35 protein-coding genes and 1 pseudogene are annotated in these 41,340 nt (G+C 72.4%); 7 read left to right on the top strand and 29 right to left on the bottom strand.

The annotated features are described in order from the left end of the window. Positions 1-181: 181 nt before the first annotated feature. From LCD31_RS07600 to aceB, 3 genes are all read right to left on the bottom strand, one after another. Positions 182-520, bottom strand: a complete 339-nt coding sequence (locus LCD31_RS07600; RefSeq protein WP_224956894.1) for a hypothetical protein — start codon at positions 518-520, stop codon at positions 182-184. Positions 521-764: 244 nt separating this feature from the next. Then, a complete protein-coding gene (locus LCD31_RS07595) occupies positions 765-2,015 on the bottom strand; it encodes an aldolase/citrate lyase family protein (RefSeq protein WP_224956893.1) in 1,251 nt (416 codons plus the stop codon). 72 nt (positions 2,016-2,087) lie between these two features. Further along, a complete protein-coding gene (gene aceB, locus LCD31_RS07590) occupies positions 2,088-3,686 on the bottom strand; it encodes a malate synthase A (protein ID WP_224956892.1) in 1,599 nt (532 codons plus the stop codon). Positions 3,687-3,868: 182 nt separating this feature from the next. Here aceB and LCD31_RS07585 point away from each other — a divergent pair, with 182 nt between their 5' ends. After that, positions 3,869-4,648, top strand: a complete 780-nt coding sequence (locus LCD31_RS07585; RefSeq protein WP_224956891.1) for an IclR family transcriptional regulator — start codon at positions 3,869-3,871, stop codon at positions 4,646-4,648. Here the strand turns inward: LCD31_RS07585 and LCD31_RS07580 are convergent. From LCD31_RS07580 to glmS, 6 genes and pseudogenes are all read right to left on the bottom strand, one after another. Next, positions 4,634-5,287, bottom strand: coding sequence for a DedA family protein (locus LCD31_RS07580; RefSeq protein WP_224956890.1), 654 nt, complete (start codon positions 5,285-5,287; stop codon positions 4,634-4,636). The two genes, LCD31_RS07585 and LCD31_RS07580, sit on opposite strands and share 15 nt — an antisense overlap. Positions 5,288-5,486: 199 nt before the next feature. Then, the gene (gene tsaE / locus LCD31_RS07575; RefSeq protein WP_224956889.1) at positions 5,487-5,948 is read right to left on the bottom strand and encodes a tRNA (adenosine(37)-N6)-threonylcarbamoyltransferase complex ATPase subunit type 1 TsaE; all 462 of its coding nucleotides are present in this window, start codon (positions 5,946-5,948) and stop codon (positions 5,487-5,489) included. Continuing rightward, entirely contained in the window at positions 5,945-7,051 is a 1,107-nt protein-coding gene (locus tag LCD31_RS07570; RefSeq protein WP_224956888.1) for an alpha/beta fold hydrolase, read from the bottom strand. The genes tsaE and LCD31_RS07570 overlap by 4 nt, the downstream gene beginning before the upstream one ends. Continuing rightward, positions 7,048-8,193 (bottom strand): alanine racemase, encoded by a 1,146-nt coding sequence (gene alr, locus LCD31_RS07565; protein WP_224956896.1) that lies wholly within the window; start codon positions 8,191-8,193, stop codon positions 7,048-7,050. The genes LCD31_RS07570 and alr overlap by 4 nt, the downstream gene beginning before the upstream one ends. A 96-nt stretch (positions 8,194-8,289) precedes the next feature. Further along, positions 8,290-9,789 (bottom strand): annotated as a pseudogene (locus LCD31_RS07560) (NAD(P)H-hydrate dehydratase); the annotation flags it as partial. A gap of 126 nt (positions 9,790-9,915) precedes the next feature. Then, the gene (gene glmS, locus LCD31_RS07555; RefSeq protein WP_224956886.1) at positions 9,916-11,778 is read right to left on the bottom strand and encodes a glutamine--fructose-6-phosphate transaminase (isomerizing); all 1,863 of its coding nucleotides are present in this window, start codon (positions 11,776-11,778) and stop codon (positions 9,916-9,918) included. Positions 11,779-12,047: 269 nt separating this feature from the next. Here glmS and LCD31_RS07550 point away from each other — a divergent pair, with 269 nt between their 5' ends. Both LCD31_RS07550 and LCD31_RS07545 read left to right on the top strand, forming a co-directional pair. Then, a complete protein-coding gene (locus LCD31_RS07550) occupies positions 12,048-12,866 on the top strand; it encodes a dienelactone hydrolase family protein (protein ID WP_224956884.1) in 819 nt (272 codons plus the stop codon). Positions 12,867-13,063: 197 nt separating this feature from the next. After that, positions 13,064-13,492 (top strand): hypothetical protein, encoded by a 429-nt coding sequence (locus LCD31_RS07545; RefSeq protein ID WP_224956882.1) that lies wholly within the window; start codon positions 13,064-13,066, stop codon positions 13,490-13,492. A 45-nt stretch (positions 13,493-13,537) separates the two neighbouring features. Here LCD31_RS07545 and LCD31_RS07540 read toward each other — a convergent pair whose 3' ends face one another. The 15 genes from LCD31_RS07540 to eccCa form a co-directional block, all read right to left on the bottom strand. After that, positions 13,538-13,981, bottom strand: a complete 444-nt coding sequence (locus LCD31_RS07540) for a hypothetical protein (protein WP_224956880.1) — start codon at positions 13,979-13,981, stop codon at positions 13,538-13,540. A 27-nt stretch (positions 13,982-14,008) separates the two neighbouring features. After that, positions 14,009-16,627, bottom strand: a complete 2,619-nt coding sequence (locus LCD31_RS07535) for a hypothetical protein (protein WP_224956878.1) — start codon at positions 16,625-16,627, stop codon at positions 14,009-14,011. Next, positions 16,627-16,938: a type VII secretion target gene (locus tag LCD31_RS07530; protein WP_224956877.1), complete on the bottom strand. Its 312-nt coding sequence runs from the start codon at positions 16,936-16,938 to the stop codon at positions 16,627-16,629. The genes LCD31_RS07535 and LCD31_RS07530 overlap by 1 nt, the downstream gene beginning before the upstream one ends. Positions 16,939-17,077: 139 nt before the next feature. Next, entirely contained in the window at positions 17,078-17,395 is a 318-nt protein-coding gene (locus LCD31_RS07525) for a hypothetical protein (protein WP_224956876.1), read from the bottom strand. Between the two features lie 113 nt (positions 17,396-17,508). Further along, complete coding sequence (locus LCD31_RS28955) at positions 17,509-17,631, bottom strand: hypothetical protein (protein WP_255617167.1); 123 nt, start codon at positions 17,629-17,631, stop codon at positions 17,509-17,511. Further along, positions 17,624-17,788: a hypothetical protein gene (locus LCD31_RS07520; RefSeq protein ID WP_224956875.1), complete on the bottom strand. Its 165-nt coding sequence runs from the start codon at positions 17,786-17,788 to the stop codon at positions 17,624-17,626. Before LCD31_RS07520 ends, LCD31_RS28955 begins: the two co-directional genes overlap by 8 nt. Positions 17,789-17,839: 51 nt before the next feature. Then, positions 17,840-19,174: a phosphoglucosamine mutase gene (gene glmM, locus LCD31_RS07515; RefSeq protein ID WP_224956895.1), complete on the bottom strand. Its 1,335-nt coding sequence runs from the start codon at positions 19,172-19,174 to the stop codon at positions 17,840-17,842. A gap of 127 nt (positions 19,175-19,301) precedes the next feature. Then, entirely contained in the window at positions 19,302-19,697 is a 396-nt protein-coding gene (gene rpsI / locus LCD31_RS07510) for a 30S ribosomal protein S9 (protein WP_308011247.1), read from the bottom strand. A gap of 161 nt (positions 19,698-19,858) precedes the next feature. Beyond that, positions 19,859-20,308: a 50S ribosomal protein L13 gene (rplM, locus tag LCD31_RS07505; protein ID WP_224956873.1), complete on the bottom strand. Its 450-nt coding sequence runs from the start codon at positions 20,306-20,308 to the stop codon at positions 19,859-19,861. Positions 20,309-20,724: 416 nt separating this feature from the next. Further along, a complete protein-coding gene (locus tag LCD31_RS07500; RefSeq protein WP_224956872.1) occupies positions 20,725-21,012 on the bottom strand; it encodes a WXG100 family type VII secretion target in 288 nt (95 codons plus the stop codon). A gap of 61 nt (positions 21,013-21,073) precedes the next feature. Further along, entirely contained in the window at positions 21,074-21,385 is a 312-nt protein-coding gene (locus LCD31_RS07495) for a WXG100 family type VII secretion target (protein ID WP_224956871.1), read from the bottom strand. A 246-nt stretch (positions 21,386-21,631) separates the two neighbouring features. Beyond that, entirely contained in the window at positions 21,632-23,452 is a 1,821-nt protein-coding gene (locus tag LCD31_RS07490) for a type VII secretion-associated protein (protein ID WP_224956869.1), read from the bottom strand. Between the two features lie 307 nt (positions 23,453-23,759). Beyond that, positions 23,760-23,882, bottom strand: coding sequence for a DUF397 domain-containing protein (locus LCD31_RS07485; RefSeq protein WP_308011244.1), 123 nt, complete (start codon positions 23,880-23,882; stop codon positions 23,760-23,762). A gap of 13 nt (positions 23,883-23,895) precedes the next feature. After that, positions 23,896-24,783 carry a helix-turn-helix transcriptional regulator gene (locus tag LCD31_RS07480; protein WP_224956864.1) on the bottom strand — a complete coding sequence of 296 codons (888 nt, stop codon included), beginning with the start codon at positions 24,781-24,783 and terminating at the stop codon, positions 23,896-23,898. A 130-nt stretch (positions 24,784-24,913) separates the two neighbouring features. Beyond that, on the bottom strand, positions 24,914-29,005 hold the full coding sequence (gene eccCa / locus LCD31_RS07475; RefSeq protein WP_224956862.1) for a type VII secretion protein EccCa: 4,092 nt from the start codon (positions 29,003-29,005) through the stop codon (positions 24,914-24,916). 320 nt (positions 29,006-29,325) lie between these two features. Here eccCa and eccD point away from each other — a divergent pair, with 320 nt between their 5' ends. Together eccD and mycP are read left to right on the top strand one after the other, a co-directional pair. Continuing rightward, positions 29,326-30,744 (top strand): type VII secretion integral membrane protein EccD, encoded by a 1,419-nt coding sequence (gene eccD, locus LCD31_RS07470; protein ID WP_224956860.1) that lies wholly within the window; start codon positions 29,326-29,328, stop codon positions 30,742-30,744. 11 nt (positions 30,745-30,755) lie between these two features. Then, positions 30,756-32,147, top strand: a complete 1,392-nt coding sequence (gene mycP / locus LCD31_RS07465; protein WP_224956858.1) for a type VII secretion-associated serine protease mycosin — start codon at positions 30,756-30,758, stop codon at positions 32,145-32,147. 74 nt (positions 32,148-32,221) lie between these two features. On the opposite strand, the gene LCD31_RS07460 is transcribed toward mycP, so the two are convergent. From LCD31_RS07460 to eccB, 3 genes are all read right to left on the bottom strand, one after another. Continuing rightward, on the bottom strand, positions 32,222-33,409 hold the full coding sequence (locus LCD31_RS07460; protein WP_224956857.1) for a hypothetical protein: 1,188 nt from the start codon (positions 33,407-33,409) through the stop codon (positions 32,222-32,224). After that, on the bottom strand, positions 33,409-33,714 hold the full coding sequence (locus tag LCD31_RS07455; protein WP_224956856.1) for a hypothetical protein: 306 nt from the start codon (positions 33,712-33,714) through the stop codon (positions 33,409-33,411). The genes LCD31_RS07460 and LCD31_RS07455 overlap by 1 nt, the downstream gene beginning before the upstream one ends. A 192-nt stretch (positions 33,715-33,906) precedes the next feature. Continuing rightward, positions 33,907-35,490, bottom strand: a complete 1,584-nt coding sequence (gene eccB, locus LCD31_RS07450; RefSeq protein ID WP_224956855.1) for a type VII secretion protein EccB — start codon at positions 35,488-35,490, stop codon at positions 33,907-33,909. A gap of 278 nt (positions 35,491-35,768) precedes the next feature. Here eccB and eccE point away from each other — a divergent pair, with 278 nt between their 5' ends. Then, positions 35,769-36,959, top strand: a complete 1,191-nt coding sequence (gene eccE, locus LCD31_RS07445) for a type VII secretion protein EccE (protein WP_224956854.1) — start codon at positions 35,769-35,771, stop codon at positions 36,957-36,959. Further along, positions 36,956-37,690, top strand: coding sequence for a hypothetical protein (locus LCD31_RS07440; RefSeq protein ID WP_224956853.1), 735 nt, complete (start codon positions 36,956-36,958; stop codon positions 37,688-37,690). Before eccE ends, LCD31_RS07440 begins: the two co-directional genes overlap by 4 nt. 220 nt (positions 37,691-37,910) lie before the next feature. Here the strand turns inward: LCD31_RS07440 and LCD31_RS07435 are convergent, their stop codons facing one another. Together LCD31_RS07435 and LCD31_RS07430 are read right to left on the bottom strand one after the other, a co-directional pair. Continuing rightward, positions 37,911-39,275: a deoxyribodipyrimidine photo-lyase gene (locus LCD31_RS07435; protein ID WP_224956852.1), complete on the bottom strand. Its 1,365-nt coding sequence runs from the start codon at positions 39,273-39,275 to the stop codon at positions 37,911-37,913. A gap of 324 nt (positions 39,276-39,599) precedes the next feature. Further along, on the bottom strand, positions 39,600-40,904 hold the full coding sequence (locus tag LCD31_RS07430; RefSeq protein ID WP_224956851.1) for a citrate synthase: 1,305 nt from the start codon (positions 40,902-40,904) through the stop codon (positions 39,600-39,602). Positions 40,905-41,340: the final 436 nt, after the last annotated feature.

The following is a 41,340-nucleotide window of genomic DNA, read 5'->3' as shown; positions in this document are numbered from 1 at the left end:
GAGTGGGGTTCCGCGCCGGGGTTCCAGGCCGGGCCGGGGGTTTCGGGCCGCGCCGGGATTCCAAGCTCGGCCGAGGATTTCGGGCCATGCCGGGGATTTCAAGCTGAGCCAGGGGTTTCGGGCCAGGTGGGAAACCCGGGCTGGGGATTCCGGACTGGGCCGGGAAGTCCGGGCCGGGCGGTCAGCGCTTGCGGCGGAAGGCCACCGCCAGCACCACGGCGACCGCGGTCAACGCCACCTGGCCGCCGAGCACGATGCGGTTCACGTCCACCGCCGGGTGCCACACGGCGCCCTGCGCGGTCACCGCCCACGCCCCCACCGGCTTCGCGATCGTGCCGCCTCCGCCCGAACGGTTCTTGCGGCGACCGCTCACCCCGCCGCCCCGGCGCACCTGCACCACCGGCAGCAGCGTCGTGCCGTCCTGCTGCACGGCGGGGCCGAACACCTGTCCCTCGCGGAGTTCCGCGGTGAGCGCGGCGACCGCGTCCTCCGCCGTCACGAGCTCGTCACTGCCGGACATGCCGCCTCCCGAGGCCGATCGGACTCCCACCGACCCTAGCCGCCCGCGCCGGGTGAACGGACCGTTCGCCCAACCAGATCGGACGAACGGTCCGTTCACCCGCAACGAACAGCCCGAGTCAACGGACCGCTCGTCCAACCAGACGAGGCGAACGGTCCGTTCACCCCTGACGAACGGCACGAGTGAACGGGCCGTTCGACCAACTAGATGGGACGAACGGTCCGTTCACTCGACGAAGCAGGAGTCAGAGGCGGGCGAGGGCGCGCAGCCCGGCCTCGTCGATGGTGGTCAGCTCCCGCGCCTCCGCCGCGTCGATCGCCCCGCCGTCGAGGGCGCGCACGAACGCGGACGCCAGGGCGCGGGCGGTGGCGGGCTCGTCGAGGACCGCGCCGCTCCCGGAACCGACGTAGGCGGCGATCCGCTCGGCCTGCGCCGGTGCGCTCTCCCGGAACTCCGCGAACGCGGCGGCGTACCGGCTCACCAGCTGCGCCGGGTGCAGGTCCCAGCCCTGGTAGAAGCCGTGCGCGAGCGAGCGCCGCACCAGCTCGTAGTGGTTGCGCCAGCCGTGCCGCACCTGGTCGCCGACGGGCAGCACGTTGGTGGACCCGTCGGACAGGAAGATCCCGGTCCCGGCCGCGGACACCTGCATCACGTGCCGGGCGAAGTCGCAGGAGCGGTGCGCGAGGTGCTGGTGCGCGGCGGTGAGCCCGCAGCTCGCGGTGTAGTCGTAGGTGCCGAAGTGCAGCCCGCTCACCCGCCGCCGCCCGGCCTCGACGAACCGGGGCAGCGCCAACCGGCCCGCACCGTCCACGATGGACTGAGTGGTCTCCACCTGGATCTCGAAGCGCAGCGCCCCGGAGGCCAGCCCGAGCTGCTGCTCGAACAGCTCCAGCAGCTCCACCAGCACCTCGACCTGCGCGACGTCCACGACCTTCGGGAAGGTGAGCACGAACCCGCCGGGCAGGCTCCCCCACTCCCGCAGCAGCGCGGTCAGGAACACGTCCAGCGTGCGCACGGATCGCGCCCGCAGCTCGGGGGTGTCGAAGGACTTCACGCGCAGCCCGAAGTTCAGCGGCTGTTCCCCGTCCCGCAGCCACCCGGCGACGATCCCGGCGGTGCGTTCGGCGTCGGCGTCCTCGGTCTCGTCGCCGGGCGAGCCGTAGCCGTCCTCGAAGTCGATCCGCAGGTCCTCGACCGGGGCACCGGCCAGCTTCTCCCGCACCCGCGGATGCACCGCGGCCGCAACGGGATCGGCCATCCCCAGCAGTGCGCCGAGCGCGGCCGGGTCCGGTAGGTGCTCGTCGAACGCGTCCAGCGCGGTGCTCGCCCACGTCCGCAGCACGTCCGCGGCCACCGCCGACGCGGGCACGTAGCAGGTGTGCACCGGCTGCCGCGCGGATCCCGCTCCCGGGTGGCGCCGCGCCCGGTCCTCGTCCACCTCCGACAACCGGTCCAACCGCCGCCGAACCTGCTCGGCGTCCAGCGAAGTCCTCACGCGCACCTCCGGGAACGTCGGAGGGGGCGGCTCGCACCGCCCCCTCCGCACCAGTGGATCACGACCAGTGCATCAGATCCGCTCGTACGCGGGCAGGGTCAGGAAGTCGACGAATTCGTCGGCGACCGCGACCTGCTCGAACAGCTCCACCGCGGCGGCGAGGTTCTCGGTCGGGAACCCGGCCTCGGCCCGCAGCGCCTGCTCGGTGTCGGCGAGGACCTGGCGCACCAGGTCCACCGTCACCTGCTCCCCACCGGCGAGGACCACGTCGTTGTGCAGCCACTGCCAGATCTGCGAGCGGGAGATCTCGGCGGTCGCGGCGTCCTCCATCAGGTTGTGGATGGCCGCCGCACCGTTGCCGCCCAGCCAGGACACGATGTAGCGGACGCCGACGTCCACGGCCGCGCGCAGGCCCTCGATGGTCTTGTCGCCGGGCGTCTTGTTCACCGCGAGCAGGTCGTCCGCGGTGATCGACACGTCGGCGCGCTTGCGGTCGATCTGGTTCGGCTTGTCGCCGAGGACCGCGTCGAACTCCTCGAAGCAGATCTCCACCAGGCCCGGGTGCGCCACCCAGGAACCGTCGAAACCGTCACCGGCCTCGCGGTTCTTGTCGTCGTGGACCTTCTGCATCGCCTTGTCGTTGGCTTCCGGGTCCTTCTTGTTCGGGATGAACGCGGCCATGCCGCCGATCGCGAACGCGCCCCGCTTGTGGCAGGTGCGCACCAGCAGCTCGGTGTAGGCGCGCATGAACGGCGCCGTCATGCCGACCGTGTTGCGGTCCGGCAGCACGTACTGGTCGGAGTCGCGGAAGGTCTTGATGACGCTGAACAGGTAGTCCCAGCGGCCCGCGTTCAGCCCGGCCGAGTGGTCGCGCAGCTCGTAGAGGATCTCCTCCATCTCGAACGCGGCCGGGAACGTCTCGATGAGCACCGTGCCGCGGATCGTGCCGTGCGGGATGCCGAGCTCCTGCTGGGCGTGGGTGAACACGTCGTTCCACAGCCGCGCTTCGAGGTGGCTCTCCATCTTCGGCAGGTAGAAGTACGGCCCGCTGCCGCGGTTCACCAGCTCCTGGGCGTTGTGGAAGAAGTACAGCCCGAAGTCCAGCAGCGCACCGACGATCGGCTTGCCGTCGACCAGCACGTGCTTGTCGTCGAAGTGCCAGCCGCGGGGGCGCACCAGCGGCACCGCGTGCTGCACGTCGTCGCGGAGCTTGTACTGCTTGCCCTCCGGCGTGGTCAGCTCCACCTGCTTGCGGACCACGTCGTAGAGGTTGACCTGGCCGCTGACCACGTTCGACCAGTGCGGCGTGTTCGCGTCCTCCAGGTCGGCCAGCCAGACGCGGGCACCGGAGTTGAGCGCGTTCACCGACATCTTGCGGTCGGTGGGGCCGGTGATCTCCACGCGGCGGTCGGCGATGTCGGCCGGGGGCGCGGCGACCTGCCAGTCGGACTCGCGGACCTCCTTGGTCTCCGGCAGGAAGTCGAGCCTGCCGTTGCGCTTGGCCTCGGCGCGGCGCTGCACGCGGCGGGCGAGCAGTTCGTCGCGGCGGGCGCCGAACTTCCGCTGCAGACCGGCGACGAAGTCGAGGGCCTCGGCGGTGAGGATCTCGTCGCCGCGTTCCACGGGGCCGCCGAGCACCTGCACGCTCGTCGTCGGGGTCGTGTCGGACATGGAAGCCCACCTCTCTCGGTACCTGCGCTCGCCGCCGAGCCGGGGCCCGCTCGGCAGCGCCGGAACGCTTCAGTGCTTTTCTGCATCGTGGATGTTAGTTTCCACATGTGGCCCGAGGCAACATGAGCTCGGGCACCGCCGACTAGACTCGATCACCAGACCGACCCGAAGGGACCGCAGCGATGACCGGGCCACGTCGTGCCAACCAAGGCGGAGGGGTGCAGTCCATCGAGCGCGCCTTCGACCTGCTGGAACTGATGGCGGACGCGGGCGGCGAAGTCGCGCTCTCCGAACTCGCCGAGACCTCCGGGCTGCCGCTGCCCACCATCCACCGGATCATGCGGACCCTCGTGAGCAGCGGATACGCCCGCCAGCAGCCGTCCCGGCGCTACTCGCTCGGCCCGCGGCTGATCCGGCTCGGCGAGACCGCCAGCCGGTCGCTCGGGTCCTGGGCGCGGCCCTACCTCGCCGAACTCACCGAAGCCACCGGGGAGACCTCCAACATGGCGGTCCTCGACGGCGACCAGGTCGTCTACGTCGCCCAGGTGCCCTCGCAGCACTCGATGCGGATGTTCACCGAGGTCGGCCGCCGCGTCGACGCGCACGCCACCGCCGTCGGCAAGGCCGTGCTCGCCGACCTCGCCGCCGACAGCGTCGCGCAGCTGCTCGAACGCTCCGGGATGCGCGCGCAGACCGAACGCACCATCACCAGCGTCGGCGCCATGCAGGACGAGCTCGCCCGCATCCGCGAGCAGGGCTACGCCGTCGACGACGGCGAGCGGGAGGTCGGCGTCCGCTGCTACGCGGTGGCCCTGCCCGGGGCGCCTGCCGGAGCCGCGATCTCCATCAGCGGTCCCGAAGGGCGGATGACCCGCATGTCCACCGACACCCTCGTCCCGCTCATGCAACGCCTCGCCGAGAAGCTCGCCGCCGAACTGCGCACCGCCTCACACGGTGCCTGAGCGCGCCACCCGCGCGGCCCGGCGCCGCCGCACCAGCAGCACCGCCCCCGCTCCGAGCGCGGCCAGCACCACCAGCGGCGCGCCTGCCACGCCCACCGCGGCCGACACCCGGCCGTAGGCCTCCCCCGCGACCCGGCCGAGCACGCACACCACCGCCGCCCACGTGAACGCCGCCGGGACGCTCGCCGCGCAGAACCGCAGGTGCGCGACGCCCGCGCGGCCCGCCAACCGCGGCAGCAACGTGCGCAGCACGCTCACGAAGTGCGCGCCGGCCACCGCCGGGACCGCGCGGCGCTCCAGCAGCGACAACGCCCGGCGCACCCGCTCCGGGCCGGCGCGCCGGATCAACCCGCGCTCCCAGCGACCCGGCGGCTCCAGCAGATCCGCGTCCGCGTCCAGCAACCGCAGCCGCCGCGCCCGCAGGAACGCCCACTGGCAGCCCAGCGCCGACGCGGCACCCGCCACCGGCACGGCGACCCACAGCGGCACCACCCCCTGCCGGGACAGCAGCCCCAGCGCGAGCAGCATCGGCGAACCCGGCAGCAGCACGCCCAGCGGCGAACCCGACTCCAGCACCAGCACCACCGCCGCCACCACTAGCAGGGCCGGCACCGGCAAGCCCATCACGTGCTCGACCACCGAGCGCCCCTCCGCACCGTCCGAATCCGCGCACCGCAGCGGTGGGACCGCGCTCGGCCCCACCGGTCACCGCACGGGCGGGTGGACGCCGTCGCCGCGGAGGCCGCACCCGCGGCACGGTGCCGCCCGCACCCTTCCTACCGGGAGATCGAGGCGGGATCGGTCCCGCCGGTGAATCGCTGGAACATCCCTCGCGCGGTCAGCCGCGGACCGCGGCCAAGCGCTGCGGCCAGTCCGCGCCGTGCGGCTCCAGCTCCACCTCGCGCACGTCATCGGCGCGGCGGTGCAGCCTGATCAGCAGGAACTCGTCGGCGAGCCGGTCCGCGACCTCCGCTCCCCACTCCACGACCACCACCGCATCGGTGAGGTCGGTGTCCAGGTCCAGGTCGTCGACGTCCTCCAGCCCGCCCAGCCGGTAGGCGTCCACGTGCACCAGCGGCGGCCCGTCCGCCGCCGGGTGGTGCACCCGGGCGATCACGAACGTCGGCGAGGTGACCTGGCCCGTCACGCCCATGCCCGCGGCGATGCCCTTCGCCAGCACGGTCTTGCCCGCGCCCAGCGGGCCGTCCAGGACCACCAGATCACCCGCGCGCAGGCCGGCGCCGAGGCGCCTGCCGAACTCCAGCGCCGCTTCCGGCGTCGCCAACTCGACGGTGCTCATGACCGGCCGCCCACCTTCGTCTCGCCCTCCGCGGCGCGGCGGGCACCGCGCCTGATCAGCGCCTCCAGGTGCCCGGTCACCAGCTCGTCCCGCTCCAGCATCGCCATGTGCCCGGCGCCTTCCACCCGCACCAGCTCGGCGTCCGGCAGCTCCCCGGCGATCACCTCGGAGTGCGAGAACGGCGTCATCCGGTCCAGATCGCCGCTGAGCACCAGCACCTCGGTGTGCCGCAGCCCGGCCAGCGCGGCCTTGCGGTCGTGCGAACCGAGCGTCTCCAGGAAGTCCGTGACCACCTCGACCGTGGTCGCCGAGATCATCTTGTTCATCAGGTCCACCAGCGACGGGCTGACCTCGCGGTCGCCGAACGACAGCGCCCGCACGATGCTCCACGCCAGCTGCCCGCCGGTGCGGCGCACCCGCTCCACCAGCTCCGGCTGCAACCCGGCGATCACGCCCAGGCCGCGGGTCAGCGGGTTGTGCCGGGACAGCCACGGCTTCGGCAAGCCGGAGGCACCGATCTCCCCGGCCGAGGTGCTCATGAACGCCACCGCGCACACCCGGTCCCGGAACAGCTTCGGCCGCTGCTCGGCCAGCGCCATGATCGCCATGCCGCCCATCGAATGCCCCACCAGCACCACCGGCCCGCGCCGCGCGGTCGCCCGCACCACCGCGTCCAGGTCCTTGCCGAGCTGCTCGATCGTGCTGCCGCGCCGCGAGGAATGCCCGGAGCGGCCGTGGCTGCGCTGGTCGTACTGCACCACCCGCACCCGCGGATCGGTCATCTTCGGCAGGTCGCGGCGCTGGAAGTGCCAACATCGCGAATCCAGCGCGTAGCCGTGCACCAGCACCACCGTCAGGTCGGCATGCCCGCCGTCCGCCGGTTTGATCTCCTGCACGGCCAGCGGGACGCCGTCGTCGGCGGCGACCGTGGACTGCCGGTCCGGCCGCAGCTTGCCCAGCGATTCCTCGGCGTGCGGGTCGTCCTCGTCCTGGCGCTGGGTGGCGATGCGCGAGCTGTGCGCGGCGACGCCGACGACCGCACCGGTCACCGCGGCCCCGAGCACCCCGCTGGTCCAGGCGAGCGCCTGCCACACCGGTCTCATGTCGCCTCCGTCCCCACCGCGGTGCGCGTCACCCGCGGCCGGTACATGCCGGTGACGATCTCGTAGTGGATCGTGCCGAGCGCCTCCGCCCATTCCGCGGCGGTCGGCGCGCCCTGCTCACCGGCGCCGAACAGCACCACCTCGTCGCCCGCGGCGACCGGGTCGTCGTCGCAGCGCACCACCAGCTGGTCCATGCACACCCGGCCCACGACGGGACGGCGGCGCCCGGCCAGCCACACCTCCATGCGGCCGGAGAGGCTGCGCGGCACGCCGTCGGCGTAGCCGACCGGGACCAGCGCCAACGTGCACGGGCGGTCCGCGGTCCACCGGTGGCCGTAGGACACGCTCTCGCCCGCGGCGACCCGCTTGGTCAGCACCACGGTGGAGCGGAACGTCATCGCCGGGACCAGCCCGTGGTCGCCGTCCTGCGGCACCGGGTCCAGCCCGTAGGCGGCGATGCCGGGGCGCACCAGCTCGAAGTGCAGATCGGGGCGGGTCAGCACCGCCGCCGAGTTCGCCAGGTGCCGGATCGGGTCGAGCCCGGCGGCGCGCGCCTGCCGGTAGGCCGCGTCGAAGCGAGCGGCCTGCGCGTCGATCGACGGGTGCCCGAGCTCGTCGGCGCACGCCAGGTGCGACCACACGGCCACGACCTCGACCGCGCCCGCGGCCTGCGCCTTCGCCGCCCGCTGCACCAGCGACGGCCACAGCTCCGGTGGGCAGCCGTTGCGGCTCAACCCGGTATCGATCTTGAGGTGCACCCGGGCGGTCGTCGACCGCGCCTGCGCGGCCGCGGCGATCGCGTGCAGCTCCGCCTCCGAGGAGACGCCGAGCTGCACGTCCGCGGCGACGGCCGCGTCGAAGTCGTCGCCCGGGGCGTGCAGCCAGCACAGCAGCGGCGCGGTGATGCCGTCCGCGCGCAGCCGCAGCGCCTCGCCGATCGCGGCCACGCCCAGCTCGGAGGCGCCCGCGGACAGCGCGGCGCGCGCGACGGTCGCGGCTCCGTGGCCGTAGCCGTCGGACTTCACCACCACCATCGTGCGAGCACCGGAACGCCGGGCGCGCTCGGCCAGCAGGGCGACGTTGTTGCGGAGCGCGTCGACGTCAATGCGCAGGTCGGCGCGGTGCACGGGCTGTTCGGTCATGGCGCGCACATCGTCGCACACGGAAACCGGACGAAGGCCCGCACATGTGACCCACCCCCGCCCCGAGATCAACGCCGGACCCGGACCGGCCCGGCAGCTCGCGCGGAGCGCCCGGATCGCCGCCGGCACCGACCTGAGCAGCGCCGACGCGCCGATCGGGGCACCCACCGGATCGTCCCCGGCCTCCGGCCCGAACGCGGCGAGCTCGGCCGCCAGCGCGTGCGCGTGGGCCGCGTACCCGCAGGCCAGCCACGGATCGATGCCCGCCGCCAGCAGCGCGCCGATCAACCCGGTCAGCACATCACCCGATCCGGCGGTGGCGGGCCAGGCGTGCACCGAGGGGTTCACCAGCACCCGGCCGTCCGGGGCCGCCACCACCGTCGTGTTGCCCTTGAGCAGCAGCACCACGTCGAAGCGCCGCGCCACCTCCCGCGCCGCGGCGACCCGGTCCGCACCGACCTCGCCCGCGAGCCGCTGGAACTCCCCGGCGTGCGGCGTCAGCACCACCGCCGCGTCCGGGTCCCGCGCGTCCCACAGCGTCGGGTCCTCCGCGAGCAGGGTGATCGAGTCGGCGTCCGCGCACACCGGCCGCCCCGACTCCAGCGCGTGCCGCAGCACCTCGCGGCCGCTGGCGCCGGTGCCGATGCCCGGCCCGACCGCCCACGCCTGCACCCGGCCGGCGTCGGTGATCGAGCCGGTGGCCACCACCTCCGGCCAGTGCGAGCGCACCAGGTCCGCCGCCGAACCCGCGTAGCGCACCATGCCCGAGGTCGCCTGCACGGCCGAGCCGGTCGCCAGCACCGCCGCGCCCGGGTACGTCGCGGAACCGGCGGCGACGCCCACCACGCCCTGCGAGTACTTGTCGTCCTGCGGCCGCGGGACCGGCCAGCCCGCGCCCACGTCCGCCGCGTCCAGCACGAACAGGTCCGGCTCCGGCAGGTGCTCGTCCACGCCGATGCCTGCCACCACCACCGCACCCGACCGCACCGACCCGGCGCCGAGCACGTGGCCCGGTTTGCGGCCGCCGAACGTCACCGTCAGGTCCGCGTCCACCGCGGGCCCGTCCACCGCACCGGTGATCGGGTCGACGCCGGAGGGCAGGTCCACCGCCACCACCGGCGCCGCCACCCGGGACACCAGCTCCGCGGCCAGCGGGCGCAGGCTTCCCCGCGCCGAGAGCCCCACGATCCCGTCGACCACCAGGTCCGCGCGCTCCAGCGCACCCGCGGCGGCCGCGCCGACCCCGGCGGTGTCCGCTCCCGGCCCAGCCGCGTCCACGAGCACGCCGCCCGCACGGCGCAGCGCCGCCGAACCCGCCGGATGCGCCTTGTCCGGGGACAGCAGCAGCGCGGTCACACCCGCACCGCGGCGCCGGAACTCCACCCCGGCCCACAGCGCGTCGCCGCCGTTGCCGCCCGCCCCCACCAGCAGCACCACGTGCCTGACCCCGACCGCGCCCGCGGTCTCCGCCAGCAGCCGGGCGCCGTGCACCGCGACCGCGAACGCGGCGCGGCGCATCACCACCGGTTCCGGGGTGCTGGTGAACACGCTGCGCTCGGCGTCCCGGACCTGGTCCGGGGTCCACGCTCCCTGCACGGGCGACCTCCTGTTCGCGGCTGGCACCGTCCGCTCGCGGCCTGGCACCGTCCTACCCGATCATCGCCCATCGGACGAGAAGGGGGGGCCGACCAGCGGTCGAGCGGCCCGATCAGCGCCGGTGGATCACTCCACCGTGACGGACTTGGCGAGGTTGCGGGGCTTGTCCACGTCGTAGCCGCGCGCCCGGGCGATCTCCGCCGCCAGCACCTGCAACGGGACCGTGGACACCAGCGGCTGCAGCAGCGTCGCCACCGCCGGGATCTCGATCAGCTCGTCCGCGAACGGGCGCACCGCCTCGTCGCCTTCCTCGGCGATGACGATGGTGCGGGCGCCGCGGGCCTGGATCTCGCGGATGTTGGACAGCATCTTCGAGTGCAGCAGCGCCCGGCCCTTCGCCGACGGCATCACCACGACCACCGGCAGCCGGTCCTCGATCAGCGCGATCGGCCCGTGCTTGAGCTCGCCCGCCGCGAAGCCCTCCGCGTGCATGTAGGCGAGCTCCTTGAGCTTCAGCGCGCCCTCCAGCGCCACCGGGTAGCCGACGTGGCGGCCCAGGAACAGCACCGCCTTCGAGTCGGCCAGCTCCCGGCCCAGCGTGCGCACCTGGTCCACGGTGGACAGCGTCTGCCGAACGGCCTGCGGCATCGCGGCGAGCTCCTCGAACTCGCGCGCCACCTCGTCCGAGTACTTCGTGCCGCGCGCCTGCGCCAGCGCCAGCCCCACCAGGTAGTTCGCGGTGATCTGCGCCAGGAACGTCTTCGTCGCCGCCACCCCGATCTCCGGGCCGGCGTGGGTGTAGAGCACCGCGTCCGACTCGCGCGGGATCTGCGCGCCGTTGGTGTTGCAGATGGCCAGCACCCGGGCCCGCTGGGTGCGCGCGTGCCGCACCGCCTCCAGGGTGTCCGCGGTCTCGCCGGACTGGGAGATCGCCACGACCAGGGTGTCGCGGCCCAGCACCGGGTCGCGGTAGCGGAACTCGCTGGCCAGCTCCACCTCCACCGGGATCCGGCACCAGTGCTCGATGGCGTACTTCGCGAGCAGGCCCGAGTGGTAGGCGGTGCCGCAGGCGACGACGAAGACCTTGTCGATGTCCCGCAGGTCCTGCTCGGTCATCCGCTGCTCGTCGAGGACGATGCCGCCGCCCGAGAAGTGCCCGCGCAGCGTGTTCTCCAGCGCCTCGGGCTGCTCCTCGATCTCCTTGAGCATGAAGTAGTCGTGGCCGCCCTTCTCGGCGGCCGACAGGTCCCAGTCCACGGTGAACGGCTTCGCCTGCACCTCGACGCCGTCGAAGTCGGTGACCCGGTAGCCGGCGCGGTCGATCGTGACGACCTGGTCCTGGCCGAGTTCCACCGCGTCCCGGGTGTGCTCGATGAACGCGGCCACGTCGGAGGCCAGGAAGTGCTCCCCCTCGCCGACGCCCACCACCAGCGGCGAGGAGCGGCGCGCCGCCACGATCTCGTCGGGCACGTCGGCGTGGGTGACCAGCAGCGTGAACGCGCCCTCCAACCGGCGCGCCACCGCGCGGGTGCTGGCGCTCAGGTCACCCGCGGTCGGACCGGAGGCGTACGCGGCGGCCACCAGGTGCGCCGCGGTCTCGGTGTCGGTCTCGCTGGCCATCTCCACGCCCGCGGACTCCAGCTCGGCGCGCAGCGCGGCGAAGTTCTCGATGATGCCGTTGTGCACCACCGCGACCTTGCCCGCCGCGTCCCGGTGCGGGTGCGCGTTGCGGTCGGTCGGCGCACCGTGCGTCGCCCACCGGGTGTGGCCCATGCCGCTGGTCGCCGCGAACCGCGAACCGTCCTGTCCGGCGAGCTTGCCCTCCAGGTTCGACAGCGCCCCCGCCGCCCGCTCGACCGCGAGACCGCCCGCGCCGTCGAGCATCGCGACGCCCGCCGAGTCGTAACCCCGGTACTCAAGCCGCCTGAGCCCGTCCAGCACCACGTCCAGCGCCTGACGATGTCCTACGTAACCCACGATGCCGCACACCCGAGTCAGCGTAGCCACCGCCGCCGAACGCCTCAGAACGGGCAGGGCAGCCGCACCTGACGGTGCGAACCCCGTCGCCACGACCCGGCGACGCCCATCACCGCCGGTCAACGGCCCGCGCCCGGTCCCGGCACCCGCGGTCGCGGTCCCCGCCTGGGGAGTTCCGGTGGTGCGCCGGCCCGGCGGCCGCGAGCGAGGCATCCGCCACGTGACGAACCGCGCACCTCGCGTGGGCGCGGTCGCGCCCGCGTCGGCTACCGTGACCCACCATGGCGCGGAATGCCAAGAAGGCGTTGGAAGAACTGTCCCACCGCGGGCCGCACGAGGTGCTGCACGGCGATCTCGCGCTGGTCGGCCTGCCCGGCATCGTGTGCACGCCGCGCAGCGGGCGCGGACTGCCCGCCGTCGCGTTCGGCCACGGCTGGTTGCAGTCGCCCCGCCGGTACGCGGGGCTGCTGCGCCACCTGGCCTCCTGGGGGATCGTCGCCGCCGCGCCCGGCACCCAGCGCGGGCCGCTGGCCTCGCACCGGATGCTGGCCGCGGACCTGCGCACCGCGCTCGACATCTGCACCGGCGTGCGGCTCGGCGACGGGCAGCTCAGCGTCGACGACCGCAAGCTCGCCGTCGCCGGGCACGCGCTCGGCGGGGGCAGCGCCGTGCTCGCCGCCGCCGACGACCCGCGCGTCCGCGCCGTCGGCACCTTCGCCGTCACCGAGACGATGCCCTCGGCGCTGGCCGCCGCGCACCGCGTCACCGCGCCCGGACTGCACCTCACCGGCGGCAAGGACCTGCTCGCGCCGTCCGTCGCCAACGCCGAACCGATCGCCGCCGCCTGGGGCGGGCCGGTGCAGCTGCGCACCCTGCCGAAGGCCAGCCACCTCGGGTTCACCGAGGGCAGGCACTGGACGGAACTGGTGCTGCACGGCAAGGCCGAGTACCGCACCCAGCGCACCGCCCGCGCGCTGCTCACCGCGTTCCTGCTCCGCCACCTCGACGGAGACGAGCGGTGGGGCGCGCTGCTCGACTCCGACGTCTCCGGCGCCACCATCGACGAAGCCCGGACCCGCAGCGCGGCCCTCACCGCCTGAGTTCCGGCCGGCGATCAGCCGGAAACGCCTCGCGGCGGCGGCGCGGCAGCGAGAATCACCGCTCGTGAACGCTCCGCAGCGACCGCCAGGACCACCAACCGGGGTACGGGCCACCGCCGAGGCAACCTCGACCGTCCGGTCCGCCGTGGCGCCCGGCTTCGAACTGGCCGCGCATCGCCTACGGCGTGGTGCTGTGCGTGGTCGGGATCTTCTTCCTCGTGGACGGCACCACCTCGATCATCGACAGCATCGAAGCCGGCCGCGTAGTCGTGTCCGGCCAGACCCAGGCGGGGTGGAACAACGTCCTGGCGATCGCGCGCGGCGCCCTGATCGTGCCGGGCGGGCTGGTCGCCCTCGTCGCCGCGATCCTCTGCTTCGCGCGCAACCCCGCCGCGCGGATCCTCGCCGTCGGCCCGGCGGCCGCGAGCGGTCTCGCCTACCTCATGAGCGCCGCCTACGAGATGCACGACCTGGTGCACGGCGGGTTCCGGTTCGGCATCGGGCACTTCTTCGACAACCGCTTCACCGCTCTCCTCGTGATCGGCCTGGCGGCGACGCTGCTCTCGTTCGTCCCCACGATCAGCAGGAGCGTGGCGGCGCGACCAGCGCCCTGGTCGCACAGGTGAGCCGATGAGATCGGGCCGCGCCCCGGCGGGGACGCGGCCCGGTGCTCACCTCAGCCAGGTGCGGTTCGAGAAGTCGTCGTCCTCGTCGTCCTGGACGACCGGGCGGCGGCGGGACGCCGGTCGCGGTGCGGGCCGCGGCGGCGGCTGCTGCCAGCCCCGCGGCTCCGGCGCCATCGGTTCCGGGCGCGGCTTGCGGTCCTGCTGCTCGACCGGCCGGGGCGGCGGATCGGTGTACTCCTCCTCGTCGTCCGGGAGGCCCACGTCGATCTCCGCGACCCGGTTGCGCTCGGCGTTCTCGCGCTGCGCCCGCTCCCGGACCCGCTCCGCCATCTTCTTCGCCGTGGCGACCGTGCTCTCGATGCCCGCCTTGGCCTTCTCCGCGCTCTCCCGGGAACTCCGGGTGAGCTCGTGGCTGCGGTTCACGTCGTCGCTGACCAGCTTGGTCATCGACTCCCGGAAGGCGCGTGCCGCCGGTGTCTCGGTGCTCATCTCAGCCCGCACTCCCCTGCGTCACGCTCATCCCCGCCGGTCCTCGCCGAACACCGCCCGGTGCCGGGCACCGGACTCGTCCACGCCGTCGTCGAACAGCTGTCCCTGGGTGCGCCACGGGCTGGAGTTCGTCCGTTCCTGATCACCCGAGCCGCCGCCCTGCTGGCCGCCGCCCATGCCACCCATGCCGCCCATCATGCCGCCGCCCATGCCACCGGATTGCTGCGCGGCACCCTGACCGCCCGCCGGGTCGCCCATGGTGCCGAGCCCGGTGGCGCCCTGCGAGCTGCCGGAAGCCGCGTCGTCCGCACTGGCCATCCTGGTCGCGCCGGCCTGCGGCTGCGCGTCCCCGAACGGGCCGGGGTGCGCCGGCGGCGGATCCGAGAGGTCCCCGGAGAACAACTGCCCGGACATCGTCGTGAACGAACCGGGCACGTGGTCGCCGGTGAACGCGCTCGCCAACCCCAGCCCGGCCGACTGCGGAGCGGTCGGCGCCGGGGTCAGCGGGTCCGGCGGCGAGTCGGTCGACGCCGCGTACGCCGCGGGCGCCACCGGCTCGGTCCCGCCGGAAGCGGGCGGTTCGTAGCCGCCGACCTGCGGTGGCGTGCCGACCGGCGTCGACGGGTCGAATCCGGCGCCCGGATCGCGGCCGACCGGTGCGCTCGCCGCGGCGTCCGGCTCCGCCCCCGGCATCGCGGGCGGCTCGACCGGAACCGGCCCGGGCACCGCGCCCGGCACCGCGTCGCCCCGCGGCTCGGCACCCGCGGTGTCCTCGGCGAAGTCGACGGTCTGCTGCACCGGCGGCCGGCCGGGCCCGTTGTCCACGTCGACGCGGATGCTGCCGTCCGGGGCCCGCTCCAAGGTGATCGTGCGGTCGCCCTCCTGGATCACCGCCTTGTCGTTCTCGCCCGGCTGGACCGGGATGCCCGGTTGCTGGGCGGGATCCGGCGCACCCGGCATCGCGCCCGGAGCGGGCTGGGTGCTCACGCCGGGCATCGGGCCCGTGGCGGGCTGGGTGCTCACGCCGGGCAGGTCCGCCTGCCCCGGCATCGTGCCGGGGGTCGGGTTCGTGCCGACGCCCGGCAGACCGCTCTCGGGGCCGAACCGCACGTCGTAGGTCTTCGGCTGCCCGTCCTCGCCGATGATCGTGACCTTCGAGGTGCCCTGCTGGTCCGGTTCCTGGACCTGCACGGCGTTCTCGCCCTCGCCGATCGTCTCCACCGCGGGCTCGCCGGTCCCCGGCCCGCCCGAACCGTCCGCGCCGGGCTGCGGCATCCCCGGCACCTCGGGCAGCTCAGGGGGTTCCGGCGTCTTCGGGGCCTCGGGCATCGCCGGAGTCTCCGGCATCGAAGGCGCGCCGCCGGGCGAACCACCAGGAGAGCCGCCGGGTGAACCGCCAGGCGAACCACCAGGAGAGCCGCCCGGCGAACCACCAGGGCCCTGCTGACCTGCGCCTTGCTGGTCAGAACCCTGCGGGCCGGACTCGTCCTGCGCCGGACCGGGGTTGTTGAACGGGTTCTCCTCGGCCTTGCCGAGCTCCTCGTTCAGCCTCTTCCACGCGTCGTCCACGGCGGTCTTGGTGTCATCGCACTTCTGGACGAAGTTCTTCCACTCCGTCTCCATCGCCTCCGCGAAGGAGTCGGTCATCTCCTGGGCCTTGGCGATGGCCTCTTTCTTGGTCCGATCATCGACGTCGCCCCAATTGCACTCGCCGATCTCGATGCCCCAGATGGAGGCGACCTTGCGCAGCACCTCGTCGTCCTGGTTCCCGTTCGCCAGGTCGATCGTGGTGTCCCAGTCCTTGGTGCTCTTGCCGCAGGTCACCTGCTCGCGCCGCTTCTCCAGCTCCAGCACGTAGCGGGACTTCTCCCGGCACAGGTCGCCGATCGCCTTCATCGAGGCGGTGGTCGCCTGCGCGGAATCGCTCACCCGGTTGATCACGCGCTCCTGCGCGGTCGGGGTGAACTCGTTCGAGAAGAACTGCTGCGAGCTGTCAGAGGCCGCGCCGGACCAGCCGTTCCACAACTGCCCGAGCCGGGACGCCATGGCTTCCTGGGCTTCGCGCATCCCCTTCTCGGCGCTGGTCAGGTCCTCGACACCGCGCGCGAACTTCGCGAAGGCGATGCCGCGCTGCTCGTGGAAGCGGTCCTCGGCCTGCTTGACCTGACCGACCCCGGCCTGACCGTTCTTGATCGCCCCGATCCGGTGGTACACCGGCAGCAGGTCCCGGAAGAAGCGAAGTCCGGCGTTGCCCGCATCCAGCAGTTCGTCCGAGGAATCGGCGCCCGCACCGCCCTTCTCCCCGTTGTCGGCCGCGCGCTGGGTGCCGTCGATGGTGGCCTGGCCGCCCTTGATCGCCTCGTCGTGCTTGCGATCCTTCTCGCCCGCTTGATCGGCCTGCTTCTTCGCCTCGTTGTACGACTCGGTGAGGTGGTCGTCCATGTCCCACGCGGTGAAACCCTCACCTGCGACGCGCCACCAGCTGTCGTCGTACTTGTCCATGTACGGGTCGAGCTCGCCGTCCGGGTCGTGCCCGCGCTGGCGGTAGATCAACATCAGGTTCCGCTTCGCCTCATCGGAGACGTCGCCGTTGGCCATGATGGCCTTGACCTCGTCGATGGACGGAACGTTCTCGTCGTCGGCCATCAGTTGTTCCCCGACTTCCCGACGGTCTCCGCCGCATCCGCGTCGGACCAGTCGTAACCCTGCCCGGTCTTCTCCAGCTTCCCGGCGAAGTCGTCCATGGCGTCGGCCATCGAGGAGACGCACTTCGACAGCTTGGTCATCGCCTCCTGGTAGCCGCCGAAGGCCTGCTGGTGCACGCGCCCGAAGTCCTCGGCCCCCAGACCGAGCTCCCCGACCTTCTTGGCGTGCTCATCGCGCACCGGATCCGCCGTACCCCGGATGCTGTTGCCGGCGGCGACCAACTCCCCCGAGTTCGTCCCGAAACCTGACATCGTTGCCCCTCCTCGCACTTCACGCCCCCACCGACGCGCGCACGGATGCGACGTCAGGTGGTGGCGCCAGGTTCCTCACCCTGGCAGGCGGGAGCGGCGCACGGGCCGGATCCGATGATCTCCTTGCATACGCGAAGGCTCACCGCGGCGGGTAGGGCCCCTGCGGCGGGTAGGGCTGCGGCGGGGCCTGCTGCGGGAACGGCTGCGACTGCGGGAAGGGCTGGCCGAACTGCTGCGGCTGGGCCGCCGGGAACGGCTGCGACGGCGACGCCTGGGATTGGGGCACCTGCGAGTGCGGCCCCTGCGGGAGCGGCTGCGGCTGCGCGTGGGGGAACAGCTGCGCGAACGGCGGGCTGGCCTGCGGCGGACCCGGCTGCGGGGCGTGCTCGCCCAGCTTCACCTTCACCACGAGCGCGGCGGTCAGCGCACCGGCGCCACCACCGACGAGAATGCTCACGAGCAGAAAAATCCAGTTCATCGGGTCCCCCCTTCGGCTCGCGCCCAAGGTATCGCCCGCGGCACCGCGGCCCACCGGCGGCTCGCCGACGGGAGGAGGAGCGGACCGGCCGCTCAGTACCCGGTGATCACCAGCGCGAGGATCACCGCCAGCGCCATCCCGGCCAGCGGCAGCACCAGGAGCATGACCACGTTCGCGAGCCACTCCCCGCGCGCCGCGCGCACCCGCTCAGCCATGTCGGCGCGCCCGCCGGTTCACCCACCACTGACCGCCGTCGTGCACGGCGTTGATGGCTTTGGTCCCGGCTATGCCGAGGGCGGAGAACACGAGGACGGCGGCGACGAGCCCGACCGCGACGAGTCCGACGATGATGGCGACGACGATGGCACCCATGTGAGCAGCGTCTCACACATCTGCCCGCGCGGGGAGACCTAGATCACAGCTTCACCGGATGGCAGCAACGACCCCGGCGAGCCGTTGCGCGGTGGCGTCGGCGATCGCCTCGCTCGGCGCCTCCACCATCACCCGCACGAGCTGTTCGGTACCGGACGGGCGAAGCAGCACCCGGCCCTGCTCACCGAGTTCGGCCTCCGCGGCCGCGACGGCGTCGGACACGGAGGGAGCCGAGACGGCCTGCGCCTTGTCCACCACCCGCACGTTCACCAGCACCTGCGGCAACCGGCGCATCGCGGTCGCGAGCTCGGCCAGCGGCTCGCCGGTCGCGGCCATCCGGCCCATCAGCCGCAGCGCCGTGAGCAGCCCGTCACCGGTGGTGGCGTGCCCCGGGAGCACCACGTGCCCGGACTGCTCGCCGCCCAGCGAGAACCCGCCGGCGCGCAGCTCCTCCAGCACGTAGCGGTCGCCGACCTTGGTGGTGCGCAGCTTCACGCCGTGGTCGCGCATCGCCAGGTGCAGGCCCAGGTTGCTCATCACGGTCGCGACCAGCGTGTCGTCGGCGAGTTCGCCGGACTCCTTCATCGCCACCGCGAGCACCGCGAGGATCTGGTCGCCGTCCACGACCTGCCCGGCCGCGTCGACCGCGAGGCAGCGGTCCGCGTCGCCGTCGTGCGCGATGCCCAGGTCGGCGCCGTGCTCCAGCACCGCGGCCCGCACGTTGTCCAGGTGGGTCGAGCCGACGCCGTCGTTGATGTTGATGCCGTCCGGGTCGGCGTGCAGCGCGATCACGTCCGCGCCCGCGCGCCGGTAGGCCTCGGGGGCCGCACCGGAGGCCGCGCCGTTCGCGCAGTCCACCACGACGCGGATGCCGTCCAGCCGCTGCGGCGTCGCCACCAGCAGGTGGTCCACGTAGCGCTGCACCGCGTCCGGCACGTCCCGCACCCGGCCCACGTGCTCGCCGGTGGGACGCTGCACGTCCTCGTCGAGGCGCGCGGCGATCTCGTCCTCCACCGCGTCCGGCAGCTTGTGGCCGCCCGCGGCGAACAGCTTGATCCCGTTGTCCGGCATCGGGTTGTGCGAGGCGGAGATCATCACGCCGATGTCGGCGCCCAGCTCACCGACCAGGTAGGCGACCGCCGGCGTGGGCAGCACGCCGACCCGCAGCACGTCCATGCCCGCCGAGGTCAGCCCTGCGGTGACCGCCGCCTCCAGCATCTCGCCGCTGGCCCGCGGGTCGCGGCCGACCAGCGCCACCCGGCGCCGGGAGTCGTCGCGGTCGTAGAGCACGCGGGCCGCCGCGGCCGCCACGGACAACGCCAGTTCCGGCGTGAGGTCCGAATTCGCGAGACCTCGCACCCCGTCGGTGCCGAACAGCCGGGACATGTGCAGCGAATCCTCCTGGATCGACGGCAGGGCCACTGTCAGGCCGAACCCGGCCCGGAAAAAGATCACGGGAGCAGCCCCGGCGTCGCGCGGACGCCACGGCTGCTCCCGTGAATCGTACGAAAGGTCAGCGCTTGCTGTACTGCGGAGCCTTGCGGGCCTTCTTGAGGCCGTACTTCTTGCGCTCCTTCTCCCGCGGGTCGCGGGTGAGCATGCCGGCCTTCTTCAGCGCCGGGCGGTCATCCGCCTCCAGCTCGACCAGCGCGCGCGCGATGGCCATGCGCAGCGCACCGGCCTGACCGGAGGGGCCACCGCCGTTGAGGTTCGCGTGCACGTCGAAGCCCTCGGCGCGCTCCACGAGAACCAGCGGTTCCTTCACGATCTGCTGGTGGACCTTGTTCGGGAAGTAGTCCTCGAGCGCCTTGCCGTTCAGCTTGAACCCACCGTTGCCGGAGGTCAGGCGCACGCGGACGATCGCCTCCTTGCGGCGGCCGACGGTCTGCACGGCGCGGCCGGACGGGATCGGCGCGAACTCCTGAGGCGCGTCCTCGACGTCCGCGTCGACCTCGGTGTTCTCGGCGAAGTGCTCGCCGATGTTCTCGACGACGTCCTCGCCGACGGTCTCGATAACCGGAGTCTCCTCCGGAGCAGGAGTGGTCACTGGCTGGTCCTCGGGTCCCTCGGTCACTTCTCGACCTTCGCGTTGATCTGGTACGGCTGCGGGTTCTGGGCCGCGTGGGGGTGCTCCGGGCCTGCGTAGACCTTGAGCTTCTTGCCCATGGCCCGGCCGAGCTTGTTCTTCGGCAGCATGCCCTTGATGGCCTTCTCGAGCACGCGCTCCGGGTGCTTCGAGTCCAGAACCTGCCCCAGGGACTGCTTGCGCAGACCGCCCGGGTAACCGCTGTGCCGGTAGTGGAACGCCTGCTCGCGCTTCTTGCCGGTCAGCGCCACCTTCTCAGCGTTGACGATGACGACGAAGTCGCCGGTGTCGATGTGCGGGGCGTAAGTCGGCTTGTGCTTGCCGCGCAGCAGCAGGGCGGCCTGGGTGGACAGCCGGCCGAGCACCACGTCCTCGGCGTCGATGACATGCCAGGCGCGGGTCACCTCGCCGGCCTTCGGGCTGTACGTGCGCACGGATCTACCTCGTCGTCGTTCGCGTCGGAATCTCGGTGCGGACCCCGTGTTCCTCCGGGGAGCCCATCGGAACCGTGCCGGGTCGGAATCCCCGATCTGGCCGGGGAACCGGCACGTCCTGGGTGTCACCAGAGACCTGTGGCCCGGTTCGGCCTCGGCTCTCGCCGGGCTTTCCGTTGGGCCGGTCACCGCTCCAACACCGCAGTCGCGCACCGCACAACAAACAATCAGGGTACTCGTTGGCGAAAAGACCCACCGATACGGGGTCCCCTTCGTCGGGGGAACGCCGTCGGCGTGCCGAGTCGCCGAGTGGATGCTACCGGGCGGCCCGGGAGCCCCGGGCACCCGCCCCGGAACACCGCCGACCCCGGGCCGCGAGGGGCGTCCGGGGTCGGCGATCGGCGCGGCGCGGAGAATCAGCCGCCGAAGCGACCGGCGTTCTTCGCCTCACCGGCCTGGTAGGACTCGTTCGCGGCGTTGACGGCCATGCCCATCTTCGCGGCGATCTCGATCATGTTCTGGGCGGCCTTGTCCCACTCGGACTGCGCGGCGCGGTACGCCTCCTGCGCCTGGCCTTCCCAAGTGCTGACCAGCGGCTTGAGCATGTTCTCCAGCTCGTCCAGCTCGGCCTGGATCTTGGTGGCGGCACCGCCCAGGTCGTCGGCGGCCTGGCTCAGCTGGCCGAAATCAACCCGAATTTCCATGGTGAAGTCCCCTCACGTGAAGTGGTCGGAAGAAGGTGGAGAAAGAACGTCGGAGGCGGGCTCAGCCGCCGAGCATGCCCTCGATCTTGGAGATCTCGGCCGCCTGCTCCTCTTCGTTCTGGGTGTACGCCTGCCCCGAGGACTGGATGTTCTCGCTGATCTCGCCCAGCTTCTGGTTGATGGTCTTGGCGTTCTCCTGGAACGCGTCCATCAGGCGGCGGAAGACGTCGGACGCCCCGCCCTTCCAGGAGGCCAGGACCGGCGCGATCTGCCCGTCCAGCGTGCTCACCGCGTTCTCGACGTTGCCCCGAACCTCTTCGACCTGACCCGCGGCCTTCGCCATCAGGTCCGCGTCGGTACCCATCCCGCTCATAGGTGAGCCCCCTTCATTCGTTGCTCGAAGATCGATGAACCTACGACGCAGACATTGCCACGTCCGGTTCCGCCCTGTCCCAGCTTTTTCCGGAAACGGTTGCGGCTGTGAACGCGGAAGGGCGAAATCGCTGGTCACGCGCGGATTAGCGATTGCGAAAGAATCCGCTCGTGCCGAGTTCTCGGCGGATCGCACGCGGAATTCGCGAAAGCGATTTGCACCCGTTACCGATTTCGCGGGCGACCGTCACCCGGTGACCGAGAGCGAGGAGACGACCTGCTCGCAGGCCCGCTCCACTTCGGACTTCCCGGCCGGGGTGTACCGGCAGCCCACGCTCACCTGGTACTGCCCGCGGTGCACCACGAACCACTCCGCGGTCGTGCCCGGCAGGTCCTCCCGGTAGTACACGACGTCCCGGCCCGCGAAGGTCGCCGAGGCGTCGAAACCGGAGAACCGCCCCCCATCGGCGTTGAACCGGTCGTACTCGGCGCGCAGGTCCGCGACCGCGCGGGCCCGCCCGGCCGCCACGTCGTAGCCGAGGTCGCCCTGCTGCACGACGATCAGGTCGTCCCCGTCGGACCGCGGCGCGACCACCGTCTGCCACAGCTGCGGATCACCGCCGGTCTGCCGCCAGCCCGCCGGGTAGTCGAAGCCGTACTCGTACTGCGCGACGTGCCGCGGTGGCGCCGCCGCCCGCCCGCCTGCGACCTGCGAGAGCAGCACCGCGACCACCACCGCGACGACCACGGCCGCCGCCGCGCCCGCGCCCCACACCCACGGCCGCACCCCGGTCCGCCGGGGCACCGGGGTGTGGAACACCGGCCGGGTCTGGTCGCCGGCGCCGATGACGATGGTGGAGGCGCGGCTGAGCGAATCGCCCGGCGGAGCGACGGCGGGCTGCTGCGCCCACTGCTGCCGCGGGACGCCCGCGTGCTGCGGGCGCGCGGCGGGTGCGCGTGCGCCGCGGTGCGCGCCCGCGGGCGCGAGCCCACCGGTGCGCTCCGGGTCCAGCCGCACCGCCCGCAGCGCACCGCGGGCCACCACCGTCTCCGGTTGGTCCAAGGTGGTCGGCAGCACCCCGGTGCGCTCGTGGATGAGCCGGGCCACCAGCGGGATCCGGCTGGAACCGCCGACCAGGAACACCCCGGCCAGCCGGTCCCGCGGCACCTGCCCCTCCTGCAAGGTCGCCGAGACCAGGTCGGCGGACTTCGCCAGCGGTGCCGCCACCAGACGCTCCAGGTCGGCGCGGGTGACGTGCGCGTCGGAGAACGGCGGTGGCATCGGCACGTCGGTGTAGGTGTGCCGGGACAGCGTCTCCTTCGCGCCGCGCACGTCCTGGCGCAGCACCCGGCGGCGCCGCCGGTCCGCCATGTCGCGGCCCTCGACGAGCTTGTGCCACGCGGCCGGGTCCATTCCGGACACGACGGAACCGATGTGCTCCAGCAGGGCCTGGTCGATGTCGGCGCCGCCGAAGTTCGGCTCGCCCTTCGTCGCCAGCACCCGGAACGCGCGGCCCTGCTTGCAGACGACGCTGGCGTCCACGGTGCCGCCGCCCAGGTCGAGCACGGCGAGCGCCCCGCCATCGGGCAGCCCGTGCCCGGCGGAGTGGAACACCGCGGCCGCGACGGGCTCCGGCACCAGCACGACTTCCTTCGCCAGCCCGGCCGCGGCCTGGCGCAGCACCCCGGCGCGGACCGAACCCCAGTCCGCGGGATGGGTGAGCACGAGCAGGTCCACGCCCGCGCCCGCGGCGAACCGGCGGGCCTCGCCGACGGCCCGCTGCAGCACCGCGCGCACCACGTCGCCGACGCGCAGCACGCTGCTGCCCAGCAGCAGCTCGCCCTCGTCGATGCGGCGCTTGGGGTGCGGTTCGAACCGGGACGGGTCGACGGCGGCCTGCCGCTCCGCCTCGTGGCCGACGAACAACGTGCCGGCGCCCGCGGCGAACACCGCGGAGGGCACCAGGGGTTGGCCGTCGACGACCACCACCTGCGGTTCACCGCCGCCGACGGACACCACGGTGCAAGTGCTCGAGGTGCCGAAGTCGACCGAGACGTGCAGGGACACCCACTACTCCTTCGCGCACCGCCGCGGGGTCGCGTCGGTGTCTTCGCCGGGCCGCCGGTGCGGCGGGACGAACCGGGCGCGAACCCGAATGCCCCCGAACGGTTCGCGCGAGTCGGGCTCCGATCCCGAATCCACCCCAGCACCCTAGAGGCCGAGGGTGCGCGCAGTTCAACAGTCTGCCCTCGATCGGGTGGCTTTCGCGGCAACCTCTTGACGCACCGTGTCCGAGGTTCCCGCGCGCCGCGGGCACCGGGTGCGGCGCGGGCCGGGCCCGCCCCCGCCCCCGGCACCCGCCCCCCGGCCGGGATCAATCCGAGTACTTGATCTCGGCCAGGAAAGTTCGCCACTGATCACGCCGGAAGCACAGCACCGCGGACTGGTCCTTCGAATCGCGCACATCCACCCGCATCGCGATCGAACCGACTTCCACGCACGCCGATTGACTACCGCTGTAGCTCGATTTCCGCCAACGCCCCGTCCCCATGACCAGTGCCCTCCCCGCACTCGTACCTGCGCGCATAAGCCGCGACGAGTTCCAAGGAACGATCAGGGCTCAGCGCCGTCCGGCACAGACTAGATCGCGCGTGCAAAAAGGGCGTTACATCTTCCGGGTCGTCGAGGAATGCACCGCACCTGCGCTGTTCCAAATGGACCACCGGCCTGCTCCGGACGAACTCCAGCAGGAGGAACGGGCCGTCCAGTCCGGTGTGCGCGCCCGCGGCGAACGGCACCACGTGCAGGGAGATGTTCGGCTCCCGGCACACCGCGCACATCGCGTTCAGCTGCGCGGCCATCACCGCAGGCCCGCCGACCGCTCGGCACAGCGCGGCCTCGTCCAGCAGCACCACGTACCGGGTCGGTTCGGCGCGGTGCAGGATTCCCTGCCGGGCCAAGCGGGCCCCGATGAGCCGGTCGACCTGCTCGGCCGGAACACCGGTGGCGTTGAACAGCGCGCGGGCGTAGTCGGGGATCTGCAGCAGTCCGGGAACGAGGACTTCGGACGCCTCGGTGATGCACACCGCGCGTTTCTCCGCGTCGATGAGTTCGGTGAGCTGCGCGGGCAATCCGATGCCCGATTCCCACCACACCGGTTCATCGATGTCGTAGGCGAGGCGCAACAACCGGTCGCGGTTAGCACCGCGCACGTCCACGGCGTCCAGGAAGGCCCGCACGGAATTCGGGGCGAGGCGGCGGCGGGCCGTCTCCATTCGGCTCACCTTCGCTTCGGAGCAGCCGATCAGATCGCCGAGCTGGCGCAAGGTCAGTCCGGATTGCTCGCGAACGGCACGCAATTCCTTTCCCAGCGCGCGGGCTCGGGGGGTGTCTGACATGGCCCACACCATAAGCGCGAATACCGAGGAAGATCTTCGCTCGATCGTGTCATTCACCGAGAGCGACGGCGGCTCTCCCCCGCCACGAGGACGGGGGAGAGCCGCCAGCGGTCCGCACGGGACCCGCCGATCACTGCGGCTGCGAGTACGCCGTCTGGATCAGCTGCGGGCCGCCGCGCAACGAGCGGCTGACCAGCGTCCCGCGCCCCGGCGGCAGCTGCCGGGACTTGACGTTGCCGACGAGCTGCCCGTCGTCCTTGTTCGCGCTCATCGCGAGACCGGGCGCCGAGACCTCCCGCATCTTGCCGATGATCGGCTCGAACAGCGCACGGCTGGCGTTGCCCGAGTTCCGGGCGATCACCATGTGCAGCCCCACGTCGGAGGCCTGCGCGACGAACTCGGCCAGCGGTGCCAGCGGGTTGCTGCCCTGCGGCGAGATCAGCTCGTAGTCGTCGATCACGATGAACAGGTCCGCGCCCTTCCACCAGGAGCGGTCCCGCAGCTGCTCCTGGGTGACGTCCGGGCCGGGCAGCCGCTTCTTCAACGCGGCGGCGATGTCCCGCACGTTGTTCTTCAGCTGGTCCGCGGTGACCGTGTACTCCATGAGGTGCGAGTCCGGCACCACGCCCAGCATCGTGCGGCGCACGTCGACGAGCAGGATCAGCGCCTGCTCGCGGGTGTACCGGCTGGTGATGCCGTTGACGATGGTGCGCAGCAGCGCCGTCTTCCCGGACTCGCGCTCGCCGAACGCGTAGAAGTGCGGTTCGGCCTTGAAGTCCAGGTAGACCGGGTTGAGCCCGTCCTCGTTGATGCCGATCGGCACCAGGTGCGGACGCGGCTGCTGCTCCTTGGCGGGCAGCTGCTCGTACGGCAGCAGGTTCGGCAGCAGCCGGACCTGCGGCGCCGGACGGCCCTTCCACGAGCTGCGGACCCGGTTGACCAGGTCGGCGACGCCGTCGGCGAGGTCGTCGTTGTAGAGCTCCCACGACGGGCGCGGGTGCTTCTCGTTCGCCGCCTCGGCGCGCGCCGCCTCCGCGGGGATCCGGTCGCCGAGCTTCTCGCTGTCCACCCGGGGCAGTGCCGTCAGGTAGTGCAGCTGCGTGGCGTGCAGGCCGCGGCCCGGGCGGCCCAGCGGCACCGTCACCGCGACCTTGCGGTTGACCTCGGACTCGCCGGGGTCGCCGAGCCGGAGCTCCATGCGGGTGCCGAGGGCGTCCTTGAGCTGCGGCCGGATCGCGGCCCACCGGTTGGCGCCGATGAACACGTGGATGCCGAACGCGAGGCCCTGCTGCACCAGGTTGTTGATCTCCGGTTCGAGCGGCTCGAACTCGGACTCGGCGCGGAACGCCTCCCACCCGTCGACGATGAGGAACACGTCGCCGTACGGGTCGTCGGTGATCTCACCGCGGCGCTTGCGGTTGCGGAAGTCGGCCATCGAGTCGATGCCCGCCTCCTGGAACCGGCCTTCGCGCGCCGCCAGCAGCGACTTGACCTCGGCGATGGTGCGCCGCACCGTGTCCGGGTCGCGCCGGTTGCCGTACGCGCCGACGTGCGGCAGGTTCCGCAGCGCCGAGAGCGAACCACCACCGAGGTCGACGCAGTAGAACTGCACCTCCTGCGGGGTGTGCGTGAGCGCCATCGACGCGATCATCGTGCGCAGCAGGTTCGACTTGCCCGTCTGCGGACCGCCGACCACGGCGCCGTTGCCCTCGGCACCGTTGGCGAAGCGCAGCACGAGCGGGTCCTGCCGCTGGTGGTAGGGCACGTCGATGAGCCCGATCGGCACCTCCAGCTTGCCGCTGCCCGGGTGGCCGACGGCGGTGTAGCCGCGGTCGTCGGTCGCCTGCAGCGGCGGCAGCAGGCCGTCCAGCGTGGGCGGGGCGTCCAGCGGCGGCAGCCACACCATGTGCGCCGGCGGCCACTGGCCCTCGACCTTGCTGATGACCAGCTGGAAGTCGGTCGGCGCCAGGTCGTCCTTCTTCTTCGGCTCCTCCTCGACCACCGGTGCCTCCGGCTCCGGGGGCTTCTCCACGAAGTCCGGGATGAAGAACCGGGGCCGCTTCTCCCCCGTCACCGGCGACGCCGCCCGGCGGGGGGGGGGGCGCCCGCTGGTCTGGTGGTCGTGCCCGGAGACGTAGGCCGCGCGGAACCGCTCCATGCCGTTGGGGTGCTTCAGGTACCCGTGCCCACCGTTGGAGGGCAGGTCCGCCGCGTCCGGGATGCCGATGGCGGCGCGGGACTCGGAGGCGTTGAACGTCTTCAGGCCGATCCGGTAGGACAGGTGCGAGTCCAGGCCGCGCAGCTTGCCCTCCTCCAGGCGCTGCGAGGCGAGCAGCAGGTGGACCTGCAGCGACCGGCCCAGCCGGCCGATCATGGTGAACAGGTCGGCGAACTCCGGCTTCTGCTGCAGCAGCTCGCCGAACTCGTCGATGACCACGAACAGCGCGGGCAGCGGGTCCTTGGCGTTGTCGTGCCCGGCCTCGTAGAGCTTCCGGTAGTCCCAGACGTTCTTCGCGCCCGCCTTGTCCAGCACCTCCTGCCTGCGGTTCATCTCGCCTTCGAGCGCGGCCTGCATGCGGTCGACCAGGGTGCTGTCGTCACCGAGGTTCGAAATGCTCGCGGAGACGTGCGGGGCGTTGTCGAAGCCCTTGAACGTCGCACCGCCCTTGAAGTCGACGAGCACGAAGTTCAGCGCCGCCGAGGAGTGCGTGGCCAGCAGGCCCAGCACGATGGTGCGCAGGAACTCGGACTTGCCGGAACCGGTCGCACCGATGCACAGGCCGTGCGGGCCCATGCCGCCGGAGGCGGTCTCCTTGATGTCCAGGTGCACGATCTCGCCCTGCTCACCGGGGCCGATCGCGACGCGGTACATGTCGTCCCGCGGACGTGGGCGCCAGGCCTCGTTGAGGTCGAAGGTGACCGGGTCGCCCGCGAGGCCGAGCTGCTCGATGTAGTTGAGCTGCGTGGTGAGCGGTTCGAAGCCGCCGCTGTCCTCCACGGCCGCCGGGCCGGAGGCGATGCGGTACCGCGCCATCTGGCGGGCCAGCGAGGTGGCCTCCTCCATGGTCAGCGCGTCCGGTTCGCCGAACCACTCCACGCTGTTCTGGCCGCGGGCGCCGATGCGGTCCGGCTCGACGACGATGCGCATGCCGCGGCGCTGCGTCATCGGACCGAGCACATCGGACAGGTCGATGATCGTGACCCCGGCGAGCCCGCCTTCGACGATCAGCTGCTCCTCGCGGCTGATCTCGGCGTCGTCGAGCACGATCACGATGTGCGGCTGGCCTTCCGGCGGGGCCGCGTTGCGCTGGAACCGGGGGCGTTCGTCGAGCTGCTCAGCGAGCATCTCCTCGATGCCCCACAGCGAACCGGACATCAGCCGCATCGGGCCGATGCCGTCGGTCTCGGTGGGGTGCTGCGCGTGCGGCAGCCACTTCACCCAGTCCCACTCGGTGCGCGACCGGCCGCTGGAGGCGATCGCGATGATCACGTCGTTCGGCGAGTGGAAGGTCGCCAGCTGGGCCAGCATCGCTCGCGCGAGCCCGCGGGTGAGCACCCGGTCGCCTTGCAGCCCGACCGCGGCGAAACCGCGCAGCGAGGTCGCGATCGGCAGCTGGGCCACCAGCGAGTGGGCGCGCACGAAGCGGCGCAGCGCCAACGTGGTGATCGGCTCCAGCTCGTCGACCGGCCCGGTCTGCGGCGGCACCAGCCGCGTCTCCAGCCGCTGCGAGCCGCGGCCGACGCGGACCTGGCAGAAGTCGTTGTCGTTCGGCCTGCGCTCCCACATCCGACGGGTGCCGTTCGCCAGCGACCACAGCGTCTGCGGGTCCGGGTGGACCCATTCCCGGGCGAGGCGCTGCTCGTCCGCGGCCTCGCGGGCGCGATCCCGCATCTGACCGAGGTACCGCAGGTAGTCCTTGCGGTCCTCGTTCATCTCGGCCTTCTTCTGACCGCCGTCCTTGCCGCCGCCCGCCATCATCCCGAAAGTCGAGACGAGCATCATCATCGGCATCATCATCATCATCGGGTTGTCCTTGGCCCGCTGAAGCATGAAGACCATCATCCCGAGGGATGCGACGATCATGACGCCTGGCAGCACCTTCTGAACGATGTTGCCGGGGATCACCCGCGGGATCTCGGGTGGCGGTTCGAGGTGCACCTCCCCGCCAGGCGGCCTCGGAGCGGCCATGCGCGGCAATCGCTTGAACTGCAGCGTGCTCACCGGAGGCAGCAACCTTTCCTGTCGTAGCAATGTGGAGCGGCGGGCTCACGTCACGACGCCCCTACTGCCGCGAGCGGCATTCTGTACCGTCCACGACACCGACGTCAGCAGGGTCCAGGCGGTTCCGGTCCGTCCGTGACCAACCGGTTGCGAACCCGTTGGCACGAGTTCGACCAAACCCTTCACCCCTGCGAGGTCGGTGCGGCCATACTAGGGGCGCTCTTCGGCCGGGCGGGCCGCTTTCGGCGAGAAAAGCCGCACCGGGCCGGATCGAACGCAGAAGGACCCAAGTGCAAGGACCTAGGAAGTAGGGGGCCTCAGTGGCGACCGGGACCACGGTGTTCAGCCGCGTGACAGTGGTGGCGCCGAATACTCGCATCGACTTGGCGCTGCCCGCCGACGTCGCGGTGGCGGATCTGCTGCCGATGCTGCTGGACATGGCCCGCGAGGGCAGCACGGACGGTGGCTCGCGGCACGGTGGCTGGTGCCTGGCGAAGCTGGGTGAAGAACCGCTGGAGAACAGCCAGACGCTGTCCTCGCTCGGCGTCGTCGACGGCGAACTGCTGCAGCTGCGCCGCCGCTCGGACGACCCGCCGCCCCCGCTCTACGACGACGTGGTGGACGCGCTCGCCGAGGCGGAACCGGGCAGCTACCGGCCGTGGACGAAGGAGACCGCCGCCAAGATCGGGCACGCCGCGGGCGTGCTCGGGTTCGTCGCCGCCGCCGCCGCGTTAGGACTGTCCGGACAGGCCGGTGGGGTCCTCTTCCACGCGATCACCGCGATCATCGCGCTCGTGGTCGCCGTGTTCGCCACCGGCATCGGCTCCGTCGTCACCCGCGCCTACGGCGCCGCCACCACCGGCACCGTGATCGCCGGGGCGGGCGCGCTGCCGATGGCGTTCGTCGCCGGGCTCAACGCGGTCCCCGGCAACGACCCCACCCCGAAGCTGCTGCTGGCCAGCGCGCTGGTGCTCATCTTCGCGTCGATCTCGCTGATGGTGATCGGCACCGGCATCGTCACGTTCATCGCCGCCGCGACCGTCTCCACGTTCGCGGTGCTCGCCTTCATCGCCGCCCTGCTGCTGCCGAGCGGGGCGAGCGCCGCCGGTGTCGCCGCCGGGGCCGGCGCCATCGGGCTCGCCGGGATCTCGCTGCTGCCGCGGCTGACGATCCAGCTGGCGAAGCTGCCGCTGCCGCACGTGCCGGGCAACGCCGACGACCTCAAGGAGGACGAGGGCTTCCCGGACTACCTGATGATCGAGCGCCGCACCGGCCTCGCCCACCAGTACATGACCGGGCTGATCATCGGCTGCGGGCTCACCGCCGCGCTCGGTGCGATCCTCGCGATCACGCTGGCCAACGGCGGCGTCTTCGGCGCCCTGTTCGCGATCGTGGTCGCCGCGGTGCTGCTGCTGCGCGGCCGCAACTACGCCAACGGCAGCCAGGCGGTGGCGCTGCTGATCAGCGGGCTGCTCGCCTCAGTCGGCGTGGCCGCCGGGCTGCTCGTGCAGACCGCGGTGGCGCCGATGGCCGTCGCCTGGGTGTTCCCGCCACTGCTGCTGCTGAGCGTGGGCGCGCTGGTGTTCGGCGTGGTGTTCCCGAACCGCCGGTTCTCGCCGGTGCAGCGGCGCATGGTGGACATCCTGGAGGCGGTGCTGATCGCGCTGGTGCTGCCGCTCGCGCTGGGCGTCATGGACCTGTACATGACGATCCGCGACCTCAACCTGAACTTCTTCTGAGGACCGCCGAGATGGGTTTCAACTCGCGGAACGGCGCGCTGCGGCGCGGCATGGCGCTGGTGGCCGTGCTGGGCATCACCGCGCTCGGCCCGGTGCAGCCCGCACTGGCGGACGAGACCGAGTTCCAGCCACCGCCGCTCGTCCCGGACGCGCCGCCGACCGGGCCGCTGTCCCCGTCGGGCAACTACGAGCCCACCCAGGGCTGCATGCAGGCGAACAGCAGCGGCGCCTCCGTCGTGGAGAAGCCGTGGAGCCAGCTCACGCTCGGGTTCGAACGCGCGCACTCCGAGGGGCTCACCGGGCAGGGCGCGACCGTCGCGGTCATCGACACGGGCGTCAACGAGCACCCGCGGCTGAAGCTGACCGGCGGCGGGGGCAGCGCGGTGCCGGACGGCGGCGCGAACCGCGACTGCGACGGCCACGGCACGGTGGTGGCCGGGATCATCGCGGCGGCGCCCTCCCCGGACACCGGGTTCGTCGGGGTCGCCCCGGACTCGCAGATCATGTCGATCCGGCAGTCATCCGCGCTGTTCCAGGACAAGCAGCAGAACAAGACGATCGGTGACACCCGCACGATGGCGCAGGCCGTGCAGTACGCCACGGACCAGGGCGCCAGCGTCATCAACATCTCGCAGTCGTCCTGCCAGACGATGGCCGCGGCGATGGCCGATGGCGGCGGGCACAACAACCGGCTGCACAACGCGGTGAAGAACGCCTACGACAAGGGCGTCGTCGTGGTCGCCGCGGCGGGCAACACCCAGGACAGCTGCCAGAAGAACCCGCCCGGCAACCCGGTCACCGCGGTGCTGCCCGCCTGGTTCGACGAGTACGTGCTGACGGTGGCGTCGGTCGGGCAGCAGGGCCAGGCCTCCGAGTTCACCGTTCCCGGCCCGTGGGTGGACGTCGCGGCACCGGGCGAGGACCTCACGGCGCTCGACCCGGGCAGCGGGGGGACCGGCGTGGTCAACCAGCTCGCGACCGGGCCGCAGGGCGAGCCGGGTCCGATCCAGGGCACCAGCTTCGCCGCCCCGTACGTCTCCGGGCTGGCGGTGCTGATCAAGCAGAAGTTCCCGGAGCTCACCGCGAAGCAGGTGATGGACCGGATCGAGCAGACCTCGCTGAGCCCCGGCGGGCCGAACGGGCGCAACGACATCCTCGGGCACGGCATGATCGACCCGATGGCGGCGCTGAGCGACGTGGTGCCCGCCGAGCACGGCGCGCAGCCCGCCCCGGCGAAGCCGGCGCGGCTCGGCGCGGACGTCATCCCGCAGCCGGACTGGGCGGCGATGACCGTCGCGTTCGGCGGGGCGCTCGGCGGCATCGGGGCGGTGCTGTTCACCGCGTTCCTGATCAACGCGGTGCGCACGGTCCGCGCGCGCCGCGCGGGCGGCGACGACGACTGATCGCGGCGTTCGACGACGAAGGCCCGGTGGCGTCCACTTCGGACTCCACCGGGCCTCGTCCTGTCAGGCCACGGTCATTCCGGGCGCTTCTTCCTCGTGTCGCCGAGCACCGGGTCGGCGGCGGGCGGCGGGGTGCCGAACAGCTCGGCCGGGTCGGCCTTCGGCCGCGGCCGCTTCTGCGAGCGACGTCCCGTCCCGCCACCCGCACCGGCCAGGCCCGCCATCCCGGCGAGCGGCATCATGCCGCCGACCATCCCGCCACCGAGCACGGCACCGGTGGTGGCCGCGGAGGTGCCCTCGTCAGACTGCTCGGCGTCGCCCGACTGCTCGGCGTTCCCGGCCTGGGCCGGGCTGGTCGTGGCGGGGGTGGTCGTGGCAGGGGCCGCTCCGGTTCGCGGTTCCCCCGCAGCCGCGAGCTCTGTCCACAACGGATTCCGCGGCCCGTCCGCGGTGACGGCCGGCACCGGCGGCAGCACGTCCCGCTGGGCGGCGCAGAACCGGTGCAACCGGGCGAGTACCTCGCGCACCGACTCGGCCAGGCCCGCCGCCGGGCGCCGGACCCGCATCAGGTGCTCGCGGGCAGCGGGCAGGTCCGGCCCCGGTTCGCGCAAGGCCGCGTACACCTGGGCCGCGACCTCGGCGACGAGCAGCCCCATCTCCCCGGCCAGTTCGCGCAGCGCACCGGCCGCCGCGTCGAGTTCCGCGGCCAGCGCGTCCGCCACCTCGGCGAGCGCCGCTCCGCTCGCGCCGATCCGGCGCAGCGCGGCGGCGAACGCGTCGGCGTCCGCGCCGTCCCAGCTCGCCTCGACCCCGCTCACCTGGTCGGCGGCCGAGGAGGTGCCTTCGCGCAGGGCTTCCGCCGCGGCGCGCCAGAACTCGGCGGCGGGCGGCAGCGCCCGCCACTCCCCTCCCGCGACGGCGAACTCCGGGCCGAACGGGTCGGGCACCTCCAGCACCTCGACGGACTGGTGCAGGAAGTCCAGCTGCACCGGCAGCTCGGCCCGGTCGGCGGCGAACGCGGCGGGCTCGGTTCCCGGTGCGGGCGCGGCGGATTCCGGTGCGACGGCCCCGGACCCGGGCGCTAGCGGCTCGATTCCCGTTGCGGGCGAACGGGATCCGGGTGTGACCGGATCGGCCCCCGGTGCGACCGCCGCCGTTCCGACGTCGGCCGCGGGCGCGGAACTCCGCTCCGCCTCCGCCGCGCTGGCCGCGCGCACCGCGCGCAGGTCGTTCGACTGCAACATCCCGCCCGGTTCCCCCATCACGCCTCACCTTCCCGGCCGAAACCGGCGGCGTGCTCGGCGTCCCCGGTCGCGTGCCGCTCGACGACCGCGGTGAGCTCGTCCCCCGCGTCGGCGACGGCGTGGCCGAGACCGAAGATCCGCTCCCGCAGCGCCCCGGCCAGCCCGTCGTAGGACTCGGCGGCCACCTCGCCCCACTCCCCGAAATCGGCGCCACCGGGCGCGTCCCCCAGTCCGCGCCCCACTTCGCGCACGAGCTCCCCGGCGGCGCGCAGCCCGGCGGCGCGCGCCACCAGCTCGTCGGTCTCGATCCGGATCCCCGCCATCCGGCACCTCCCGGTAGTCGACGACACCGGCCACCCCAGCGGGCCGGCGGGCGCGCCCGCGCTCGGGCACGAGCGCACCGTCCCTGGGACGTGCTCACCGGCACCGCGGTTCCCGTCCGCTGGGCGGGAAACGCGAGCGGGCCGCCCGACCGGAAAAGGTCGAGCGGGCCGTTGACCTCGCGGGAGGAGCCGTCAGCCGCCGGTGCTGCCGGACTGCTGCTGCGCCTGCGGGTTCGGCGGCGGCCGGTTCACGCCGCCCGGCGGGACCGGGACGGAGTCGTACACGTAGCTGGCCTGCGCCGGGTCGAGCAGATCGCCCTTCGGCAGCGACCGCAGGATCCCGGACGGACCGGCCTGCAACGCACCCGGGTTGGTCACCACGCCGAGCCCCTGCGCGGTCGCGCCGTCCTTGATCCCGTAGATCACGCCCTGGTCGGACACCAGGTAGATCGGGGCCGAGTCGGCACCGGCCTCGTTGGACGCGCCGCGCACCACGGCCGCCTTCCCGGCGGGCATGTAGAAGAAGTCCACCTTCGGGCCGGTCCCGTCGTGCTGGGCCAGCTTCACCGGGGCGGTCTTCGTGGGGGCGTCCTTGCCGACGGTGACCGTGACGTGGTGCTCGCCGCCGACGTTGTGCCAGCTGAGGCAGGACGTGGGCGCCTGCTGGAAGGACAGCGGGTGCGGCACGACCGTCGGGAACGAGTCCATGTCGAGGCGCTGCGCCTCCGCGGTCTTCGCGTCGGTGATGGTGCCGGTGGAGTTCGGGATCTCCTGGCTGCCGCGCTTGCTGGCGTGCAGCACCGCGGCCGCACCGGCGCTGATCTCCTGCTTGCCCTCGGGCAGCAGCGCGAAGTACTTGTCCGGCGCCCCGGCGACGGTCTGCTTGACCACGTCACCGGAGTCGTACGGGTTCTGCATGTAGTCCACGGTGCCGCTGGGCGCGTCCGGGATCTGCAACGGCGGCGCGTCCGGCACCGAGTTCAGCATGTTCGTGGTGATGGTCCGCGGAACCACCCCGTTGAGCCCGTAGAGGTCCATCACGGCCTGCTCGGAGCGGTCCACCTGCGCCTTGACGACCTTGGTGTGCGGCCGGCCCGGCAGGTCCTCCACCCGGTAGATCAGGTACTCCTGCCCGGAGCTCTGGTCCTGCACGAACAGCGACTCGTCGGGTTTGAGCTCGACGCCGTGGTCCGCGTCGCCGCCGATGACGGTGGTCTCCACCTTCGTCGCGCGCTGGGTCCGGGCCTCGCTGCCGAGGTTGTCCCGGACCTGCCCGACGTCGCAGATCGCCCACGCGGGCTCGGCGACGTTGTTCGCCGCGGGCAAGTAGTTGGGGGCGTTGACCATTCCGGTGCGCGGGCCGCGCGGGAAGTCCGCCAGCGCCGACTCCTTCACCGTGGTCGCCTCGACGGGTTGCCCGCCCTGGCCGCCGCCCTGCGCCATCACCAGCAGCTTCGCGGACGCCATGTTCAGCATCGGGATCAACCGCTTCTGCGCGGCGTCGTCCGCGGTGACGACGTACACGCTGCCGCTGTCCTTGCCGATGACGATGTTGCCCGGTTCGGGGATCGACCCCTTCCCGCCGAACAAGCCCCAGACGAGGAACCCGATCAGCCCGATGCAGGCGAGGATGGCACCGGCGATGGTGGCGCGCTTGTGCGAGCCCATCGGGTCGTGCAGCATCACCGCGTCTTTGCGCACCAACGCCGATTCCATGCGGCGAAGGACGAACTGGTACGCCTGAACCTGTGACTTCGTTGTGGGTGTTGATGCCATTCTTCGCCTACAGCTCTCCCGTCCGAGGTACGGTTCCGCAGGATAGCCGGAGAGGGGCGCCGCACGGGTCCGGTTCGACGGAACCCTTCCGCAAACTCTTGGAACGGCTGCCGAACGACCTGGTTGGCGCGCCGTGCGCGCACTACCTGCGAGGGGAAGAGACCGAACGGATGTCCGTCAGCACGCAACATCCGGCCCAGCCGAACGCCTCCGGTACCGGCGGTGCTCGCACGCGCATCCGAGCGCGGCGTCGCACGGTCGGTGCCAGCCTCGGGGCGATGCCGGTGGCCAACATCGTCGTCATCGAGGTCGGCCTGGCACTCGGTTTGATCCTGGTGCTGCTCAACGAGATGCTGTGGCCGGTGTCCGCGGGCGTCGTCGCGCTCGCGCTGATCATCGCGCTGCTGCGCAGGCGCGGCCGCTGGTTCACCCAGTGGTTCGGGCTCGTCCTGGAATACCGCACGCGCAGCCACATCCGCCGTTCCGTCCCGCCGTCCGAGGACGTCAGCGAATTCGTCGAGGACCGCAACGGTGACGGCATCATCGGTCCCGACGAGAACCACCGGGTGGCGCTGCTGCGGATCCTGGTCGAGGACCTCGTCGTCGCGCGCGGCCAGGACCACGACCGCAACCCGGTCGGTCTGTCCTGGCACAACGGCAAGTGGACCGCGGTGCTCATGGTGGACCCGACGCCGCCGCTGATCAGCAACCCGGACAAGGCGACGAACCTGCCGCTGGGCGTGCTGACGCCGTGCCTGGAGGACCGCGGCGTGGTGCTCGACGCGATCCAGGTGATCTGGCACTGCTACCCGGGAAGTGCCGCGCTGCTGCCGGATTCGCCCGCGCTGAACTCCTACCTGGAACTGATGGGGACCTCCTCCGCCGCCGCGCGCCGCACCACCTGGGTCGCCGTGCGGCTGGACCCGCAGACCTGCGCGAAGGCCGTCGGCGAACGCGGCGGCGGGGTCGTCGGCGCGCACCGGGCGCTGATCGGCGCGCTGTCCCGGGTGCGCAACGCGCTGGCGAGCCAGGGCATTTCGGCCCGGCCGCTGGACCCGGACGAACTGCTGCAGGCGGGCATCTCCTCCGCCGAGCTGCAGGACGCGCTCGGTTCGCAGCGGCCCATCGGGTTGCGGGAGCGGTGGAGCGGGGTCATCGCCGACAACTACCGGCACGCCAGCTACGCCATCACCGGCTGGCCGAACCGGATGACCGACGGCATCAACGCGCTGACCGGAGTTCGCGGCCGGTCCATCAGCATCGCGCTGTCCATCGCACCGTCCGGTGAGGACGGCGAGGTGGGGCTGCGCGGCCTGGTGCGGATCAGCGGCCGCACCCCGGAGGCGCTGAACTCCGCGGACCACCAGCTGCGGGCCATCAGCAACAAGCTCAACCTGACGCTCACCCCGCTGCGCGGGATGCAGCTGGCGGGCCTGACCGGAACGCTGCCCCTGGGAGGTGCGGCATGAGCCGGACGCGAACCCTCGACACCCCCGGCAACAGCACCGGCACCGCGCCGGAGTTCCTGGTGCGGCCCGAGATGCTGGACCTGGTGAGCCCGCCCGGCGACCGCGGCGGGATGATCATCGGCGCCGGGCCGACCGGGGAGCCGCTGACGGCGTCGATCCTGCGGCCCGAACCGACCCGCATGGTCACCGTCGGCGGCCTGTACTTGGCGCGGCAGATCGCGCTGCGCGCCATGGCCGCGGGCGCCTGGGTGCACGTGGTCACCGGCCGCCCCGGCGCGTGGCGGGTGCTGGAGCGGGCCGCGGGGCTCACCCCCGACGGCAAGCCGGTCCCGGTGGTGAGCCTGCGCAAGCTCGCCCCCTACGACGTTCCCCGGGTCACCGAGGAGTCACCGCTGCTGCTGATCCACGACGGCGGCGCGGTGCCGCAGGAGATGTTCCCGCCGCGCGTCCCGTGGCAGACCACCATGTACGTGCTGCCCTACCTGCACCCGCAGGCGGGCAGCGGTGCGGCCACCAACACCGCCGACCTGATCCTGCTGCAGCGCCTGCCGTTGCAGCAGGCGCAGCTGGCGGCGCGGTTCTGGTACTTCGGGCAGCAGCAGATCCAGCACCTCACCCAGCTCAAGGACGACGGGGTGATCGCCCTCGGGGACAACCTGTGGGAGCCGATCACGCTGGTCACCGGCGCCAAGGAACGGGAGATCCTCGGCCCCATCCGCCGCGGCGACTGATCACGCGACGGTCTTCGAACTCGGGGTGCGAGGAGCTCGGGTGTCCGGTTGCGTGCTCGGTCGGCAGCTCAGCGGCTTCGCCGCTGACAGGAAGACGGACACGACCCGCCGGGCAGGTTCGGAGACGGGCGGTCAGGGGCTTCGCCGCTGACCGGCTAGGACGACGTTCGGAACGGCCCGCATCCCTCATCGGAGTGCGGGCCGTTCCGCGCCGGGGAGGTCAGTTCTTGATCTCGCCGTAGCGGGCCAGCGCCTCCTGCCGTTCGACGCCGTGCTCGACGATCGGCGGCGGGTAGCCGTTCGGCGGACCGTCCGGCAGGGTCCACGGCCGGTGGGTGCTCTTCGCGTCCAGGCCGCGCAGCTCGGGGACGTGCTCGCGGACGTACGCGCCGTCGGGGTCGAACCGGGTGCCCTGGGTGATCGGGTTGAAGACCCGGAAGTAGGGGGCGGCGTCGGTGCCGGAACCCGCGGCCCACTGCCAGCCGTGCTGGTTCGAGGCGAGGTCCCCGTCCACCAGGTGCCGCATGAAGTGCCGGGCGCCCCACCACCACGGCAGGTGCAGGTCCTTCACCAGGAAGCTCGCCACCACCATCCGCACCCGGTTGTGCATCCAGCCCTCCGCGAGCAGCTGCCGCATCCCCGCGTCCACGATCGGGAACCCGGTGCGGCCCGCGCACCACTCGCCGAACCGGTCCCAGGCGTCGGCGTCGGTGTCCAGCCGGATCCGGTCGTAGCGGGTGTCGAAGTTGTGCCGGGCGCTGTCCGGGCGGTGCCACAGCACGTCCGCGTAGAAGTCGCGGAACGCCAGCTCGTTCCGGTAGCTGCTCGGACCGTCCCCGACCTCGCCGGCCAGGTCGGCGAGCAGGGTGCGCGGGTGCACGCAGCCCCACTTCAGGTACGGCGACATCCGGCTGGTGCCCGCGCGGTCCGGCCGGTCCCGGTCCCGGTCGTAGCCGGTGAGCGCGGAAGCGCAGAAGTCGTCCCAGCGCTCCAGCGCGGCCCGCTCCCCCGCCGGTGGCAGCACGACACCGCCCAGGTCCTCGTCCGCGGGGATCCCGGCGGCGCGCACCTTCCGCGGCAGCAGCCAGTTCGCCGTGGACCCGTCGGTGTCCGCGGGCGCGGGCCTGCCGTGCTCGTCCCAGGCGCGCCGGAACGGGGTGAACACCTGGTAGGCGGTGCCGTCCCGCTTGGTGACGCGCCCCGGGGTGACCGCGTACGGCGAACCGGTGGCGACCCACTCGACCTCGCCGAGCGCGTCCCGCACCCGCTCGTCGCGCTCCCGGCCGTAGGGCCCGGTGTCGGCGGAGACGTGCACCGAACCGGCGCCGGCCTCCGCGACGAGCTCCGGCAGCACCTGCGCCGGAGCACCGCGCAGCACCAGCAGCCGACCACCGAGGCTCGCGTCGAGCTCTCGCAGGCAGCGGTACAGGAAGGTGCGGCGGGGCGGGCCCGCGGGCGCGAGCAGCGCCTCGTCCAGCACGAACACCCCGATCACCCGGCGGCCGTCGCGGGCCGCGGCGGCCAGCGCCGGGTGGTCGCGGACCCGCAGATCGCGCCGGAACCACAGGACGGCAGGTGCGCTCATGCCCGACGACCCTACGCACCGCGCCCGCCGGAGGCCGAGCGCGAACCCGGCACGAGTCGGGCACCGTGCTGGTGGGAAACCGACACGAGTCGGCGCAGCACCCACCAGGAAGGCCGACACGAGTCGGCGCAGCCACAGGGGAGGCCGACACGAGTCGGCCCCGGGGCCGGCGAGGAGCCGGACACCGGGGCCTGGGCGGGACGACGGGCCGATACCCGCCGCGGCCGGAGCCGCTAGGTCGATTCAGCTTTCGATTCAGCTCCGCCGTGGACGGATCCCGTCGAGCCCGCACGGCTCATCGGGCGCCCCCGGCGGTGCGGGCCCTCAGCGCTCGCCGATGGACCGGTAGGAGCGCTCCGCCGCACCGGTGTACACCTGGCGCGGACGGCTGATCTTGCGGGCCGGGTCCTCCAGCATCTCCCGCCAGTGCGCGATCCAGCCGGGCAGGCGGCCGAGCGCGAACAGAACGGTGAAGTACTTCGTCGGGAAGCCCATCGCCTTGTAGATCAGGCCGGTGTAGAAGTCGACGTTCGGGTAGAGCTTGCGCTCGACGAAGTAGTCGTCGGCCAGCGCCTTCTCCTCCAGCTTGAGCGCGATCTCCAGCAGCGGGTCGTTCGCGCCGAGCTTGCCGAGCACCTCGTCGGCGGTCTTCTTGATGATCGCCGCGCGCGGGTCGTAGTTCTTGTAGACCCGGTGCCCGAAGCCCATCAGCTTGACGCCGGGCTCCTTGTTCTTGACCCGCTCGACGAACGAGTCGACGTCGCCGCCGTTGGCGTGGATGCCCTCCAGCATCTCCAGCACCGCACTGTTCGCGCCGCCGTGCAGCGGGCCGAACAGGGCGTTGATGCCCGCGGAGATCGAGGCGAACAGGTTCGCCTCGGAGGAGCCCACCATGCGCACCGTGGAGGTGGAGCAGTTCTGCTCGTGGTCGGCGTGCAGGATGAACAGCAGGTCGAGGGCGCGGGTCAGCGCCGGGTCGACCTCGTAGGGCTCGGCGGGGAACCCGAAGGTCATCCGCAGGAAGTTCTCCACCAGGCCCAGCGAGTTGTCCGGGTACAGGAACGGCTGCCCCACGGACTTCTTGTAGGCGTAGGCCGCGATCGTCGGCAGCTTCGCCAGCAGGCGCACCGTGGACAGCTCGACCTGGTTCTGGTCGAACGGGTCCAGGCTGTCCTGGTAGAAGGTCGACAGCGCCGACACCGCCGACGACAGCACCGGCATCGGGTGCGCGTCGCGGGGGAAGCCGTCGAAGAACTGCTTGAGGTCCTCGTGCAGCAGGGTGTGCCGCTGGATCCGGTCGGCGAAGTCGTCGTACTGCGCCTGCGTGGGCAGCTCACCGTAGATCAGCAGGTAGCTGACCTCGATGAAGTTGGACTTGGCGGCCAGCTCCTCGATGGGGTAGCCGCGGTAGCGCAGGATGCCCGCGTCACCGTCGATGTAGGTGATGTCGGACTTGCAGGCGGCGGTGTTGACGAAACCCGGGTCCAGCGTCACCAAACCGGTCTGGGCCAGCAGCTTCCCGAGATCCACACCGGCGGAGCCCTCGGTCGGCTCCGTCACCTGCATTTCGTGCTCGCCACCGTCGTAGCGCAGCGCGACGGTACGTTTGGCGGTCGCGTCGTCGGGCATTCGGGAACCTCTCGCGCTCGTGAAGGGGCGGCGCTTCCGCCGACGACTGCGCACTTCCCGTGGTGTTCGGGCAGCGTGGTCGGTCGCGCGCATGCGCCGGTCGGGGTTTCCGGACCGCCGCAGCACCACCCCGTTGGGGTCCTGTCAGATGCCACGCTAGACCGCTCCAGGCCCCTCGCGCAGCAATCGTGTTAGCCCTTTTGGGCAGGTGGGACCACGATCACATCGCCGATCAGGCCGGACGCCACGCGCTCGGCACCCGGTTGCCGCAACCGATCGCGGCGGGGCCCCGGACCGGAGCTCCACCGGCCCGGGGGCGCCCGGAATGCCCGGACCCGCCCCCCCCCCCCCCCCCCCCCCCCCCGCGCGGCGCGGGGCGCCCCGGGGGGGGGGGGGGGGGGGGCGCCCCCCCGCCCGGGCCCGGGGAGGCGGGCGA

The sequence above is a fragment of the Saccharopolyspora sp. 6M genome, assembly GCF_020176775.1.
Classification (GTDB): Bacteria; Actinomycetota; Actinomycetes; order Mycobacteriales; family Pseudonocardiaceae; genus Saccharopolyspora_C; species Saccharopolyspora_C gregorii.
This window is presented reverse-complemented; position numbering and strand designations above follow the sequence as displayed.

Excerpts from the sequence above, each read along its gene's own strand:
- LCD31_RS07435 (WP_224956852.1), bottom strand. The coding sequence starts at position 39,275 with ATGAGCGCACCTGCCGTCCTGTGGTTCCGGCGCGATCTGCGGGTCCGC.
- LCD31_RS07520 (WP_224956875.1), bottom strand. The coding sequence starts at position 17,788 with ATGGGTGCCATCGTCGTCGCCATCATCGTCGGACTCGTCGCGGTCGGG.
- eccB (WP_224956855.1), bottom strand. The coding sequence starts at position 35,490 with ATGGCATCAACACCCACAACGAAGTCACAGGTTCAGGCGTACCAGTTC.
- LCD31_RS07480 (WP_224956864.1), bottom strand. The coding sequence starts at position 24,783 with ATGTCAGACACCCCCCGAGCCCGCGCGCTGGGAAAGGAATTGCGTGCC.
- tsaE (WP_224956889.1), bottom strand. The coding sequence starts at position 5,948 with ATGAGCACCGTCGAGTTGGCGACGCCGGAAGCGGCGCTGGAGTTCGGC.
- LCD31_RS28955 (WP_255617167.1), bottom strand. The coding sequence starts at position 17,631 with ATGGCTGAGCGGGTGCGCGCGGCGCGCGGGGAGTGGCTCGCGAACGTG.
- LCD31_RS07455 (WP_224956856.1), bottom strand. The coding sequence starts at position 33,714 with ATGGCGGGGATCCGGATCGAGACCGACGAGCTGGTGGCGCGCGCCGCC.
- LCD31_RS07500 (WP_224956872.1), bottom strand. The coding sequence starts at position 21,012 with ATGGAAATTCGGGTTGATTTCGGCCAGCTGAGCCAGGCCGCCGACGAC.
- alr (WP_224956896.1), bottom strand. The coding sequence starts at position 8,193 with ATGACCGAACAGCCCGTGCACCGCGCCGACCTGCGCATTGACGTCGAC.
- eccE (WP_224956854.1), top strand. The coding sequence starts at position 35,769 with ATGCCGGTGGCCAACATCGTCGTCATCGAGGTCGGCCTGGCACTCGGT.
- aceB (WP_224956892.1), bottom strand. The coding sequence starts at position 3,686 with ATGTCCGACACGACCCCGACGACGAGCGTGCAGGTGCTCGGCGGCCCC.
- LCD31_RS07460 (WP_224956857.1), bottom strand. The coding sequence starts at position 33,409 with ATGGGGGAACCGGGCGGGATGTTGCAGTCGAACGACCTGCGCGCGGTG.
- LCD31_RS07550 (WP_224956884.1), top strand. The coding sequence starts at position 12,048 with ATGGCGCGGAATGCCAAGAAGGCGTTGGAAGAACTGTCCCACCGCGGG.
- LCD31_RS07585 (WP_224956891.1), top strand. The coding sequence starts at position 3,869 with ATGACCGGGCCACGTCGTGCCAACCAAGGCGGAGGGGTGCAGTCCATC.
- LCD31_RS07540 (WP_224956880.1), bottom strand. The coding sequence starts at position 13,981 with ATGAGCACCGAGACACCGGCGGCACGCGCCTTCCGGGAGTCGATGACC.
- LCD31_RS07570 (WP_224956888.1), bottom strand. The coding sequence starts at position 7,051 with ATGAGACCGGTGTGGCAGGCGCTCGCCTGGACCAGCGGGGTGCTCGGG.
- LCD31_RS07600 (WP_224956894.1), bottom strand. The coding sequence starts at position 520 with ATGTCCGGCAGTGACGAGCTCGTGACGGCGGAGGACGCGGTCGCCGCG.
- LCD31_RS07430 (WP_224956851.1), bottom strand. The coding sequence starts at position 40,904 with ATGCCCGACGACGCGACCGCCAAACGTACCGTCGCGCTGCGCTACGAC.
- glmM (WP_224956895.1), bottom strand. The coding sequence starts at position 19,174 with ATGTCCCGGCTGTTCGGCACCGACGGGGTGCGAGGTCTCGCGAATTCG.
- LCD31_RS07530 (WP_224956877.1), bottom strand. The coding sequence starts at position 16,938 with ATGTCAGGTTTCGGGACGAACTCGGGGGAGTTGGTCGCCGCCGGCAAC.
- LCD31_RS07495 (WP_224956871.1), bottom strand. The coding sequence starts at position 21,385 with ATGAGCGGGATGGGTACCGACGCGGACCTGATGGCGAAGGCCGCGGGT.
- mycP (WP_224956858.1), top strand. The coding sequence starts at position 30,756 with ATGGGTTTCAACTCGCGGAACGGCGCGCTGCGGCGCGGCATGGCGCTG.
- LCD31_RS07535 (WP_224956878.1), bottom strand. The coding sequence starts at position 16,627 with ATGGCCGACGACGAGAACGTTCCGTCCATCGACGAGGTCAAGGCCATC.
- LCD31_RS07440 (WP_224956853.1), top strand. The coding sequence starts at position 36,956 with ATGAGCCGGACGCGAACCCTCGACACCCCCGGCAACAGCACCGGCACC.